The sequence below is a fragment of the Thermostichus sp. MS-CIW-30 genome (genome assembly GCF_054058015.1).
Genome location: NZ_JBSRZW010000006.1, coordinates 1 through 57,037 on the forward strand (window position 1 = coordinate 1; position 57,037 = coordinate 57,037).

At 58.1% G+C, this 57,037-nt stretch carries 49 protein-coding genes, 1 tRNA gene, 2 pseudogenes and 1 CRISPR repeat array (1 of these 53 cut by a window edge); of the genes and pseudogenes, 30 read left to right on the forward strand and 22 right to left on the reverse strand.

The genetic code is table 11. The features are described 5' to 3' along the window. Window positions 1-77, reverse strand: a pseudogene (locus ACVWXW_RS03790) (IS5-like element ISSoc13 family transposase); the annotation flags it as partial. Between the two features lie 61 nt (window positions 78-138). On the opposite strand from ACVWXW_RS03790, the pseudogene ACVWXW_RS03795 reads away from it, so the two are divergent. From ACVWXW_RS03795 to ACVWXW_RS03805, 3 genes and pseudogenes are all read left to right on the forward strand, one after another. Further along, window positions 139-291: pseudogene (locus tag ACVWXW_RS03795) on the forward strand (NAD(P)/FAD-dependent oxidoreductase); the annotation flags it as partial. A gap of 389 nt (window positions 292-680) precedes the next feature. Further along, on the forward strand, window positions 681-1,490 hold the full coding sequence (locus ACVWXW_RS03800; RefSeq protein WP_457402860.1) for a hypothetical protein: 810 nt from the start codon (window positions 681-683) through the stop codon (window positions 1,488-1,490). Next, entirely contained in the window at window positions 1,468-1,809 is a 342-nt protein-coding gene (locus ACVWXW_RS03805) for a hypothetical protein (protein WP_414331053.1), read from the forward strand. The genes ACVWXW_RS03800 and ACVWXW_RS03805 overlap by 23 nt, the downstream gene beginning before the upstream one ends. 35 nt (window positions 1,810-1,844) lie before the next feature. Here ACVWXW_RS03805 and ACVWXW_RS03810 read toward each other — a convergent pair whose 3' ends face one another. Beyond that, on the reverse strand, window positions 1,845-3,449 hold the full coding sequence (locus tag ACVWXW_RS03810) for a serine/threonine-protein kinase (RefSeq protein ID WP_457402862.1): 1,605 nt from the start codon (window positions 3,447-3,449) through the stop codon (window positions 1,845-1,847). Window positions 3,450-3,516: 67 nt separating this feature from the next. Further along, window positions 3,517-4,758: an HhoA/HhoB/HtrA family serine endopeptidase gene (locus tag ACVWXW_RS03815; protein ID WP_457402865.1), complete on the reverse strand. Its 1,242-nt coding sequence runs from the start codon at window positions 4,756-4,758 to the stop codon at window positions 3,517-3,519. 230 nt (window positions 4,759-4,988) lie between these two features. On the opposite strand from ACVWXW_RS03815, the gene ACVWXW_RS03820 reads away from it, so the two are divergent. The 3 genes from ACVWXW_RS03820 (at window position 4,989) to glgP (ending at window position 9,620) form a co-directional block, all read left to right on the forward strand. Next, the gene (locus tag ACVWXW_RS03820; RefSeq protein ID WP_457402867.1) at window positions 4,989-5,504 is read left to right on the forward strand and encodes a nucleoside deaminase; all 516 of its coding nucleotides are present in this window, start codon (window positions 4,989-4,991) and stop codon (window positions 5,502-5,504) included. Window positions 5,505-5,766: 262 nt separating this feature from the next. Continuing rightward, window positions 5,767-6,951 (forward strand): SpoIID/LytB domain-containing protein, encoded by a 1,185-nt coding sequence (locus ACVWXW_RS03825; RefSeq protein ID WP_457402869.1) that lies wholly within the window; start codon window positions 5,767-5,769, stop codon window positions 6,949-6,951. Window positions 6,952-7,418: 467 nt separating this feature from the next. Next, complete coding sequence (gene glgP / locus ACVWXW_RS03830; protein WP_414406474.1) at window positions 7,419-9,620, forward strand: alpha-glucan family phosphorylase; 2,202 nt, start codon at window positions 7,419-7,421, stop codon at window positions 9,618-9,620. A 103-nt stretch (window positions 9,621-9,723) separates the two neighbouring features. Here the strand turns inward: glgP and ftsH are convergent, their stop codons facing one another. After that, complete coding sequence (ftsH, locus tag ACVWXW_RS03835) at window positions 9,724-11,640, reverse strand: ATP-dependent zinc metalloprotease FtsH (RefSeq protein ID WP_414349995.1); 1,917 nt, start codon at window positions 11,638-11,640, stop codon at window positions 9,724-9,726. Window positions 11,641-11,900: 260 nt separating this feature from the next. Here ftsH and ACVWXW_RS03840 point away from each other — a divergent pair, with 260 nt between their 5' ends. Continuing rightward, on the forward strand, window positions 11,901-12,374 hold the full coding sequence (locus tag ACVWXW_RS03840; protein ID WP_011432275.1) for a globin family protein: 474 nt from the start codon (window positions 11,901-11,903) through the stop codon (window positions 12,372-12,374). Here ACVWXW_RS03840 and ACVWXW_RS03845 read toward each other — a convergent pair. From ACVWXW_RS03845 to ACVWXW_RS03865, 5 genes are all read right to left on the reverse strand, one after another. Continuing rightward, window positions 12,371-12,631, reverse strand: a complete 261-nt coding sequence (locus tag ACVWXW_RS03845; RefSeq protein WP_414332109.1) for a ferredoxin-thioredoxin reductase variable chain — start codon at window positions 12,629-12,631, stop codon at window positions 12,371-12,373. The genes ACVWXW_RS03840 and ACVWXW_RS03845 overlap by 4 nt on opposite strands. Before the next feature lie 106 nt (window positions 12,632-12,737). Continuing rightward, window positions 12,738-13,931 (reverse strand): RNA-guided endonuclease InsQ/TnpB family protein, encoded by a 1,194-nt coding sequence (locus ACVWXW_RS03850; RefSeq protein WP_457402871.1) that lies wholly within the window; start codon window positions 13,929-13,931, stop codon window positions 12,738-12,740. 599 nt (window positions 13,932-14,530) lie between these two features. Further along, the gene (locus ACVWXW_RS03855) at window positions 14,531-15,901 is read right to left on the reverse strand and encodes a cytochrome c biogenesis protein (protein WP_457402873.1); all 1,371 of its coding nucleotides are present in this window, start codon (window positions 15,899-15,901) and stop codon (window positions 14,531-14,533) included. A gap of 111 nt (window positions 15,902-16,012) precedes the next feature. Then, entirely contained in the window at window positions 16,013-16,762 is a 750-nt protein-coding gene (locus tag ACVWXW_RS03860) for a cytochrome c biogenesis protein CcdA (protein ID WP_457402875.1), read from the reverse strand. Between the two features lie 80 nt (window positions 16,763-16,842). Next, entirely contained in the window at window positions 16,843-17,736 is an 894-nt protein-coding gene (locus tag ACVWXW_RS03865) for a prephenate/arogenate dehydrogenase (protein WP_457402877.1), read from the reverse strand. Between the two features lie 510 nt (window positions 17,737-18,246). Between ACVWXW_RS03865 and ACVWXW_RS03870 the strand changes: the two genes are divergently transcribed. Continuing rightward, window positions 18,247-18,645, forward strand: coding sequence for a hypothetical protein (locus ACVWXW_RS03870; RefSeq protein ID WP_414330450.1), 399 nt, complete (start codon window positions 18,247-18,249; stop codon window positions 18,643-18,645). Here ACVWXW_RS03870 and ACVWXW_RS03875 read toward each other — a convergent pair. Beyond that, window positions 18,642-20,561 carry an ABC1 kinase family protein gene (locus ACVWXW_RS03875; protein ID WP_457402878.1) on the reverse strand — a complete coding sequence of 640 codons (1,920 nt, stop codon included), beginning with the start codon at window positions 20,559-20,561 and terminating at the stop codon, window positions 18,642-18,644. The genes ACVWXW_RS03870 and ACVWXW_RS03875 overlap by 4 nt on opposite strands. Window positions 20,562-20,812: 251 nt before the next feature. Between ACVWXW_RS03875 and ACVWXW_RS03880 the strand changes: the two genes are divergently transcribed. Further along, window positions 20,813-21,652 carry a CPBP family intramembrane glutamic endopeptidase gene (locus tag ACVWXW_RS03880; RefSeq protein ID WP_414332120.1) on the forward strand — a complete coding sequence of 280 codons (840 nt, stop codon included), beginning with the start codon at window positions 20,813-20,815 and terminating at the stop codon, window positions 21,650-21,652. Window positions 21,653-21,918: 266 nt separating this feature from the next. Further along, on the forward strand, window positions 21,919-24,117 hold the full coding sequence (locus ACVWXW_RS03885) for a caspase family protein (protein ID WP_457402881.1): 2,199 nt from the start codon (window positions 21,919-21,921) through the stop codon (window positions 24,115-24,117). Here the strand turns inward: ACVWXW_RS03885 and ACVWXW_RS03890 are convergent. Next, window positions 24,114-24,809, reverse strand: a complete 696-nt coding sequence (locus ACVWXW_RS03890) for a DUF1614 domain-containing protein (RefSeq protein ID WP_457402882.1) — start codon at window positions 24,807-24,809, stop codon at window positions 24,114-24,116. The genes ACVWXW_RS03885 and ACVWXW_RS03890 overlap by 4 nt on opposite strands. Before the next feature lie 768 nt (window positions 24,810-25,577). Here ACVWXW_RS03890 and ACVWXW_RS03895 point away from each other — a divergent pair. Both ACVWXW_RS03895 and ACVWXW_RS03900 read left to right on the forward strand, forming a co-directional pair. Next, complete coding sequence (locus ACVWXW_RS03895) at window positions 25,578-25,835, forward strand: hypothetical protein (RefSeq protein ID WP_238376877.1); 258 nt, start codon at window positions 25,578-25,580, stop codon at window positions 25,833-25,835. Continuing rightward, a complete protein-coding gene (locus tag ACVWXW_RS03900; protein ID WP_457402884.1) occupies window positions 25,832-26,500 on the forward strand; it encodes a putative CRISPR-associated protein in 669 nt (222 codons plus the stop codon). The genes ACVWXW_RS03895 and ACVWXW_RS03900 overlap by 4 nt, the downstream gene beginning before the upstream one ends. 100 nt (window positions 26,501-26,600) lie before the next feature. On the opposite strand, the gene ACVWXW_RS03905 is transcribed toward ACVWXW_RS03900, so the two are convergent. Next, window positions 26,601-27,995: a malic enzyme-like NAD(P)-binding protein gene (locus tag ACVWXW_RS03905; protein ID WP_011432260.1), complete on the reverse strand. Its 1,395-nt coding sequence runs from the start codon at window positions 27,993-27,995 to the stop codon at window positions 26,601-26,603. An 8-nt stretch (window positions 27,996-28,003) separates the two neighbouring features. Here ACVWXW_RS03905 and ACVWXW_RS03910 point away from each other — a divergent pair, with 8 nt between their 5' ends. Then, on the forward strand, window positions 28,004-28,591 hold the full coding sequence (locus ACVWXW_RS03910; RefSeq protein ID WP_011432259.1) for a chromophore lyase CpcT/CpeT: 588 nt from the start codon (window positions 28,004-28,006) through the stop codon (window positions 28,589-28,591). Window positions 28,592-28,595: 4 nt separating this feature from the next. Here ACVWXW_RS03910 and ACVWXW_RS03915 read toward each other — a convergent pair whose 3' ends face one another. From ACVWXW_RS03915 to ACVWXW_RS03950, 8 genes are all read right to left on the reverse strand, one after another. Beyond that, window positions 28,596-28,898 carry a hypothetical protein gene (locus ACVWXW_RS03915; RefSeq protein WP_457402886.1) on the reverse strand — a complete coding sequence of 101 codons (303 nt, stop codon included), beginning with the start codon at window positions 28,896-28,898 and terminating at the stop codon, window positions 28,596-28,598. Between the two features lie 107 nt (window positions 28,899-29,005). Continuing rightward, window positions 29,006-29,617, reverse strand: a complete 612-nt coding sequence (locus tag ACVWXW_RS03920; protein ID WP_011432257.1) for an ATP-dependent Clp protease proteolytic subunit — start codon at window positions 29,615-29,617, stop codon at window positions 29,006-29,008. Next, entirely contained in the window at window positions 29,565-29,912 is a 348-nt protein-coding gene (locus ACVWXW_RS03925) for a Uma2 family endonuclease (RefSeq protein WP_414418101.1), read from the reverse strand. Before ACVWXW_RS03925 ends, ACVWXW_RS03920 begins: the two co-directional genes overlap by 53 nt. A 37-nt stretch (window positions 29,913-29,949) precedes the next feature. Further along, window positions 29,950-30,219, reverse strand: coding sequence for a hypothetical protein (locus tag ACVWXW_RS03930; protein WP_457402888.1), 270 nt, complete (start codon window positions 30,217-30,219; stop codon window positions 29,950-29,952). Between the two features lie 17 nt (window positions 30,220-30,236). Further along, on the reverse strand, window positions 30,237-30,872 hold the full coding sequence (locus ACVWXW_RS03935; RefSeq protein ID WP_414349574.1) for an ATP-dependent Clp protease proteolytic subunit: 636 nt from the start codon (window positions 30,870-30,872) through the stop codon (window positions 30,237-30,239). A 127-nt stretch (window positions 30,873-30,999) separates the two neighbouring features. Further along, entirely contained in the window at window positions 31,000-33,474 is a 2,475-nt protein-coding gene (locus ACVWXW_RS03940) for an ATP-dependent Clp protease ATP-binding subunit (protein ID WP_011432255.1), read from the reverse strand. A gap of 118 nt (window positions 33,475-33,592) precedes the next feature. Beyond that, window positions 33,593-33,666 (reverse strand) — tRNA-Arg (locus ACVWXW_RS03945). A 175-nt stretch (window positions 33,667-33,841) separates the two neighbouring features. After that, window positions 33,842-34,939: a tocopherol cyclase family protein gene (locus ACVWXW_RS03950; protein WP_457402891.1), complete on the reverse strand. Its 1,098-nt coding sequence runs from the start codon at window positions 34,937-34,939 to the stop codon at window positions 33,842-33,844. Between the two features lie 204 nt (window positions 34,940-35,143). On the opposite strand from ACVWXW_RS03950, the gene ACVWXW_RS03955 reads away from it, so the two are divergent. The 4 genes from ACVWXW_RS03955 to ACVWXW_RS03970 all read left to right on the forward strand — a co-directional run bounded on the left by ACVWXW_RS03955 (window position 35,144) and on the right by ACVWXW_RS03970 (window position 40,805). After that, window positions 35,144-36,454 (forward strand): CmpA/NrtA family ABC transporter substrate-binding protein, encoded by a 1,311-nt coding sequence (locus tag ACVWXW_RS03955; RefSeq protein WP_457402893.1) that lies wholly within the window; start codon window positions 35,144-35,146, stop codon window positions 36,452-36,454. A gap of 522 nt (window positions 36,455-36,976) precedes the next feature. Beyond that, the gene (gene ntrB / locus ACVWXW_RS03960) at window positions 36,977-37,804 is read left to right on the forward strand and encodes a nitrate ABC transporter permease (RefSeq protein WP_457402895.1); all 828 of its coding nucleotides are present in this window, start codon (window positions 36,977-36,979) and stop codon (window positions 37,802-37,804) included. 68 nt (window positions 37,805-37,872) lie between these two features. Then, window positions 37,873-39,870: a nitrate ABC transporter ATP-binding protein gene (locus tag ACVWXW_RS03965; protein ID WP_457402897.1), complete on the forward strand. Its 1,998-nt coding sequence runs from the start codon at window positions 37,873-37,875 to the stop codon at window positions 39,868-39,870. Window positions 39,871-39,941: 71 nt separating this feature from the next. Continuing rightward, complete coding sequence (locus ACVWXW_RS03970; protein WP_457402899.1) at window positions 39,942-40,805, forward strand: nitrate ABC transporter ATP-binding protein; 864 nt, start codon at window positions 39,942-39,944, stop codon at window positions 40,803-40,805. A gap of 215 nt (window positions 40,806-41,020) precedes the next feature. On the opposite strand, the gene crn3 is transcribed toward ACVWXW_RS03970, so the two are convergent. Then, window positions 41,021-42,013 (reverse strand): CRISPR-associated ring nuclease Crn3/Csx3, encoded by a 993-nt coding sequence (crn3, locus tag ACVWXW_RS03975; protein ID WP_457402901.1) that lies wholly within the window; start codon window positions 42,011-42,013, stop codon window positions 41,021-41,023. Window positions 42,014-42,178: 165 nt separating this feature from the next. Between crn3 and ACVWXW_RS03980 the strand changes: the two genes are divergently transcribed. Then, a complete protein-coding gene (locus ACVWXW_RS03980; protein ID WP_457402902.1) occupies window positions 42,179-43,600 on the forward strand; it encodes a TIGR03985 family CRISPR-associated protein in 1,422 nt (473 codons plus the stop codon). Between the two features lie 11 nt (window positions 43,601-43,611). After that, a complete protein-coding gene (gene cas1, locus ACVWXW_RS03985) occupies window positions 43,612-44,238 on the forward strand; it encodes a CRISPR-associated endonuclease Cas1 (protein ID WP_457388323.1) in 627 nt (208 codons plus the stop codon). A gap of 274 nt (window positions 44,239-44,512) precedes the next feature. Next, window positions 44,513-45,073: direct repeats of the CRISPR family, unit length 37 nt; unit sequence GTTGATCCCTACCTTTTCCCCGCAAGGGGACGGAAAC. 379 nt (window positions 45,074-45,452) lie between these two features. Here cas1 and cas6 read toward each other — a convergent pair. Next, window positions 45,453-46,595, reverse strand: coding sequence for a CRISPR-associated endoribonuclease Cas6 (gene cas6 / locus ACVWXW_RS03990; protein ID WP_041437102.1), 1,143 nt, complete (start codon window positions 46,593-46,595; stop codon window positions 45,453-45,455). Window positions 46,596-47,154: 559 nt separating this feature from the next. Here cas6 and cas10 point away from each other — a divergent pair. From cas10 to ACVWXW_RS04045, 11 genes are all read left to right on the forward strand, one after another. Continuing rightward, a complete protein-coding gene (gene cas10, locus ACVWXW_RS03995; protein ID WP_457402976.1) occupies window positions 47,155-49,365 on the forward strand; it encodes a type III-B CRISPR-associated protein Cas10/Cmr2 in 2,211 nt (736 codons plus the stop codon). After that, the gene (locus ACVWXW_RS04000; RefSeq protein WP_011432243.1) at window positions 49,365-50,087 is read left to right on the forward strand and encodes an RAMP superfamily CRISPR-associated protein; all 723 of its coding nucleotides are present in this window, start codon (window positions 49,365-49,367) and stop codon (window positions 50,085-50,087) included. The genes cas10 and ACVWXW_RS04000 overlap by 1 nt, the downstream gene beginning before the upstream one ends. After that, window positions 50,087-51,319 (forward strand): type III-D CRISPR-associated RAMP protein Csx10, encoded by a 1,233-nt coding sequence (csx10, locus tag ACVWXW_RS04005; protein ID WP_414344022.1) that lies wholly within the window; start codon window positions 50,087-50,089, stop codon window positions 51,317-51,319. Before ACVWXW_RS04000 ends, csx10 begins: the two co-directional genes overlap by 1 nt. Next, window positions 51,316-51,756 (forward strand): hypothetical protein, encoded by a 441-nt coding sequence (locus ACVWXW_RS04010; RefSeq protein ID WP_414344023.1) that lies wholly within the window; start codon window positions 51,316-51,318, stop codon window positions 51,754-51,756. Before csx10 ends, ACVWXW_RS04010 begins: the two co-directional genes overlap by 4 nt. Before the next feature lie 3 nt (window positions 51,757-51,759). Continuing rightward, window positions 51,760-52,407: a hypothetical protein gene (locus ACVWXW_RS04015; RefSeq protein ID WP_457402903.1), complete on the forward strand. Its 648-nt coding sequence runs from the start codon at window positions 51,760-51,762 to the stop codon at window positions 52,405-52,407. A gap of 19 nt (window positions 52,408-52,426) precedes the next feature. Beyond that, window positions 52,427-53,278, forward strand: coding sequence for a type III CRISPR-associated RAMP protein Csx7 (gene csx7 / locus ACVWXW_RS04020; protein WP_011432239.1), 852 nt, complete (start codon window positions 52,427-52,429; stop codon window positions 53,276-53,278). A 166-nt stretch (window positions 53,279-53,444) separates the two neighbouring features. Continuing rightward, window positions 53,445-54,419: an RAMP superfamily CRISPR-associated protein gene (locus ACVWXW_RS04025; RefSeq protein ID WP_457402905.1), complete on the forward strand. Its 975-nt coding sequence runs from the start codon at window positions 53,445-53,447 to the stop codon at window positions 54,417-54,419. Beyond that, a complete protein-coding gene (locus ACVWXW_RS04030; protein WP_011432237.1) occupies window positions 54,416-54,868 on the forward strand; it encodes a hypothetical protein in 453 nt (150 codons plus the stop codon). The genes ACVWXW_RS04025 and ACVWXW_RS04030 overlap by 4 nt, the downstream gene beginning before the upstream one ends. A 122-nt stretch (window positions 54,869-54,990) precedes the next feature. Continuing rightward, the gene (locus ACVWXW_RS04035; protein ID WP_457402907.1) at window positions 54,991-55,977 is read left to right on the forward strand and encodes an RAMP superfamily CRISPR-associated protein; all 987 of its coding nucleotides are present in this window, start codon (window positions 54,991-54,993) and stop codon (window positions 55,975-55,977) included. A gap of 10 nt (window positions 55,978-55,987) precedes the next feature. Continuing rightward, the gene (locus ACVWXW_RS04040) at window positions 55,988-56,740 is read left to right on the forward strand and encodes a hypothetical protein (protein WP_457402909.1); all 753 of its coding nucleotides are present in this window, start codon (window positions 55,988-55,990) and stop codon (window positions 56,738-56,740) included. Window positions 56,741-56,749: 9 nt separating this feature from the next. Beyond that, window positions 56,750-57,037, forward strand: the start of a protein-coding gene (locus tag ACVWXW_RS04045) for a putative CRISPR-associated protein (RefSeq protein WP_457402911.1). Its footprint extends 609 nt past the window's final position; 288 of the gene's 897 nt are visible here — the first part of the coding sequence; it begins with the start codon at window positions 56,750-56,752; the stop codon falls past the right edge of the window.

Consider the following 57,037-nt stretch of genomic DNA (forward strand, 5'->3'; position numbering starts at 1 on the left):
ATGTTAACTCTCTCTTCTGTCTGTAAAAAAGCCAATATCTTCTGCCATTTGTTTTCATCTAAAAAAACCAACTTCATCCTCTTTCCTCTATAAATTATTCTCTCTATCCTAACATAAGATCAACACGACCTAGCTCCCTCCTTCCCCCTGGACCCAACGCGGGAGCGCTACTCCATGTACCTAGCCAAGGTGCATCTATTACCCTGGCTCTATTGGAACCGCATGCTCAAGGGCAAAAAGTTTGAGGCAGACATCTTCAAGCCCATCAACAAGTTGGTGCATCGCTACTAAGGCTCTTGGATCCCTCGCCCCTGACCCCTCTCCTCTGGGAGAGGGGAGTTTTTTTAGAGGCAGGCTTTTAGCCTTTTCAGCATCGGCAGCGCCGTGCGCAGGCCGCCTGAGTATTCGCGGAACAGCCCACCGGCAGGTGATTTTTGGCCCTTCCAAGCCGGCTGTAAGCTCCCCAACCCCAGCCACTCACCCTTTTTCGCAAGCAGAACCAAGTCTGACTGCCTCTAGATTGTCCTGGGAATTACTGAGGAAGATCGCGGACAAAGCTACAAAATATTTCTTAGTATCAATGTTTTTTGAGATGTAAGGCTTTGCCGCATAACTTTCCCCTAGTCTCCGTAAAGACCGGATAGGCTAAGTGTGAAAGTCTCATCTAAGGATGTTATCATATGTCCGACGAAGAAGAGCTAGGGTATCTCATCAAGAGGCGAAATGAAATTAATGAAATTATAGAGCAGCAGAGAAATATCCAAGCCATTATTCAGGCTCCAAGGAATTGGCGAAAACGGGATATTTTGCGTCAAGCAAAAGAGTGGGGCTGGGAAATTGTTCAGCGACGTGCCAGACATAGCACGCAGGCTGTTCGGGGTGATTTAAGAATTCCTATTCCCGGACACGGCGGCGGAGATACTTTGAAAGTAGGATTAGCTCACAAAGTCTTATCCGAACTAGCAGAGCCTGTACTCAGAGAGCTGCAGCTTCAAGAGCAAGAGTACAGCGACCTACTTATTAGCTTTCCAGCGAATAGAGGTGTTAGCTTTAGGGTTGAGGCGGATTTACTAACTAAGCAGATTGAGTTTCTGGAAGAGCAGAACCAAAAACTTGAATTTAAAATAGTCGAGACTGAGGAAGCAGCTCTTAGTTTGCTCACCGAGAAAGAACTTGAGAATCAGCGGCTAGCCAACAGAATGAGAGAGCTTGTGGAAGAGCAGCTTCAAGCGCAAGAAGTTCTCGGTCATGCTATCGTAGCTCTGAAGCAGCTCAAGCATCTCTTCGACCAGCTTCAGAATGCGGTAAACCAAATTCCCATCCTATGGGTTAAGAGCTTATTGCAAAGTTACCTGAACAACATCAAGTCTGTTTTTGAAACCAACTTGCTCTCTGCCGGTTCTAGAAAGTTGCTTCAGGAGAAAGAACAGGAGTCTTATCAAGGGAAGTTGCCTCAGGAGAACAACCATGGGTCTCATCGAGAGTCTTGAAACGGCAATCGCGACCTCGCGGCGCAACTATGCTGAGCTTGTTAGCTTGACAGACCAACTCATCACCGAGCAACAGCAGCAAGGTCAACGAAATTGGCTGCGGCTGAATGCCAAGCCCTGGACCGTAGCGACTCTTAAAAAAACCTTTGCTTCCTTTGCAGCAGCTCGAGCTTACTTTGGCAAATGTTATGGCTTAAAGGCAAGAGGGTGGAAAACTTTAGCAGAGCAGGTCAATACCGTTGAGACGGCATTGATTCACTTGGGTCTAGCTATTCGCGAAAACCCACAAGAAAAGAGCATCTCCCCTTTCAAGAATTGATGGCTACCCATTTTAGTCATTTCAAGCCAGGTTTTTTAGAAACAGGCTTTTAGCTTTTTCAGCACCACTCGATCCAGCGTCAGCAGCGCCGAGCGCAAGCCACCCGAGTAGCCCCAAAAAAAGCCGACAGGCAGATGTCCTGGCGGTGCATCCAGGCTGGTTTTGAGCTCGCCGTACCCCAGCCAGCGACCTTGGATCCGCCAACCCACGGCTTCCCCCATACACTCTTCGCGGGGCAAGGCGGAGAAGGATCGCGATCTGCCTATTGAGGTTCCTCCGGGGTCGCATCCTTGCCACAGTTGCTTTTGAACGCTAAAGCCAAAGCGCCCATGGCTGGCCCGCACCCACAGTTGGTCAATCAGCCGCAGCATGGGGCAGGGGAAGGCCTGAACATCCTTGGGATCAAAAAAGCCCACTTGCGAGCGCCCAGCAAGCTTCAGCATCAGGGCTGTCGTCCAGCGATCCGCCTCCCCCCACTGCCCCGCTCGCAGCCGATCCCACAGACCTTGCAAGGCAGGGGCTGCTTCCCCCACCCACTCTGGCCAAGAGAGAGTTCCGGGCAGGGATCCCCCCTTCCCTCTCTCCTCTGGACAGACCTCAGGAAAAATCAGGGATCCGGATCCCTCTTCTCTTCCAGCTTTTTTGGCAGTGGCAGGGGTGGGAGGTGCCACCAGTTGCTCTAGCTCTTCCGCCGAGTGCCGGGACAGGAGCTGTTCCAGCTCGTCTTGGGGTTGTGGAGGCTGGGCCAAGATCTGCTCCAGCTCCCTCAGCTCTTGGGTGCGGATGGCTGGCTCAAAAGCAACCGGCTTCCTCCCTTGTTGAGAGGCTTCTGCCGGTAACAGTGCCAGCCACTCGGCCATGGTTTGCGGGCGCTCTTCTGGGTGGAGAGCCATCCCTTTGAGAATGGCAGCCTCCACAACCTCGGGAATGTTGGGGTTAAGGCTGCGAGGGGTATCCAACTGGCGGCCTGTGGCCCGCACTGGCGCACACATAGGCACCATCCCCGTCAGCGCCGTGTAGAGGGTTGCTGCCAAGGCGTAGACATCGGTGAAGGCGCCGCGGCGGCGCAAGCTGTCGTATTGCTCTAGAGGAGCATAGCCATCGGTGCCGTAGGAGGTGTGGCGTTGGATCAGACCTTGGGTGTAGCCGCGAGCTAGGCCAAAGTCGATCAACACCGCCTGCTGGGATCCCTCCCGCACCATGATGTTGGATGGCTTCACATCCCGATGCAGGATCCCCTGTTCGTGCAAGGCCATCAGGGCAGATCCCACCTCCCGCGTCAGGCGCAGGGCTTCCGGCAGGGGCAACGGCCCTTTTTGCCGCAGAAGCTGGTGCAGAGTCTGGCCGCGGATGTACTCCATCACAATACACCAGCGCTCCTGCTCCCAGATCACTTCTTCCACCTTCACCACATGGGGGTGGCGGCAGCGGGCCAGTTGCAGCGCCTCATTCATGAAGTTCTGCTGGAAGTGGGGATAGTCGGGATCCTCACGAAGGCTGTCGTTCAAAACTTTGATAACCACCTGGTCAGCACGAACGCTATCCCAGGCCCGGTAGGTGATGCCGAAACCCCCCTCCCCCAAAACGGCCTCGATGCGGTAGCGTCCCCCTTGCAATTGTTCACCAACTGCCCAAGCCATATCTGGATCCCTGCCCCTACTGCCATTCTGTCACAGGGATCAGAGAGTTGCTGGCCTATGGAGCCCCCTAGAAGTCCGAGGGCAGCACTCCAGTTTTCACCTGGAAGGTGGGTGCCTGTCCATTTCGGATGACCCGCAGCGTCAGCGTATTGCCCACCCCAGCGGCTTCCACCAACTGCTGCACCTGCTCGGCATCGCGGATGGCCTGCCCATTGATTTCAGTGATCACATCCCCCTCCCGCAAGCCAATCTCCTCAGCCGGGGATCCCGAAATCACCTGCCCGATCAAGACCCCTTCTTCCACTGTCAGCGTGGTGGGACGAGCGGGGTCGCGGTTGAGGCGCGCCACAATGTCAGGGTTGAGGGTGATCATGCGAATGCCCAAGAAAGCGTGCTCTACCCGACCATTCCGGATCAATTGCTCGGCAATTTCCATGGCGCGGTTGATGGGGATGGAAAAGCCGACGCTCTGAGCTCGCTGGAAGATGGCCGTATTCACCCCAATCACGCGGCCTTCCGCATCCAGCAACGGGCCGCCCGAGTTGCCGGGGTTAATGGCCGCATCCGTTTGCAGGAAAGTCACCCGCTTGTTGACAGCCCCAATTTGCCCGGAGGAGCGCCCAACAGCACTGATGATCCCAGCAGTCACGGTATTGTCCAGGCCCAGCGGGTTGCCAATGGCGATGGCCCAATCCCCCGGTCGCACCAAGTCAGAGTTGCCCAAAGTAACCGTGGGCAGATTCTCCCCCTCAATCTTGATCACCGCGATATCGGTAACCGGGTCTGAGCCCTTCACCTCTCCTTCAAAGGTGCGCCCATCCAGCAGATGAACCCTGACTCGCTCGCTGCCTTCCACCACATGGGCGTTGGTGAGGATCAGGCCACTGGCGTCGATGATAAAGCCCGATCCGGTGCCTTCTTGCCGAAACTCCTGCGGCAACTGCGGTAGTTGATCCCCAAAGAAGCGGCGAAACAGGGGCTGGTTGAACAGTTCTGGGTTGACCCCCCTCGACACGGTGCGGGTGGCATCGATGCGCACCACCGCTGGGCCGACCTTTTGGGCAACGGCGGCAATAAAATTAGAAGGCCGGACGGCATCGGCGGGAGGGGCAGAATTCGCAGCCTCAGGGCGGGGCTCAGACCAGGGCAAAAGGGATCCCACTCCCTCACTGGCCCGTCGCGTCCAAGTGACCAGGGGAGTTTGCTGTAACCACTCCTGCCCCGCTCGAGACGATAGCCAGACCCCACCTGCGACGCCTCCACCAAACAGAGCCATCGCCAAAAGTGTATGCCGTAGAATCCGCGCCATGCTCCCTCCCAAAGCTAAGCCGTATCGCCAAGACTCAAAAGGCGTGAACCCGCTCCCCCGACTTACGCCATCAAGACCCAGTTCACTCCTGGTCTATTCTATCTATTCCTACTCTTTACTTTTGATTCCTACTCTTTACTTTTGGATGTTCGGGGTATGTGTGCTTACCCTAGCAAATCTTGCGGACAGAGGCAGTGCTCGAAACGCCCAAAATGATCGGGGATCCGAGTATGCTCCATTCCTCCGAGCCACAAGGGCGGGATCCGTGGCAGCGCCACCGCGCCTGGATGCAGTTGGCCTTGCGAGAAGCTAAGCAAGCGGGAGAAGCCGGAGAGGTGCCGGTGGCCGCTCTGGTGGTGGGGCCAGGGGAAAAGTTGCTGGCTTTGAGCAGCAACCGGCGGGAACGGGATCGGGATCCCACGGCCCATGCGGAGATCCTAGCCCTACGGCAGGCAGGGCAACGGCTGGGAGATTGGCAACTGCGGGGCTGTCGGCTGTACGTCACGCTTGAGCCTTGCCCCATGTGTGCCGGGGCCATCAGCCAATCGCGGCTGGCCCAGGTAATCTACGGCGCCGATGATCCCAAGGCCGGAGCACTGCGCAGCGTACTCAATTTGCCTGCCTCCGCTGCCAGCTTCCATTGCCCGGAGATCATCGGCGGAGTTTGCGAGGTCGAGTGTCGACGCCTATTGCAGCAGTGGTTTTGCCGCCGCCGCGGGATCCCCTCTGAGCCGGCTGAATCCTGACCGAGGGACTGGGGGCGGAAAATTCTGGGTTGAAGTCGTGCATCTGCAGGATGTTTTTGATACTGTCATAACGGGTTCGGCTGGCCCTTGCCCGGGATCCCGCACCAGCCTCAAAAAAGGCTTTCCGAGTGCGGGATCTCTTGAGCCCAACGGTGGCCGCTTGGGTTGTTGGGGGTGCGTCGTCCCTATGCCTGGATTCTCAAAACCCGACTTGTCCGGGATCCCTCGCCGGCTGTGATACTCTTTCCCAGAGGATTGGTGTGTGACTATTACCCTCTCCTTCTCTCCTCCGCCATCAGCCTCGATTAGAGGTATTGCCCTCCTGGTTTGGGCTTGGCTGTGCTTGACCTTTCCGGTGCAAGCACGGGTGCTGCTGCGGGTAGGTATTGCCGTCAACAAGCCCCAGGTCACCGTCGGCAGCTCTACCGGAGCCCGCCTATTGAATGCCCAGGGACAACCCCTGGCAGAGGTTCAGGCCATGCAACCGCTGCAGGCCAGCCGTTCGGGTTCAGCAGTCAGTTTGGCTGGCCAACAGGGAGAACGTCTTTACCTGCAGCCCACTGTCCCCGATGGGTTGGTGTTTATCGACCAGAATTGGTACCGCGGCTGGGTGGAGCTGATCCCTGGCGAGCGTGGGGTGATTGCCATCAACCAAGTTGGCTTGGAAGACTACGTTTCCAGCGTAGTGGGCAGCGAGATGGGACACCGTTTTCCCATGGAGGCTCTCAAAGCCCAAGCCGTGGCCTCCCGCACCTATGCCCTCTACCACCGCAGTCGCCGTTCCCAGCAGCCTTTTGACTTAGGAAACGGGATTGATTGGCAGGTTTACAAGGGAGTGGCTGCCGAATCCAGCCGTACCCAAGCGGCTGCCCGTGAGACCGCCGGGCAGGTTCTCATCCACCAGGGGCAGTTGATCAATGCGGTTTTCCACTCCTCTGCGGGGGGACATACAGATGATGCAGGCAACGTCTGGTTAGAATCGCGGCCCTACTTACAGGGGGTGCCGGATTTCGATCAGCACTCACCGGTGTTTAGCTGGACGGCCACCGTTCCTGCCCAACAGATTCAGCAATTGGCTGCCGGGATCGGTGCCATTCGTTCTGTTGAGGTGCTGCGCAGCTCCCCGTGGGGACGGGCAATCACGGTGCGCTTGACGGGATCCCAAGGGATCAAAGATCTCAATGCCGGCGATTTTCGTCGGGCTCTTGGGTTGCGCAGCACAAAGATTGCCATTAGTCCACGCGGAGAGGCCGCCACTACAGCCAGCTTGGCTCCTGTGGCAGGGACATTCCCAGCTTTCTTTGAGATTCATGGGCGGGGCTACGGGCACGGGGTGGGCATGAGCCAGTGGGGAGCTGCCGCCCTGGCCAGCCAAAACTACTCTTACCAACAGATCCTCAGCCACTACTACCGCAACACCAGTCTGGCAGTGGTGGAAGGACGTTAAGGCTCAACTTCAAGGAGAAGCCAACAAAATAATCGATTGGTAGCAAAAGCGGCTGCAGTTTTTAAGAGCTTATGAGAAGCAGCATTTTAATTGAACCGGAGGGGTTCCCCAAGGGTTCGTTGGGGTTCTGTAGATTTTGTTAACTTTGAGTTAACTCTAACGTTGCACCATCTCTTACGATAGACGGGCAGCTTCTAGACGGGCAGCTTCTGCCGGAATCGAAAGCTGGCCTGCCTGCGACCCCTGCTTTTGAAGGCTCCGCGCTGCTATGACAAGATCAAGATCGAGAGAAGCCTGGGCAAATTTGGGTTACATCCCTGAAGATTTTGTGAAGATTTTGTAGAGATCTTGAATTCCCCTCTCGGGATCCTCAGGATCGGCTCAATAATAATTGAGATACGTTTACCAGCATCGACCTCTACCTCTTCTTTTTCGAGCCCATAACTTTAACCCCAGGTATCTGTCCTATGTCCATTGCCACCTTAGCTCCTGCTTTTCCCGAACGTTGTCCGGTGCTGCCGGAAGCGCTCACGCCCCTGTGCGAGATCGCCCGTAACTATTGGTGGACTTGGAACCCGGATCACCTCACCATTTTCCGGGAAATGGATCCCGCCCTGTGGGAAAAAACCTCCCACAACCCGGTGCGCATGCTGGAGGAGGTTTCCTACTTGCGGTTGGCAGCCTTGGCCACCGATGTGAACTACCTCAACACGTTGAACCGGATGGTGCAGTCCTATCGGAAGTACATGGCGGCTGAGGATACCTGGGCCAAGCGCACCATGAAAACCTACGACTGGCAGCGTCCCATCGCCTATTTCTGTGCCGAATACGGCTTGCACGAGTCTTTGCCCACCTACTCTGGCGGGCTGGGTATGTTGGCCGCCGATCACCTCAAGTCGGCTTCAGATTTGGGAGTGCCCCTGGTGGCCATCGGGTTGCTCTACCGTCAGGGCTACTTCCAACAGCGCCTGGACAACAATGGCTGGCAGGGGGAGCTTTACGAAGACTCTGAGTTTGAGTCTCTGCCGTTGACTCTGGTGCGCCAGCCGGATGGCAGCCCTCTGTTGGTGGAAGTGGCGATGCGGCAGCGGTTGGTGAAGGCGCGTGCCTGGCGAGCAGACGTGGGCCGGGTGCCGCTCTTTCTGCTGGACACCGACCTGCCGGAGAACGACCCCATCGACCGCTGGATTACCGCCCACCTCTACGGGGGCAGCACCGATACTCGCATTGCCCAAGAGTGCATCCTGGGTATCGGTGGGGTGCGCCTGCTGCGCCAGTTGGGTTTGGATCCCATGGTTTATCACATGAATGAAGGGCACGCTGCTTTCCTGACGCTGGAGTTGCTGCGGGAGGAAGTGGCGCGGGGCACCCCCTTCGAGACGGCGGAGGCCAAGGTGCGGGAAAAATGTGTGTTTACTACCCATACACCGGTGCCGGCTGGCCACGATGCCTTTAGCCCCAATGAGATGGATGCGTTCTTTGCCTCCTTCTGGCCTCAACTGGGCCTGACGCGGGAACAATTTTTGGCCTTGGGAGCTCGGCGCACCGGGGATCCCTGGGAGCGCTTTAACATGACGGTGCTGGCTTTGCGGTACGCGCGGGCAGCCAATGGCGTAAGCAAGCTCCACGGACGGGTTTCTCGCGAAATGTGGCATGTGCTCTACCCTGAGCGATCGGTGGATGAGGTGCCCATCAGCTCCATTACCAATGGGGTTCACGCCCGTACCTGGGTTTCCCCTCTTTTTTGGAACCTCTACGACCAGTACTTGGGCCCCGATTGGCCGGAGCGGGTGTCAGACCCGGAACTGTGGGCCAAGGTGGAAGAGATCCCAGATGAAGAACTGTGGCGGCGCAAAGAGGCTCTGCGGGAGCGGCTGGTGTCTTTTACCCGTCACCGGGTGTTGCGGGCCCGGCGCAATCGCGGCGAAAGCAATGAGCGCATCCAAGCGGTCAACCAGTTGCTGGATCCCAAGGTCTTGACGATTGGGTTTGCCCGTCGCTTCAGCACCTACAAGCGAGGAGATTTGATCCTGCGAAATCTGGAGCGAATTACCCGCATCTTCACCAACAAAGAGTACCCTGTGCAAATTATCTTCGCCGGCAAGGCCCATCCCCGGGACGAAGGGGGCAAGCGCCTGATCCAGCGGGTGGTGGAATGGTCCAACCGGCCTGAGGTGGCCAACCGAGTCGCCTTCATCGAAAACTACGATGCCTATGTCGCTCGCAATTTGGTGCAGGGGGTCGATGTGTGGCTGAACAACCCGCGACGCCCTCTGGAGGCCTCCGGCACCTCAGGACAAAAGGTGGGCTTCAGCGGGGGATTGAATTTGTCGGTGCTGGATGGCTGGTGGCCGGAGGGTTACAACGGTCGCAATGGCTGGGCTATTGGCCAAGAAATCGAAGGTCTGGATCCCGCTGCCCAAGACGACTTGGACGCCAACTCCCTCTACGACTTGTTGGAGTATGAGGTGATCCCCATGTTCTACGACCGGGACGAGAAAGGGATCCCGCGCCGCTGGATTGCCCGCATGAAGGAGGCGATCCGCACGCTCAACCCCGTTTTCAACACCGACCGCATGGTAGCGGAGTACGTGCTGAAAATCTACGAGCCTCAGCCCCTGGAAGCAGAGGCGAGCCGGACTTTGTTGGGTTCGGCTGTTGCCGGCTAGGGTGGACTCCCCCTCTCCCAGCGCAAATCATACAAAACATTGGGATCCCTCTCTCCTCAAGAGGAAAAGCAGGGATCCCGGGTTTGCGCTTGGGGAAAAGAGACTAGGCGCTGGCGTTGACGGCCATAGGCAGAGTCAGCGGCTCTGGCTCCTCTTCGGGGGGCAGCATCACCACCTCAGAGTTGTCGATGATGGCCTGCAGCTCTTCCCCATCGATGGTTTCGGCCTCCACCAAACGACGGGCGATCCGATCCAAGAGGGCACGGTTTTCCCGAATCAAGTAGGTGGCCCGTTGGTAGGCCTCGTTCACCAGCCGCCGCACCTCTTCGTCAATGAGGGCCGCTGTTTCCTCCGAGAAATCCCGTTCTGCGGCGATTTCCCGGCCCAGGAAAATGTTGGTGTACTGGCGACCTAGGGCTACATTTCCCAGGCGATCGCTCATACCGAAGCGGGTCACCATGTTGCGGGCGATGCGGGCCACCTGTTGCAGGTCGCTGGCTGCCCCCGTGGTGATCTCCGACTCTCCGTAGACCACTTCTTCGGCCACACGCCCACCCAAGGCAACGGTCATCATGTTCTTCAGATGGGCACGGGTGGTTAGTCCCATGTCGTCATCGCTGGGCATGAACCAGGTGAGGCCACCTGCTTGTCCCCGGGGGATGATCGTCACTTTTTGGATGGGATCGTAGTTGGGCAAGAGGGATCCCACCAGGGCATGGCCCGCCTCATGGTAGGCCACCAACTCCTTGCGCCGTTCGCTCATCAGCCGATCCTTCTTCTCTGGGCCGGCCAACACCCGATCCACCGCGTCGTTGATCTCGTCCATGGAGATCTCGGTGAGGTTGCGGCGGGCTGCCAGAATGGCTGCTTCGTTCAGGAGGTTGGCCAAGTCGGCGCCGGTAAACCCAGGAGTACGGCGGGCCAACTTCTCCAAATCCACATCCGCAGACAGGGTTTTGCCGCGGGCATGCACCTTGAGGATTTCTAGCCGGCCCTGAAAATCGGGGCGATCCACCGTAACTTGGCGATCGAACCGGCCAGGCCGTAGCAGCGCCGCATCCAGCACATCCGGTCGGTTGGTGGCCGCAATGACGATGATGCCGGAGTTGCCCTCAAAACCGTCCATCTCGGTGAGCAACTGGTTCAGGGTCTGCTCCCGTTCGTCGTTGCCACCTCCCAAGCCAGCTCCCCGCTGGCGACCGACTGCATCAATTTCATCGATGAAGACGATGCAGGGAGCATTTTGCTTGGCCTGCTCGAACAGATCCCGCACGCGAGAAGCGCCGACCCCGACAAACATCTCCACAAACTCAGAGCCAGAGATGGAGAAAAAGGGCACACCTGCTTCTCCGGCTACGGCGCGGGCCAACAGGGTCTTACCGGTGCCGGGCGGGCCCACCAGCAGCACCCCGCGGGGAATCTTGGCTCCCAAAGCGGTGAAGCGCTCTGAATTTTTCAGGAAATCCACCACCTCTGCCAGCTCCAGCTTGGCCTGATCGATGCCGGCCACATCGTTGAAGGTAATCTGGGTTTTCGGCTCCATCTGCACCCGTGCCCTGGATTTGCCGAAGTTGAGAGCTTGGCTGCCTGGGCCATTTTGAGCCCGCCGCAGCAGGAAAAAGAGCCCCAGCAAGAGCAAAACCGGCAGGAAGAAGGTGCTGAGAATGCGCCCAAGTAGCCCCTCCTCTTGGACAGGACGCACGGCCAGCTCCACCCCGTTGGCAACCAGGGTGTTCTCAAACTCGGGGGTAAGGGGGGGCAGATTCACCTGCACTTGGGTGGCGCGGTTGTTGATTTCTGCCTCGGCAATGGCAACTTGGCGACCATCCGGGGCCGTCTCCACCAAAACTTTGCTGACCTCGCCCCGTTCGACGCGGCTGATTAGGTCGGAGTAGCTGATCTCCAAACGCTCAGCCGGGCGGGTACCCAAGAAGGTGGTGGCTAAAGAGATCAAGACGATGGCCAGTAGCGCATATAACCCCGCGCTTCTCCATTTCTTGTTTTTACCTTTCTGACTCACGGAAGTGTTTCCTCCCAAAGGGTGTTTTTGAATCGAACTCGCAGATGGCGACTTGTGGGTAACAATCTGGGGTCGAGTGGGTTCTTGCAGCAACAGACTGTTAATTAATATTAACCTGACTGAGAGGGTTGCCGGGGATCCCTGCAATTCCCCTCTTCTGGCCGGGAGTTTGGGGATAGGATTGAGAGACCAAGGCTGGACCGTCAGTCAGAACAGGTGGTGTTTTTTCCATTCTCATTCCAGCTTGCCCAGGGATCCCTATGCTGACTCAACTGCGCGAACTGAGCATCGCTGCCGACGGACGGTATCTCAGGGATGAGGAGCTGCAGTTCATGGAGACCTACCTAGCCTCCTTTGACCTTCGCCTGAGCGCCTATCGCAAGATCCAGGCGGCGGAAGCCCAGATCATCCGGGATGTGGAGATGAAAATGCGCGCGCTGGATCCCTACTTGCTCATGCGAGGGGTGGAAGACTTTAGCAACAAGTGGAAAGCTGACACCGTTCGGGTTCTGCGCCTTTCGGCTTTGGCCATGCTCCTGGACGATGAGCAACGCTACAAAGATCGATTTCTCTACTGGTTCCAGACCTTAATGCGGGCCTTCCGCACCCAACGCAGTTGCGAGGCCACCTATCGCTTCCTACAAGAAGTGATAGCCAATTACCTCACCCCCGAAGAAACCAAGTTGATCAGGCCAATTCTGGAAACCAACCGCACGCTGTTGGGCCTTAACTAGGCCGCCGTCCCGGCGGGCTCTTCAGAGTTGGCCGGCTCAACCACCTCCAGCTCATCAGCTTGGAGATGCGCACGGAACTTGTTGTCAAACTGCACCTGAAAGGGAAAGTTGGCGCTGATCGGGCGGCCATTCCAATCCCGAAGCACGGCCTTCAGCTCCCCTTCCATGCCTTTGAGGTCAAAAGGTTGATTGCGATGTTCCGGGTGGTGATAGACAATCACGCTGGTACGCACCCGCACCCGATCTCCAACTTTCATGTCTTGCCCTCCTAACAAGGCGGCCCACCACAGGAACCCACTGGAAACACTCTAGCTCAATCTCTAAGCAAACCTTCGAGATGTGGAGAAGTATGTGGAAAGTAAACTACCCGACCCTGACTGCTTCGCAGTACGGGGCGGGCTTTCGGTAGCCCTGCAGTTGGCAAGCCAACCACGAACCTCTAGGCTGGTTTACAGCAGCCCCCAAAAGCGCAATCACATTCGCACCATTCAAATCCGCATCCCCTTCCCATCCACAGTGCCCACACTTAAACTTCTTTCCACTGCGATAGGATTGCGCAGGGTCGGGATGAATGTGCAAACACCGGTGGCAGGTCTGCGACGTGTAGGCAGGCGGAACAAGAATCAGAGCAACCCCCGCACGCAGAGCCTTGTATTCCAGAAATTGACGGAGTTGATAAAACGCCCAACTGTTGGCCCTGCGCCGTTCGGCTTTGCTGCGTGGCTGTTGATTGACCCTTTCCCGGATCCCTGTCAAGTCTTCCAGAGCAATAGCGCTGTTTGTCGCCTTTGCCCTAGAGACAATAGCTTTGGAGATGCGATGATTGACCCACGCCTGAAAGCGTCTTTCCTTGCCAGACAGCCGTTGCAACAGTTGACGGCATCTGCGCCGCGAACTGCGGGTGCCCTTACTGGCTTTACGTTGGAGTACCGCCCTCAGCTTGGAGTAGTGGTCGCGGACTCGATTCAACTGCTGTCCATTCCAATTGTCCCCCTCTGACGTATGGGCGATATCCGTCCTGCCCAAGTCCACCCCGATCACCTTGTCGGTATCTTGTTGCTTGGGCGGGTTTTTCTCTACGCAAATCTGGATGTAGTAGGAGCCGTCCTTCCGCTGGACTAGGGTGGCCGATTTGGGGTTGGAACCAGCCAGCATCCCACGCTGGTAGTTGCCAATGGCTAGTTCAAAGCGCTCTCGCCCTTCCACCGTGGTCAGCGACACCGTCCAGTCTTTTTGACGGAACGAAAAGATACGGGCGTCGTAGGTAACAAAGCCGCTCTTAAACTCCTTGACGGGACGCTTTTTCTGCTTAGCCACTTTGCGGGAACCCGCTACCCGTCTGCACACCTGTTGAGCCAAGTTACTGGACAAGCCAAACCGGGCTCGAATCTCGTAGTAGCAAAGGGATTGGAGTTTGATTGCGTTGACTACTTTTTCTGGTGTGTTTTGGTTGACCCAGTTCAATGCCTGTACAAAGGCATCCATCGTCGCGTCCAATTTGGCGGCTTGCGACGGGGACACCTTGAGCTTACAGGATATGGTCAGGACTTGGGTCATGGTTCTATCATAACTTCCGCATTCCTCCCGACACTGACCCTACGGGTACAGTGCGGGGCTCCTGCGATTTCTAGCTGAAACAGTAGTTTGTATTTTCCTCAGGGTCATCTTCATGTTGGGAAGCCCCAGAACATCCCCTCAAAGTCAACCCAGAGAAAGCCCGTCTCAACCAATGGGATCCCTCTGGAGCCAACAGCGCCGCTCACTGGATCCCTGGGTTGTATAGATGGGATCCCTATTGGGCAGGAGGCTGGTTTCGCCGGAAAAAGCTGCGTCTAGCCAATCTCAGCTTCCACCGGGATCTGGGAAAGAGAGAAGGCGACCTTTTGTTGCTGATACATTTACGCTGAACACTGCTGAACATCACTGTTCAACTATGCAGCGATAGCATTCTGTTTGTTTCCAAACAGAATGGCGGTATCCCGCAAAGCTTTGAGTAGAATACCCAAAGCGCAGTTTCCGTGTCGTCTTACTACCAATTTTCTGCTTTGCTTTGGCTACCATGTTGGCAGACTCGAAAGTAAACAGAAAGATCAACTGGTAGTAATCCGTACTGAACATATTATACATTATTATTATTTTCAGTATAGTTGAGCTTATTATTGACTAGAGTCATGCTCCACCAAGCGGTCGAATTCTCGCTCGAAGGTGACCAAGGCCCGGTTGGTTTTGCCCCCCAAGTAGAGCCCCGTCTCCGTTTGCAAAGCCCAGATTTGGCTGTAGCTGAAGTAGCTCATCACCACCCCCACCATCAACAGGCCAAATCCGAGATACACCGCAGGGATCCCTGGATCGGATTTAATTTGCAGTCCGGTAGCGCCGATCACCTCATCCAGATACAGAGTGAGGGGGTTGGGGAAGCGTTGGGGAGCGACCTCGTCGAGGGCCAAGCTCATGCCTTGGCGCAGGGATCCCATCCATTGCCCTTCAGTGTCGTAGAGCAGGGCTGTCCCCTGCAAATCCGGCAGCAGCAGCGTGAGGCCCTGGCTCATGTCCGGCTGGGTGGGCACAAAAGCGCCCCAGAGTTTGTTGCCTGCCTCGGTGCGCACCGGCACCACCGGGATTTGAAAAGAGGGGCTATTGTTGATGCGGATGCGGATGCTGTCGATGCTCCAATCGGCTTGGTAAAGGGTCACACCCCGGTAGGAGAGAGGATGGTTGACGGAAATGGTCTGACGTTTAACCTCCTGACCCTGATCCAAGATCGAGAGGTCGGAATAAAACTGCTTGACACGGCCATCGGCAGCGTAGTCAATCCAGAAGCGATTGGCCCGAATTTGCCAGGTGGGCAAGTGAGCGCGAGCCAGATCCCCTGCTCCGGTCAAGTGTTGAATAGAAGCCACGCCGCCGCTGGGAATGAGTTCTTGGGCCTTGAAGCCGCTAATGCTGCCCCAAATCGCCCCCAGCAAGATCAGCAGCATGCTGACATGCACCAAGATGGGGCCGATCCTGCCGATTAACCCCTTGCGGGCGTAGAGGTAATGGCCCTCCTGAAACACCAGATAGCCCTGTCGACGCAACTGCTGCGGCAGCCCTTGTAAGGATTGTTGGGGCAGATACGTCCAAAAGGGCAGGCGCTGAAAAGACTGCGGACGGGTGAGATAGCTCCAACGGCGAGCCACCTTGAGCATTGGCCACTGGCGCGTAAAGGAACAGGCGATAAGGCTGCTGCCGAACAGGATCAAAATGGCCAGAAACCAAGGGGTGCGGTAGACGTGATCCAATCCCAAGTTCAGGATCACCCGCCACGTGAGAAAGCCAAACAGGGCCGGATGCTCCGGATAGTGGGCTTGATAAAAAGCCGCTGTTTCCTCTTGCTCAATTACCGTGCCGGTGGCGCTCAAAACCGCAATCGCCAACAAAAGGCCAATGGCCAGGCGCAGATCCGCCAGCAGCGGCAGCAGCTCATGACGAAAGTACCGCCGCAGCGAGGAAACCCAGCGGGCAAGCGGGAGAGAGTATATGACCATGAGAAGTTTGTCGGCTCAAGATTCAGACCGCTGCTCTTGCCAGGCAAGGTGCAGTCCCCAACAGGGTGCTGTAGGTGTAGCCCCATCTTAGCCTGCAGAAGCAGGGATCCCTTAGGCCCAAGCCGACAAGATTGTTACGCTGCCGAACCCCACCAACATCACCCCACTGGCGTAGGTGAGCCAGCCCGACCAGCGCCGCAAGGCCAACAGTTGCTTCACCGCTCCGGTAAACACCCCCGCCAGGAGCAGGGGAAAGGCCAACCCCAGCCCGTAAGCCAGCAACAGCCCACCCCCTACCCATGGCTGCCCTGTGGTGGAAACCCAAGCCAGCAAAGCCACCAAAACCGGCGTACTGCAGGGAGAGGCCACCAGGCCAAAGGTTAACCCCAGCAACACTGCCCGGCCTAACCTGGGCCATTTCCCGGGGATCTCGAGGCGGTTAAACCCATCGGGAAAACGCAGGGGGAGCACCTCCAACAAGTTCAGCCCCATCAAGATGGCAATTCCCCCCGCCACAGTGGGCCCAAAGGATCCCGTTTGTCCGTAAACGCGACCCAGCAAAGCTGCCGACAAACCCAGCAGGGTCAGGGTAAAAGCCATGCCAGCCGCAAAACCCAGGGATTGAGCCCAGACCTGCAGCCGCCCTTCCCCAGCCGTTTCCTCAGAAGCGGGGGTGTAGCCGCCGATGTAGGCGATGGTCACCGGCAGCATAGACAGCGTGCAGGGGGAAAGACTGGTGAGCAAGCCCGCCAGACCCACCACCAACAGACTAACGGGAGAAAGGTGCTGCAGTTGAAACTGAACCAGCTCAGTTGCCCATTGTTCCAGTTGGTAAAGCCAAAGCTGAGCCGTGCTCAACATAAGCTCGATCTGTCCACATAAGCTCAAGGTAGCATGAACTCCCCCGCCCCCCTGGGATCCCCAGTCTTGGGGGAGTACGTCTACTGTCCATTCCCACCGCGCAGGTTGTGAGGAATTCCGCGAGGATGGTTGACGGGGAACTGCTGCCATTCCTGTTGAGCTCGTTGCAGCACCAGGAGCAATTCGTCCCACCTTTCGCCATCGATCAACTGCTCTATCTGTCGCAGCTGAGCTTGGTAGCTGCTCAGGGCAGTCAGCAGCGCCTGCCGGTTGTGGCGGGCCATCTCCAAACCCAATTGCGGGATCCCTCCGCCAACACGGCTGGTATCGCGGAATCCGCTGCTGGCCAAAGTGCGGGCCAATTCCAGAATCGCGGGATCCCCTTCTTGGCTAACCGCTGCGATCAAACTGGCGCTGACCATAACTGGCAAATGGCTGATCCAGGCCACCGCTCGGTCATGGCGGGCGGGATCCGTGAGGACAGCTTCTGCGCCAACAGCAGCAATCAGTTCTTTCACCGCATCGAGAGCCTGAGGTTGGGTCTCGGCGATGGGAGTGAGCACGTAGGGCCGCCCCCGAAACAAGTCAGCTTCTGCCGCTTGGATCCCTTGCAGGCTTTTGCCGGCCATGGGGTGCCCCCCCACAAACCAGGGCCACAATTCGGTTGCCGGAGCAACGATGGGCTGCTTAACCGAGCCGACATCGCTCACCACGGTTTCTGCCGACAAATAAGGCACCAGGGCGGCTAGCGTGGCCAACACCTGCTCCAGAGGGGTACAGATCAGCACCCTTTGAGGGTCAAAGCGGGCCAACTGGGCCAACTCGGTTCCACAGCCTTGGACAGCACCCCGTTCCAGAGCCTGTTTGCAGGTGGCCGGGTTGCGACTTATCCCCCAGACGGAATATCCCTTTTCGGTCAGTTTGAGGGCCAGGGATCCGCCAATCAACCCCAACCCGACAATGGCAATGCGCATAGTATCTCAGTAAGCCAGTGAAACTCCTTTTTGGACACCACCAACAACCGCTTCCAGGTGTAGTAGGAGGCTGCTCCCGTAGCTCAGCGATACTCGCCACCGGCGGGCAAGCCTAGTTCCTTCCGAAGCTCCCGCCGCAGCAGCTAAATTCTCGGCCAGGGACTGTCCACTTGTCCATTTTTAAGTCAATATAGGGGTAACATCCGGGCTTGCTTGCCCTGCGGATTCGTGGTAGCCAAACTGGCCTCCGACAGGAAAAACAAGGGCAGGCCTTGGATGTATTGGCAGGAGCTCGGCCCGCTGTGGACTGCTGTTGCGCCGAAGGGATCCCAGCCTTTCGTGCCGGCTCAGAGCAGTTCTTCTTCGCTTACTCAAGAGCAGGTGTCCCTCTTCTCAGCGATTGCTCCAGAACTGTACCCATCGAGCCACTTTCACAGCGGGCTCGGCTTTTGGCCTGCGAGTTCCCGCTTTAACCCCCGTTGGGGAGCACTCTGTCGTTTAGGAGATTCTATGCCTAGTGAACCCAAAACCCGCAAGAGCCGTGAAAGCACTAACCCGCGCCCGCGCGACCGTCGTCGTGAATCGGCCAAAGGGAGCAAAGGGGCAGTCTCAGCCACCCATCTCTCCTTGCCGAAGTTAATTCAAGAGAATGCGGTGCTCCAATCTCGCAGCCAGTTGTTGTTGATGTACAGTGACTTCCAAACCGAAATGCCCAACGATGGCAAAACCGGTGTGGGCACCTGGCTACAGTCTCGACTCAAGGAGCACGGCATGCCCAGCCTGCTGCGTTTTGGCCCCCGCTCCCGCCCCCAGGTTTTCCGCCGCGATGAATTTTCCGAGTGGATTACGCTGGCTCTGGCCTCTGTTAACCCCAACAGCGATACTGCCCCCCAAGAGCACCTGAGCTAGGCCGGAAGGGGAAGTTGAGCGGTAGAAGCAGAGGTTGCTGGCCCAGGGATCCCGCCACGCCCGTTGAGGGAAGAGGGTGAACTGGGCTTTTCTGTATCCGGCAACAGCAGGTCGCGGATGAGGCGGGCTGCCGAGCGTTGCAACCAGCGGGAGGCCAATTGACGGCCCAGTTGTTGAGCTTCCGGTTTGGCAGCCACCTTGGCAACAATCGGCAGAAGCTGCAGCGGCTGAAAGCTCGGGTTGCTGCTGAGGAGTTCCCACAGACGCTGCAAATGAGCCAAGCCATCTGAGCCACCCTGGGATCCCGAGCTGGAAAAGAGCACATCCACTAGGCGCTCCCGCAGGAAAGCGCCCCGCTCAGAAAAGATAAAATCAACGGCCTTTTCCAGGGATCCCTGTAGATCAAAATCCTCGCTGTTGACGGCGTTGCGCAGCAGGTTCTCCAGGCGGTTCCAGCGAAATTGCCCCTGGTTAAACAGCAGCTCCCGCAGAGATACGCGCAGCTCCGGGGCCGGGTCGGTGAGCAGGCGCTGAGCCACGTAGGGATAGGCCACGCTCAACACCTTAAAGTTGGGATCCAGGCCGATGGCGATCCCTTCCAGGGTGAGCAAAGAGCGGATGATCAAGGCGTAGTAGGCGGGAACTCGAAAGGGAAAGTCGTACATCACCCCCGAGAGCCGATCGGTGATGCTCTTGAAATTCAGTTCGGAGACCGATTTGCCCATCGCTTCGGCGAAGACAGCTTCCAGAGCAGGGATGATGGGAGTCAGGTCGGTATCTGGATCCAGGAACTCCAAGTCCACGTAGTCTTGGGCCAGCCCGGCAAAGTCTCGGTTTACCAAATGCACAATCGCCTTGATCAGGCCGTAGCGCTGATGGGGCGCGATGGTGCTCATCATGCCGAAATCGATATAGGCCAGCCGCCCGTCGTACATGGCCAAGAGGTTGCCCGGGTGGGGATCGGCGTGGAAAAAGCCATTTTCCAAAAGCTGCTTGAGGGAGCAATTGACACCGATCTCGATCAAGTGCCGTCCATCCAGCCCCGCAGCAGCGATTTTGTCAACCTGAGTCAGCTTGATGCCATCAATCCACTCCATCGTCAGCACCTTGGTGCGGGTGTACTCCCAGTAAATTTTGGGAGCGTAGATGGAGGGGTGACGGTACAGCGCCAGGAACCGCTCGGCATTGCGGCCCTCCTGCGTGTAGTCCATTTCTTCGTAGAGGCGCCCGGCAAACTCATCGACGATGCCCACCAGGTCGCTGCGGATGCGGCGGAAAGTGCGTTTGGCCCAGGCGGCCAGGCTGCGGACAATATACATGTCGAGAGAGATGCGCCCAATCAAGTCGGGCCGCTGCACCTTGACGGCGACTTTCTCCCCGCTGTGCAAGTAGGCCTGGTACACTTGCCCCAAGCTGGCGGCGGCAATCGGTTCAGGGCTGATCTCTCGAAAGATTTTGTCTACGGGTTTGCCGATCTCCGACTCGATGAGGGCAAAAGCAATGGCATTCTCGAAGGGGGGCAGCTCATCCTGCAGTTTGGCCAGCTCCTCCAGAAACAGGGGCGAAACCAGATCGGGACGGGTGGAGAGGGCTTGGCCGATTTTGATGGCTGTCGGCCCCAATTCCGTGAGGATCTCCCGTAGCCGGGCCGCATGTTTCGGGCGATTCTTCAGTTCTACTCCCCGCCAGCGATCCCAAAACACCCAGGCCAACAAGCCCAAAAAGGGGGTGATCAACTGAAACAGGCGCCGCACCACCAGATCCCAGCGCCCTCGATATTGCTTGGCCAACTGCTCTGGGTCGTAACGCAAGCTTGGCTCAGGAACCACCCCCAGATCTGCCGGAGGGATGGAGACAGCCCCAGAACCCAAGCCATCCTGCCTCGCTGCTATTGTCACTACCGGTGTTGCGCCCATAGATGCCCCAACGGATTCCGTAACACATCTTAACTTGCTGGCTCAGCCTGGCGACCCTCGGAGACAGCCACCGGCCTGCTCGATTGGGTTTGAAAAGGCGGGACGAACCTTCGGAATAAGGATCTTCAGTCTTCTCCCTGAGGAGTTGACAGCAGCCCACCTCTGGGGATCCCCGCCAAACCTAAAATGGGAAAACCGCGATCTCTGCCTTTGTGTCTGGATCCCCCCCTCTACGGCCTGCCGAGCCGAGTGTGACCGGATTTGCAGCCCTTAAGGCGCGCCACGTGCTGTTGGCCTTCTTGGTGATCAACCTGGGGGTAGGCTTGGGAGCCATCGCCTTGGCCCAGCTGTTTCATCTCCCATCTGACGATCCTCTGCTGGCCGACTTTGTCTATTGCGCTACATTTGTCCTCACCTGTATCTGGAGCTGGCGACGGGGGCAGCAAGCCCATCTGCAGATGAGACGGCTGTGGGGCAACTGGCGGGCTGCTATTCCTTGGGGATCCCTGCTGCGGGTGGTGCCGGCTTTGGTAGTGCTCTCCATCGGCACAACTTTACTGATGATCTACCTGATATCTTGGCTTGCACCAGAGCTGGCGGAGTCGATGCTGCACTCACTGGGGGAAGAGGATAGGGAAACGGCCTGGCCGCAGATGTATCAGGGGTTGCGCTGGCTCTCGATTGGGGTGGTGGCCCCCATAACGGAGGAGTGGCTGTTTCGCGGCATCTTGCTACACCGCTGGGGCCTCAAGTGGGGCCTCTCCAGAGGTCTGCTGGCTTCTTCTGGGGTATTTGGCCTGCTGCACCCCAACCCCGTCGGGTTGACGGTGTTCGGCCTGGTGATGGGCCTGTTCTACCTGCAGACCCGCTCCCTGACCTTGCCTGTCTTGGCTCATGCCTTGAACAATCTCTTGGCTTTAGCGCTGGGATCCCTAGGAGGGGGAAGGATGGAACCAGCTGATCCAGTCGGGGCTTTCCACCTCTACTTTGGCCTGTTCTGTCTGGGGATAGCTGGGTTCATTTTGGTTCCCTTCGTCCGCTTCCATTGGCCGGAGCGTGGGGCTTGCTTGCCCTATTTCCTGAACCGCTGAGTATTGACTTCCTCACACTTTCCCTCCTGTCTGACGGACTTGTCTGACAGAAGAGCGCTGCCGTGGGATCCCCATGGGAAGTAGCGGAGGTTTGATTGATAAGGAATGCAAAGAAAACGCCAAAAACTGTCACTCGATCTCGGGAAAAAGCTGTGTGGATGGGGATATCCTGAAATAGGCAGCAACAGATTCCAGTGCAAAGTTTAGCTGTGGCTCGCCGGCCGATGGGGTAGTCGTTGGGCCGGGGGTCAGCCCAGAGGGTCAACATGGAAAGGCGGTCTTTTCTGCAAAAACTCCTCCTGGTTGCTGCCGGTCTTGGCCTATCCCCTGGCTGGTTGAGGGGCCGGGCTGAGCGATATGGGCAAGCTTTGGCGGCTGGCTCCCGCAAGCTGGCTGTTCTCATCGGTATTAACCGCTACCTTGGCGAGGGATCCGCGCTACAAGGGTGTTTGACAGATGTGGAGTTGCAGCGGGAGCTACTCCTCTATCGCTTTGGTTTTGACCCGGCAGACATTCTCACCCTTACCGATGGGGCAGCCACGCCGGCTGGGATCCAATCGGCCTTTGCAGAGCACTTGGGGGGTCAAGGTCACACGGCTGAAACGGTAGTGGTGCAGTTTAGCGGCTATGGCCAGTGGCGGCTGGGATCCACGCCCAACTGTTGGCAGCCGGTGCTGCTGTTGTCTGGCTCTGAGGGAGTGGCAGCAATGGAGCTAGACAGCTTTTTCCGGCTTTTGGAAGGCTTGGGCACTGCCCAGATCACCACCCTTCTGGACTGTGGCTTTACCTATGTCTCGCCGTCGGTGCGAGGCAACTTGCAACTGCGTTCCCGTCCCCCAGCCGCGATCTCGGACTCCAAGGACTCCGTCCCGCTGGCGCGATCGGAGCCGCAGCGGGTTTGGCCGTCTCCGCCCAAGGGCTTGCTGATTTCGGCCACCACCCCGCAAGACTTGGCAGCAGAAGCTGCTTGGCCGGGATTCTATGCCGGGGTACTCACCTATCTGCTGACGCAGTACCTGTGGGAAACCACGCCTGCCACCCGTCTGCTGGTGGCCTTTAACCAGGTGGTCAGCCGGCGGGAGCTGGGCCTCTTCGCCTGCCAACGCCCCACCTTGGAAGGCCAAGACACTGCTCGACACATCCATCCCTATTTTCTCATGCCCACACCGGCAGGGGTCAGCGGGGTAGTCCAAGAAGTGAAGGGAAATCGGGCTCAGGTGTGGTTGGGCGGGATCCCATCGGCGGCCCTGTGTGGTTTGCAGCCGGGTACTCTTTTGGTTCCCATTCCCGCCGATCCTTCCGCCTCTTCGCCGACGCCGCTGCTCATGCGTTCTCGCAGTGGGCTGTTGGCTCAGGTTCAGATGGCCAGTCCGGAAGGGCAGCTTCCCCCTGTGGGCACACCTTTGCGGGAGCAGCTGCGCGGCCTCTCCAGCACGCTCAAGCTTTTGGTTGGCCTAGAGGAGAACCTGGGCCGCATTGAAAAGGTGGATCTGACCAATGCCATTGCCGGCTACAGCTGGATGGAAACGGCCAACCCCCGCGAGCGACAGGTGGACTGTTTGTTGGGCCGCATCACCCCGGAAATGGCCACTGCTTTTAGGACTCCGTCCCGCTGGCGCGAACGGTCGGATACCCTGCTCAAGCCTCTGGAAGTGAACAGCTACAGCCTGTTCTGGCCGGGGCGAGAATTGCTCCTGAATTCTTGTGGCCCGGCAGGAGAAGCCGCAGCAATGGCCGTCCAGCGGTTAGCTCCCCGTCTTGCCCATCTGCTGGCTGCCAAACGTTTGCGCACCACCCTCAATGCGGTTTCCTCTTCCTTGGCAGTGGTGGCGGAGTTGGCTGTCAAAGGTGAAGCTGCCAATCGCGCCAGCGGGACGGAGTCCTTAGCTCCCTCGTTGGCGGCACGCCTTGTCCAGTCCGCAACTTCCGCTCCTGCTGAGGTGGGTATGCAACGGTTTATGCGGGGGGATCCCTTGCATCTCACCCTTTGCAACAACAGCGATCAGCATCTGTTCGGCTACCTGTTGCTGATCGACCCGACCGGACAACTGCACCTGCTGGCCCCCCTGCCTCAGGACAACTTCACCACACCTCTTCGCTTGGAAGCCAAGAGCAGTTTAACTTTGCCACCCTTGCCGGAGGTCGATGGCGAGCTGCGCTCTGCTGTGAGCTCTGACTTGCTCACCTGTCATGCCCAAGGGCTGACGGAGCTGTTGTTTGTGGCCAGCACCCGCCCCCTGTCCGCCAGCTTGGAAGCCCTCAAGGCTATGGCCCGCAAACTGGGGGTAGCCCGTTCGCCGATGTTGCTCAATGGGCCGCTGGAATGGACGCAAACGCTCCTCGAGGAGTTGACTCAGCGTGCCTCCGATCGCGCCAGCGGGACGGAGTCCTTAGGGGATCCCGACTTGCGTTGGCTGGATCCCGCCCAATCCATCACCCTTTCCCTTACCTATTTGCTGGTTTAGCTCAGCAGCAGGGCAAACAAGCCACAGAGGGCAATACCATCGAAAACCCCGGCCCCGCCAATGCTGAGAATGCCTGAGCAATTGCGCCGCAACACCTCCGGCAAGTGCAGGAGATCCGCCCCGATAAGGGTACCCAAAACCCCGCCGGCAAAGGCCACCGCTGGCGCCTGATCCCCAGCCCAGAACAAAGCGGCCAAGGCTGCTGTAGCTGGGGCAATTAGAGGATTCATCTGAATGCCGATCGCGCCAGCGGGACGGAGTCCTTTGCCGGGCACCACGTGGGAAGCATAGTAGCTGACCAAGGTTACCAGCGCCGTTACCGCCAGGATCAGCACGCTATCGGCCCGCCCAAATTGGTATAGGGCCAAGAGCACCGGGATCAGCCCCCCGCCCACGTTTAAGGCAATCACCGTCTCCTGGGAAAGCTTGGTCAAAGGGATCCCCCAGAACTGCCGCATCCACAAGCTAGCTAGGTCTTCTACCAGCGTCACCTCGCATTTCACCCGATAGAGGAGAATATTGACCGAGCTGCCCACCAGGATGGCCAGCAGCAGTAACAGCGCTCCCTCCCGCGAGAACCCCAGCTTTCCCACCGCCAGCGCCACCACATCCACTGCCAGCCCCAGCCAGAGGAAAGGCAGCAGCAACACCAGCATGAAAAACAACAGCAGCGAGACCGGCAGGTAGAACATGGCAGGGATCCCAACTTTTCTTCAGCCTATCAGGACTCGGTTCAACTTTTCTCAGCTGCGTGCCCCCTGAGAAAGTTAGGTTTGCAACTAAACTTTATTCGTTTCAGGATCTCAAAGGCCAAAAATGAGGTTGCGAATATCCCGATCGCGTTAGCGGGACGGAGTCCTTGAAATATTGCGGCCAGCCCTCCAGTCGCCAGGAGTTTTAGCCATAACGATTTGATAGCGCGGATCTCCATAAAACCGAATTTTGATGTGATTAGATTCTTCAACAGTCTCGAAGCAAAGGTCGCGCAGATACTGTTCAGTATGAATGTTCCACTTGCGGTAGTCTCTGAAGATGTAGCCCTACAGGACAGGCCGGCAGAGGTGCTGCAGATCCTGGGCTAGGCATGGCCCGCTACTACGGGAATGGGGGGATGCCTGCTGGCGAGACTCCGCCACACCAGGGATCCCAGCCCAACAGCCACTCTGGTCGCAGGGACGCCGTTCCCCAAGGCGCGGCAAACGAGCCCCAGCAGGACAGACCACAGCAAAACAACCAATACCCACAAGACTAGACCCAACAGCGGGCCCGCCAAGCCTGCTTCCAGATTGGTCAAAAACTGAAGGCCACCATCACCAACATCAAGGGCAACGAAGTTACTTTCCAGATTTGAAGATATCAGAGAAGATAGCAGAATCGGCAAAGTCCAGCTGCTCTGGGCGCAAAGCAAGACAGAGCTCTCGAAAAATTTGAGTTAACCGCCTATCATGCAGACCATCATCATGACTGTGGGCACCTCCTTGCTCACCAACCTTGACAAAGACCTGCAGCCGCAGCGCCCCTGGGTGGGACAAAAAACCATCGGGGATCCGGAGCAAGCGCTGGCCTGGATGAAAAGAACCGATCTGGAGCTGATCAGCGCCGATCGCGCCAGCGGGACGGAGTCCTTAACCAACACCTACTACCGCCTGGATCCCACCCCCGGCGATGCTTTGGTTCTGCTGCACTCCGCAATGGGCTGGAGTGTGCCCGGATTTTGAAGCTCTTCTTTGAAAGAGAACTGGGCCAACAACAGGTTTCTCTGGTGCCCCTTCCCGGCATCGACTACGAGCTAGAGGGATCCTCTCTGGAGCGGATGGCCGAGCTGTTGAAACAGTTGGCAGAGAGCGCCAAGGGGATCGTCACCTTTGCCGCCACCGGTGGGTTCAAAGCCCAAGCCATGATCATGGCTGTGGTGGGCAGCCAATTGGGGATCCCAGTTTGCTACATCCATGAGCAATACAAGTCTTTGGTCTACCTGCCCTACCTACAGCCGGAAGTTCAGCCCCGGATCCCTCGGGCAGGTCTTCCCGATCGCGCCAGCGGGACGGAGTCCTTTTCAGGCCGACCTCGCTCCGAAGTCATCCAGCTGCAGGTCGACAGCAGCCACCACCGTCCTCGCAGCTGGGTCAAGGTGGAAAAACTCCTGCGAGACATTCCCTGGGTGGATCTGGTCCGCTACGACCCGCACGCTTACTCTGCCCCCAAAAACAGCCTCAAAGCTGCAAACCGCAAAACAGAGGACGGCCGCCACATTCTGTGGATCCACCTCCACGAGAGCCAGGACACCCACCTTGCTGTCAGGGTAGAGACCACCGGTTACACCCCTGAGCACCTGGAGCAGGCCGCCGCTGAGTTGCGGGAGCGCTTGGGTCGTCTGGTGTGAGTTCCCCCCAGGGAAGGAACAGGCCAAGATCCACCCCCGGCCTTTCGCGAGGTGAGCGCGGGGCATTTTGTGGCTTGTCACCTGGTGCCCTAGGTAGCCCTCAAGGGATCCCGGCCACGCCGGTTTGGCGGGCAGCCTGGATTACCGCAGCGGCCACCTGAGGAACCACCCGCCCGTCGAAGACCGAGGGGATGATCCACTGGGGATCCAACTCTTCGGCAGGGATCAAGGCAGCAATGGCCTGAGCGGCAGCCACACACATCTCGGTGTTGATCTGCTTGGCGCGGCAGTCGAGGGCGCCGCGAAACACGCCCGGAAAGGCCAGCACGTTGTTGATTTGGTTGGGGTAGTCGCTGCGGCCCGTGGCCATCACTGCCACCCGATTGCCCACCAGCTCCGGCTGGATCTCGGGCACCGGGTTGGCCAGGGCAAAGACGATGGGATCCGGTGCCATTTTTTCTACCATCTCCACTGTCAGGGCATTGGCCACGCTCACCCCAATAAACACATCCGCTCCCACCAAGGCTTCCGCCAGGGATCCCTTCTCCTCGACGGCAATGGCCGCCTTCTCGGGGGTGAGATCGGAACGGGAGCGGCTAAGGATCCCTTGGCGGTCGCAGACCAGGATGTGGGCTGCCCCGGCCCGCCGCAGCAGTTGCGTCACGGCAATGCCGGCTGCCCCGGCCCCGTTGAGGACAATGCGCACCTCGTCTAGGCTCTTTTTCACCACTTTCAGGGCATTCAGCAGCGCCGCCAGCACCACAATGGCGGTGCCGTGCTGATCGTCGTGAAACACCGGCAGGTTGAGGCGGGCCTTGAGCTGAGACTCAATGGCAAAGCAGCGAGGGGCGCTGATGTCTTCCAGGTTAAAGCCGCCAAATCCCGGCGCCAGGCGCACCACCGTCTCTACAATTTCCCCCACCTCCTGAGTGGCCAGGCACAGAGGAAAGGCATCGATATCGGCAAAGCGCTTGAACAGCGCCGCCTTCCCCTCCATCACCGGCAAAGCTGCCTCCGGGCCGACATTCCCCAAGCCCAGCACCGCACTGCCATCGGTTACAATGCCTACACTGTTGCCCTTGATGGTGTACTCATAGACCGCGGCGGGGTTGGCAGCAATTTCTAGGGAAACCCGCCCCACCCCCGGCGTGTAGGCCATGGCCAGATCGGCGGCGCTCTCCAGGGGGCTTTTGGCCACCACCTGCAGCTTTCCCCCGCGGTGCAGCTCAAAGGTGCGGTCCACCACCCGCTCCACCTTCACATTGGCCAAGGAGGCAACGGCGGTGTAAATTTGCTGAGCATGCTCGCTGCTGACGGCATCTACACAGATTTCTCGCACCGTTTCTGCTGCCGATTGGTGGATGAGATCGATCTGGCTGAGGCTGCCTCCCACTTCCGCAATGGCCTGGGTGACGCGGGCTAGGGCTCCCGGCTGGTTGAGCAGGCGAATGCGCAGGGCAATGCTATAGCTAGAGCTGGGGGTAAGTTTTGTCATAGCTCCCTATGGTAGACGAAAAATCCGCTTCCGACTTGCACACCCTGGCCAACTGGCTGGAGGGCTACTACAGCAACCGCACCCAGGCGATGGCAGAGCCGGTGTGGTTTGTGCCGGTCAGCCTTTGGTACGTGCGCCTTCCCCACCTGTTCTCGGAGGGGATCGGCTTTTTTACCGAGCAATTTAACCAGCACACGCCGGGCCAGTTTTATCGCAGCCGGGTGCTCCAGGTATTGGGGGATCCCTTGCGGATCGAGAACTACAAATTGCGGGATCAAGCAGCTTGGGCAGGTGCCTCTCAGGATCCGCAGCGCTTGGCGCAGCTCTCCTTGGCCGACCTGGAGCATTTGCCCGGTTGTCGCATTTTGGTGGAAAAGCGCCCAGACTGCTACCACGGCGAAATGCTGCCAGGTGGAGAATGTCGTCTGAACCCCGGGGATAGCACCTATATCCACATCGAGTTCGACCTCACCCCCAGCGAATTCATCACCTGGGATCGGGGCTTTGACGCCGCCACTGGCCAACAAACCTGGGGATCCCGCGCCGGACCCTACCGCTACCAAAAAGGGATCCCACCGGCTCCTCTTCAGGTCTGAACCTTCAAAACAGGAAGGGAAACAGATCTCGAAACCCTTTGCGCAGCCTGAGCAAAAAGATCAGCCGCTCCACCTCTGGAGAGACAGATCCGGTTTCGGGCCGAGCTGCCAAGGCTTCCTGGAGTTCTAGAGCTTCGGCGGCGGTGAGGGGCTGATTATCGACCGGAGAGCGAGCCCGCAAATCTGGCTGGGCCCGCAACACCTCTTCCGGGATCTCATCGGCAGGGGGCAGTGCCCAAGCTTCCGGCCAAAGCAGCAGCAGACCCGCGCAGCAGCCCAGTCCTGCACTCCAGAGCCGTTGGCCCATCCGACCGGTTCTCCTAGCGTTGTCCACTGAACTCCACCCCTTGAAGGGATCCCTCCCAACCTTTCCCAACCCCTCGACCTGTTGCTGGGGGAAAGGGGGGGATCCCTTTAGCTGGCCATGGCTTCCGAGCGCTCTTGGATCACCCGATCCACGATGCCGTAAGCCTGAGCTTCCGTGGCCGAGAGGTAAAAGTCTCGCTCCACATCCCGCTCGATTTTCTCCAGCGGTTGGCCGGTGGTTTGCGCCAAGATCTCGTTCATGCGTCGTTTGACTCGCAGAGTTTCGCGGGCGCGAATTTCAATGTCGCTGGCTTGGCCTTGGATCGTGCCCAGCGAAGGCTGGTGCAGCATGATGCGGGAGTGGGGCAGGGCAAACCGCTTGCCCTTGGTGCCAGCAGCCAACAAAAAGGCTCCCATTGAAGCTGCTTGGCCCACGCAAACCGTAACGATATCTGGCTTGATGTGGTTCATGGTGTCGTAGATGGCCATGCCCGCCGTCACAGAGCCACCGGGAGAATTGATGTACATCACAATGTCCTTTTGCGGATCCTGCGAGTTGAGGTAGAGCATCACCCCCACGATGGTATTGGCCAAGCTATCGTCAATGGGCTCGCCGATAAACAAAATCCGCTCTTGGTACAGGCGATCGTCAAGGCTAATCCACTGGCTATAGGGCTCGCCGGGCAAACGGTAGGGAACCCGAGGCACTCCAATCGGCATAAGTTTCTCCTGGCAAAGTATGAAACACAGAACGACGCGCTTGTAAGATATCTTCCGCGCTCAAATCCAGCTGGGGCAAAACCGAGGAAACAATGCGTCCAGATCCAGTTTTGACCTCGCCTTCGTATTCTCCGCCAACCCAGCGCACCGCGGAAACGGACTGCTTGGCTGGATCCACAATCCAGTATTCCGGGATCCCACGGGCAGCGTAATCTTTGCGCTTGTCTTGATAATCGTGTTTTTCATTGTCTACTCCGGGGGAAACGACTTCCACCACCAACAGCGGCAGGGGCATGTGCAGGCAAGGATTCCGCAACCGTTTCCCAGCAAGCTCACATAGCGGGATGCAAAGCCATCACCTCTGGATTGCGAAACCGAGCCTTGGCTGCGGGCACTTCGACCTCAACTTGGCCCAAGCTCAGGCGTTGGATGGGCAAAAACTTGGGCAATTCCGCAACCAGAAACAGCTCAATGAGGGTGTTCATACGCTCCTCGGCTTCCCGAATGGACCCGTCTTCAGGTTCAACCCGTCCTTCATAAAGCCCGTCCGTGAGGCGTAGGTACTCCCCCACCGTCAAAGGCTGTACGGGAACTTGAACCATCGACGGATCCCTCTGCTTCAGTTTTTGGCTGTTGCCAACTTCGGCACGCCTTTGGAACTGGTCAGCACCTGATCGATGAGGCCGTAGGCTTTGGCCTCTTCTGGGGTCATGAAAAACAGCCGCTCCGTGTCCTTCTTGATGCGCTCCATAGGCTGGCCCGTGCTGCGGGACAGTTGCTCCAGCATCATGTTGCGCAAAGTCAGAATCTCGCGGGTGCGAATTTCGATGTCGCTGGCCTGTCCACGGGTGCCCCCATAGGGCTGGTGGAGCACGATCGTGGCATTGGGCAGACTGGCCCGAAATCCTTTGGCTCCTGCTGCCAATAACATGGCCGCCATCCCAATGGCATTGCCGATGCAGATAGTATGCACAGGCGGCTTGATGTAGTTCATGGTGTCCAGAATGGCAAAGGCCGCTGTGTCGTAGTTATAGGTGCCCGTCGAGTTGATGTACATCTTGATCGGCTTTTCCCGATCCTCGTACTGCAGATACAGCAGTTGCTCGATGATCAGCTTGGTGACGTTGGCATTCGACTCCTCTGCAAGGGGCAAGCCCAGGTAGACAATGCGCTCCTGCAGCAGCAGCGAAGCCAAATCTGGGGGTGGGGTACGAACCGGAGCGCCGCCATAGTAGTAGTAGGTCGATTGCACCATGCCAGAGATCTCCTACGCCTGGGTCTGTTCAACTGAAAAACACCAGAAAAACAACACTTGAGGACCACAAGGGATCCGCAGCATCCCAACGGATCCCTTGCAGTCTGAGGACCTCTCAAAGCCAGCTTTACTCCGCCCCTTGAGGCAAGAGAACCCGCTCCGGCTCCGTGACCAGCACCTTGGGCTTGCGCTCCTCATCCACATCGATGAGCACCTCCGATCCCTCCCGGACATGCCCAGTCAGGATCTCTTCCGCCAGGATGTCTTCCAGCAGGCGTTGGATGGCGCGGCGCAGCGGGCGTGCCCCGTAGCTGGGGTTATACCCCTCCTCCACCACCAAGTCTTTGAAGCGGTCGCTGACCGTAAGGCGGATTTTCTTCTCCGTCATGCGGTCAAACACTTCCTTGAGCAGGATGTCGGCAATCTGCTTCACCTCATCCTTGGTCAGTTGCCGGAAGACGATGATCTCGTCCACGCGGTTGAGGAACTCCGGACGGAAGTACTGCTTCAGCTCCTCATTCACCAGGTTGCGGATGCGGTTGTAGTTGGCATCCTCGTCGTTGGTGTTGAACTCGAAGCCGAGGCTGCCGCCGCCCTTCTCGATGACCTTCGAGCCGATGTTAGAGGTCATCACGATCAGGGTGTTCTTGAAGTCCACCGTGCGGCCTTTGGCATCGGTCAGGCGGCCATCCTCCAGGATTTGCAGCAATAGGTTAAACACATCCGGGTGCGCCTTCTCGATCTCATCGAAAAGCACCACCGTGTAGGGGCGACGCCGCACCGCCTCGGTGAGCTGACCCCCCTCGTTGTAGCCCACATAGCCCGGCGGGGATCCGATCAGCTTGCTGACCGTGTGCCGCTCCATGTATTCCGACATGTCGAGGCGGATCATGGCCGACTCGGAGCCGAAGAAGTAGGCTGCCAAAGCCTTGGTCAGCTCGGTTTTGCCCACCCCTGTTGGGCCGGAGAAGATGAAGCTGGCGATGGGGCGGTTGGGATTTTTCAGCCCCACCCGAGCGCGGCGGATGGCCCGGGAGATGGCCCGCACCGCTTCGTCTTGGCCGATGATGCGCTGGTGCAGGGTTTCTTCCATGTTCAGCAGCTTCACTGACTCGCTCTCGGTCAGCTTGGCCACCGGCACCCCCGTCCAGGCGCTGACCACTTGGGCCACGTCCTCTTCGGTTACCTCGGGCATTTCGCTGCGGCTGCTCTCCTCGGCTTTTTTGGCAGCGGCAATGGCGCGGATCTGCTGCTTGATCTCCATCTCCCGATCCCGCAGCTCACCAGCCTTGTCGAAGTTCTGGGCCCGCACCGCAGCGTCTTTCTCCTTGAGCACTCGCCGCAACTCTTGATCCAGCTCCCGGGCCGCCGGGGGCAGTTGAGAGTTGATCAGGCGCACCCGCGAAGCAGCCTCGTCGATCAAATCGATGGCCTTATCCGGCAGGAAGCGGTCGGAGATGTACTGGTCGGCCAGCTTGGCGGCTGCATCCAAGGCCGCATCGGAGATCTTCAGCTTGTGGTGCTGCTCGTAGCGCTCCCGCAAGCCAAACAGGATCTCGATGGTCTCGGAGACCGTCGGCTCGCCCACCATGATGGGCTGGAAGCGGCGCTCCAGAGCAGCATCCCGCTCGATGTGCTTGCGGTACTCATCCAGGGTGGTGGCGCCGATGCACTGCAGCTCGCCGCGGGCCAAAGCAGGCTTGAGGATGTTGGCGGCATCAATCGCCCCTTCGGCAGCCCCGGCCCCGATCAGGGTATGCACCTCGTCGATGACCAGGATGATGTTGCCGGCATTGCGGATCTCATCCATGATTTTCTTGAGGCGCTCTTCAAACTCGCCGCGGTACTTGGTGCCGGCCACCAGCAAGCCAATATCCAGGCTGATCACCCGCTTGTCGGCCAAAATATCCGGCACATCCCCCTGCACGATGCGCTGGGCCAAACCCTCGGCGATGGCGGTTTTGCCTACCCCCGGCTCGCCAATGAGGACGGGGTTGTTCTTGGTGCGGCGGCCCAGGATCTGGATCACCCGCTCGATCTCCCGCGTCCGACCGACCACCGGATCCAGCTTGCCCTCCTGGGCCAGTTGGGTGAGGTTGGAGCCGAATTCGTCCAGGGTGGGCGTTTTGGTGCGGCTGGAGGATCCCCCCCCCGCCGTCACTTCGGCGGTCTCGCCCAACATGCGGATCACCTGGGTGCGCACCTTGGAGAGATCCACCCCCAGGTTTTCCAAAACGCGGGCTGCCACCCCTTCCCCTTCTCGGATTAGGCCCAGGAGCAGGTGCTCAGTGCCGATGTAGTTGTGGCCGAGCTGGCGGGCCTCTTCTAGAGAGAGTTCCAGCACTCGCTTGGCGCGGGGAGTGAAAGGGATCTCGACGGCCACAAAACCGGATCCCCGACCGATGATTTTCTCGACCTCAATACGGGCGTCCTTCAAGTTCACTCCCATGGACTTGAGAACTTTGGCGGCGACCCCAGTGCCCTCGCCGATTAACCCCAACAAAATTTGCTCGGTGCCAACGAAATTGTGACCTAACCGTCTGGCTTCTTCTTGGGCCAGCATGATCACCTTGATGGCTTTTTCTGTAAAGCGTTCAAACATGATCCTCGGGCTCCCTACGCCTGCATCAAGGCGGACTTGATAGGGGTAATCCTAGCACAAGTTCAGGCGAAACCAAGGGACGGTAAATACCCCAGACGGAAGCTGTCTGGGGCCAAAACGCGCCTGGAGAGATTTGAACTCCCGACACCGTGGTCCGTAGCCACGTGCTCTAGTCCACTGAGCTACAGGCGCAAGAGGGGCGGGCCAACCACGGTTGACTGTCTGTCCATACTATCTGTCCATAGTTACTCAGATACTATCCAGTACTATCCAGAGACAGAGATGGACATCTATCAATGTGGCTTAGGCATTCTAGCACAAGAGCGTTCTTTGGAAAGTCCAGCGGGGGTGTAGATATCCGCCAGCGTTAACATTGCCCTTGCCAAGGTTGCCGGACTTCTCCCCCCACTTCGAGGCCGGCTTGGGGGCTGGTGGTCTTGATCACCGGCGTCCAGACTTGGCCGTTGCGCTGCCAAAGCTGCAGGTGCAGATGTCCTGCCAGGGTATCCCGACAGTTGCGCTGCATCCCTTCTGGGCCAGGGGCGAATACAGTTTGGCCAGGCCGTCCCGTGTGCCCTTCCAGCCGAATACACCAGAGGGCGCTCTCTCCCCGGATTCGCCAAGATCCCCAGGGATCCACTTGCCAGGCCAGCCGAGCGGATCCGGGTCGCCATTCCAAAAAGGGCTGGGATCCCCATCCATGCAGGCTGATCAGGGCCACTTCTTCGGGGCGGGTGAGCACCTGCCGCTCAGCTCCGGCACAGGTGAGGCTAAGGCCGGGATGTTGGGGAAAGGCGTTGCACTGGATCCAAAACCAGCGGCGAGGAAAGCTTTGGCCCCAATTTTTTTCGGCGTAGGCGGGAGCCTGCTGAAATGCATAGCGCCTGCCTCTCCACTCCACCCAGCCGGTGGCCAAGCCGTGGCTCATGAGAATCTGCCAGCCCGGCTCAAAGATGGGCAGATAAGACCAGGCTCCCATGGTGGCTCGGGGTGGGATCCCATAGGCAAAACGAGGTTGAATGCGGTAGAGCCAGCGAATAGGCTCAGAGACCAAGGGATCCGGCAAAATCCCCTGATTGAGGTGGGCGGTGTATTGGTAGCCACTGGCGGTGCGCTGGAAGAAGGTGAAGGGATCCTGAAGGCCGCGACAGCCAGGGTCTGGGATCCCTGAGTGCCCCAAGGCCAGATGGGTTGAGCTGGCCCAAAAGCGGCGGGGATTGGGGAAGGTGCGCCAATGCAGCTCCTCCTCTGGCCCCAACACCTGAGCCATGCCCCCACGCTTGGGATCGATGGCGTACATGAAGGCAAAGCTGATGGGCGGATCCCCGGGCAAGGTGACGCGGCTGTACCAGCCCTCAAAAAACCGCTCTGTGCAGCCATCCCAGTGATAGCCGGCATGGGGCAGGGATCCCCAATCTGTTGAGTTGTTTTGCCCAGAGCAAGCCGCCGTTGGAGGAAACGCCATTGAGACCTAAGCCATCGCAACAATGATAAACGGAAGTCTATGCTTACCAAAATAATAATTGTATTGTTTCTATATTTATTTGCCCTTAGGATATCAACCAAGCTGAGATTTAAGGATTTCTTGAGATTTCACGAAGGAAATCCATGGGTCAGGCGACTTGAACCGGAAAGCTTCCATCTTGCCTTCACATATCCTTTCGATGAGGTGAGCATGACGTCACGTCGTAACTTTTTGCTGTCTGCGGGTGCGGCCACCGTGGGTGGACTCGTGAGTGGCAGCTTAGCACGGGCCAGCACAGGCTACTGGGTTGCCCAGGCCAGCGGCCCAGAAACCCCCAATCTCAGGTTAGGCTTTATACCGATTGTGGAGTCTGCCCCCCTGATCATCGCCAAGGAAAAGGGCTTTTTCGACAAGCATGGCATGACCGGTGTAGAGGTGTTGAAGCAGGCCAGTTGGCCGGCAGCCCGTGACAACGTGGTCATCGGCTCAGCAGGTGGGGGCATTGACGGCGGCATGTGGCAGATGCCGATGCCTCACATGATCCACATTGGCGCCATCACCAACAATCAGCCGGTGCGCATGGCAGTTCTGTGTCAGCTGATCACCCAAGGCAACGGGATTGCCATTGCCGGAATGCATGCTGGCAAGGGTTTGGGGCTGGATATCTCGGGAGCCGCGGATTACATCAAAAATTTCAGCGCCAGCAACGGGCGCAAGTTCAAAGCTGCCTATACCTTCCCCAACGCCAATCAAGATTTTTGGATCCGCTACTGGCTTGCCGCCGGGGGGGTGGATCCGGATCAAGACATTGACCTGTTGGCGGTTCCCTCTGCCGAAACGGTGCAGGGAATGCGCAATGGCACCATGGATGCTTTTAGCACGGGGGATCCCTGGCCCTACCGGATTGTGGCCGATGGGATCGGGTTTATGGCGGCTCTTACTCAACAGATTTGGCCCTTTCACCCCGAAGAATACTTGGCCATTCGCGCCGACTGGGTGGAGCAAAACCCCAGAGCCACGCAAGCGGTTTTGATGGCGGTGATGGAAGCGCAGCAATGGTGTGATGATCCGGCCAACCGAGAAGAACTGACACGCATTCTCTCAGGGCGTGCCTACCTGAATGTGCCGGTTGAAGTTCTCACCCCTCCCTTTCAAGGCAACTACGAATTGGGAGACGGCAAGCCAGCTGTTCAAGATTTCAATGCCGGGCCCTTGTACTGGGAAGATGGCCGAGGCAGCGTCTCTTACCCCTATAAGAGCCATGACCTTTGGTTCCTGACGGAATCCTTGCGTTGGGGCTTCCACGCTCGCTTCCTTCCCGATCTGGATACTGCCCGTCGTCTGGTGGATGAAGTGAACCGTGAAGATCTCTGGCGTGAGGCCGCCCAGGCACTGGGGGTGAAGAACATCCCCAACAACACCTCGCGGGGAACAGAGCGTTTCTTTGACGGTGTGGTGTTTGACCCACAGGATCCGCAGGCTTACCTGAACAGCCTGAAAATCAAAAGGGTCTAGCTGAATAGCTTGATTGGGCCAAGTTCCTCACCTTCTTTCGCAGGAAGTCCATGGCTTACCGTTTCCTTGTTCGAATCTCTCGCGCGACAGGGATCCTGCCTACCTGCGGGATCCCACGAGGTCGAAAAAAGCTGTGCCGAGCTTTCTGCCCAAACGATGGAAAGTTGATGGATGCTATGAGCCTCGCACTTTTTGAATAACTTTGAATGCTATGTTGAGGATCGGCTATGTTGGCTCTACTTCACGTTCCGCGCGAACTCTTCAGGGATCCTCCTTTTGAGAGGCCGGCCCGGCCTCGCTGGGACAAGCTCATCCTTTCAATAGCCGTAGGAATCCTGAGTTTTCTGATTGTCGTGAGAGTTTTGTTGAGTTTGCAATCCCTGTGTTTGCCCATCCAAAGAAAAGGCAAGGCCAATCCCAGTTCATGCTCTGTTTCCAACACGTTGTAGAACCCTGCGGCTGGAATGTTCTGAGAGCGCGACAACAGAGAACCTTGTAAAACCCTATCCTCCTCTAGGAGCTATGACGACAACACTTTCTTCTCCGGCAAAATCTGCAACGGCGAAGTTCGATTTGGCGAAGTACCGAGATCAGATTCTCCCCCCTGTGGTGGGTATTGTTGGATTCCTGCTCATCTGGCAGCTCTTGGCCAGTGCCAACCTAATTCGGCTGCCGGGGCCTTGGGATGTGTGGATGGACGAGCGCAGCCGATATCTGATCCTGCATCCTTTGTATCGCAACAGCGACCTCGACCAAGGGCTGCTGCGCCAAACCTTGGCCAGCCTACAAAGGGTGGCCATCGGCTATTGCAGTGCCGCTTTGGTGGGCATCACGTTGGGCATTTTGGTGGGAAGCAGTGTGTGGATCAACCGAGCTTTGGATCCCATTTTCCAATTTTTGCGCATGGTAGCTCCCTTAGCTTGGGTGCCCATTTCCTTGGCTGCTTTGCAACGCAATGAGCCGGCTGCCCTGTTCGTTATTTTTGTTACCTCAATTTGGCCCATTCTCATCAACACGGCTGTGGGGGTGAGACAGATCCCGGAAGACTACATCAACGTCTCCAAAGTGCTCAAGCTCTCCAAAGTGGACTTCTTTTTTAAGGTGTTGCTGCCCTCAGCCCTGCCCTACATGTTCACAGGTCTGCGCATCGGTATTGGCCTGTCTTGGCTGGCGATTATTGCCGCAGAGATTGTGATGTCGGGTGTGCCGGGGATCGGCTTTTTCATCTGGGATGCCTACCAGCAGAACTACGTTACGGAGATCATCGTTGCCGTCATCTACATCGGAGCGGTGGGATTGCTTTTGGATCGCCTGATGTCTGTTTTGCAAAACAAGATAGCCAACCAATGATGTGTTGGATGTGTTGTCAGTATGTGGTTGGTTTGAGGCTAGACGGGTGATAGGTTGGGAGGTTTTCTGTGTCTGTATTGGTCAGTGTGGAGCAGGTGGAAAAATCTTTTGCTCTGCCCGGAGGGCAGGAATACCTTGCCCTGAAAGGGATCGATCTGCAAATCCATCGAGGGGAGTTTGTCTCCTTAATCGGCCACTCCGGCTGTGGCAAATCCACCCTATTGAACATGGTGGCGGGTCTGTCTTTGCCTACGGGGGGGATCGTGGCTTTGGATGGGCATACCATCACCGCTCCCGGCCCCGATCGCATGGTGGTGTTTCAGCATTACTCGCTTTTGCCTTGGCTAACGGTTCGGCAAAACATTGCGCTGGCGGTGAATGCCGTTCTTAAAAACCATTCTCCGGCGGAGCGTCAGCAGATCGTGGAAGAGCACATTGATCTGGTGGGTTTGCGCCATGCCGCAGATAAGCCCCCAGCCCAATTGTCCGGGGGGATGAAGCAGCGGGTGGCCATTGCCCGTGCCCTGGCTTTGCGGCCCAAAGTGTTGTTGTTGGATGAGCCGTTTGGCGCTTTGGACGCGCTCACGCGCGGGAACTTACAAGAGCAGTTGATGCGCATCTGTGAAGAACATCAGATGACCACCCTCATGGTCACCCACGATGTGGACGAAGCGGTTCTTCTGTCAGATCGTGTGGTCATGCTCACCAACGGGCCGGGATCCCGAATTGGGAACATTTTGACCATTGACATTCCTCGGCCCCGCCGTCGGCTGGAGGTGGTCAACCATCCCAGCTACTACAGCTACCGCAGCGAGATCATCTACTTTTTGAACCAACAAAAACGCATCAAGCAATGGCGTGCTCGCCGCAGCACTGTGGTGGCCAAGCATGGCTTGGAAAAGATCAACCTGGAGATTGGCTTTGTGCCCCTCACTGCCTGTGCTCCCTTGGCTGTAGCTAAAGAAAAAGGGTTTTTTGCCAAACACGGCTTGGAAGAAGTGAATTTGGTGCGGGAAACCAGTTGGCGAGGGATCCAAGACGGCATTCGGGAAGGTTATCTGGATGCGGCCCAAATGCCCGCCGGTATGCCGGTGTGGATGTCCTTGGGTGGAGGGGATAACCCGCCTCAGCCGGTGGTTACGGCCCTCACCTTGACCCGCAACGGCAATGCCATCACCTTGCATAAGCGGTTCTACGAGCAAGGGATCCACACCCTCAGCCAGTTGAAGGCTTACATCCTGGATAGTCCCAGCCGTCGGCTTACCTTTGGGGTGGTGCATCCCAGCTCTATGCACAATTTGCTGTTGCGCTATTGGCTGGCAGCCGGCGGGATCCACCCGGATCACGATGTGGTACTGAAAACGCTGCCTCCGGCCCAGATGGTGGCCAACCTGACAGCCGGCAACATCGATGGCTACTGTGTGGGAGAGCCCTGGAATTTGCGGGCAGCCTTAGAGGGCAGTGGCTTTACGGTGGCTACAGATCTGGAGATTTGGCCGGGCCATCCCGGCAAAGTGTTGGGGGTGCGAGAAGATTGGGCCAGAGCCTACCCCAACACCCACATTGCCTTGGTCAAAGCGCTGTTGGAAGCCTGCCGCTACTGTGAAGACCCGGCCCATCACGACGAGATTCGCGAGCTGCTCAGCCGCCGCGCCTACCTGAGCACCGACCCATCCTACATTCATCTGGGGGATCCCCAGCGTCTGATCTGTGACTTGGACAGGCCGATGCGGGAATATGCCCACCACCGCTTCTTTCTGGGAGCCGGCAACCGTCCCAGCCGCACCGAGCATCTGTGGATGATGATCCAAATGGCCCGCTGGGGGGAGCTGCCCTTCCCCCGCAACTGGGTGGAGATCGTGGAGCGGGTATGTCAGGTGGGGGTGTTCAGCACGGCAGCCCGCGAGCTGGGACTGGATGTCTCCTACCAAAGGCAGCCCATTCAGTTGTTCGATGGGATCCCCTTTAATGGTGAGGATCCCCTGGCCTACCTCAACAGCTTGGCGATTAAGCACGATATTTATGTAGCCGAGGTTGCTTTGGATCGTCGTCCTGTGTTGCTCTAGATACCCACTTGGGCACCCTTGCAAAAGCACATTCCCCGTTGTGAGAAAATCATGAGTTGGAGCACCCTACGATGACTGCCCTCTTGACAACCTCTACCCCAGCGAACGTAGCCGCAGAACCCTACCTAAGCCTTGAGAACGTCAGCAAGACCTACTCAACTCCCAAGGGGGATTATCCCGTCTTGCGAGATATCAACCTCAGTGTGAACGAGGGAGAGTTTGTCTGCTTGGTTGGGCATTCCGGCTGTGGCAAAACCACCCTGCTGAATATGGTTTCCGGATTTGCCCAGCCCACCAGTGGCTCGGTGAAGCTGAAAGGGCAGCCGATTACAGCTCCTGGCCCGGAGCGCATGGTAGTGTTTCAAGGGTATGCCCTGTTGCCTTGGCTCACGGTTTATGAAAATGTTTATTTGGCCGTTCGGTCGGTATTTCCCCAAAAGAGCCAGTCGGAAAAGCATCGAATTGTGGAAGAACATTTGGATTTGGTGGGGCTGGGGGAAGCCGCTCAGAAATATCCCTCGCAAATTTCGGGAGGGATGAAACAGCGGGTAGCCATTGCTCGTGCGTTGGCCATCCGTCCAGAAGTGCTGATTTTGGATGAACCCTTCGGGGCCTTGGATGCCATTACCAAAGAGGAGCTTCAAGAGGAGCTGTTGCGCATTTGGGATGAACATCGCTGCACGGTTTTGATGATTACCCACGACATTGATGAGGCGCTGTTTTTGGCCGACCGCCTGGTGCTGATCGCGCCAGCGGGACGGAGTCCTTTGACCAATGGCCCTGCAGCCACCATCGGGCAGATCGTGACCATCCCCTTCCCGCGCCCTCGGGATCGCGAGCGGATTCTTGAAGATCCGCAGTACTACCGCCTGCGCAACTCGGTTCTCAGCTATCTCTACGGCCATGAAGCCAACCCAGAGGCGGCTTACCGGTAAATCCAACCTGGAGCAGTTGACGGAGCGAGAGGGCGACAAGGCAACCCAAAACCCAAAAACCACACACCTTGGCCATCAGGTGCAGCCCCTGGTCAGGCGATCCGCAAACCTCTCTTGGAACTCGCACACAACGCCGTGCAACCGCTCGTCCAAAACGGCCAGCGTCCGGGATGCGATATATGCTGACCCGCCCCTCCAATTCTGAACCTGCAGCTCTAGTGAATGAGGCGGCGCACCGCCCGCAGCAGTAAGGACTCCGTCCCGCTGGCGCGATCGGTGGGGGGAGGAGAGTTGGGATCCCAGCGAATTTCCAACTCAGGTGAGTCTTTGAGCACTTGAGGAGGGCCGGGCGAGGTGTGCAGGATGGCCACACAGCGCAAATTGCCCCGGTCTCGACAAAACTCGTGCCAGAGAGGGATAGCCTCGGGATCCCGGCTGACCACCAGGTAGTGGGAGCAGGCTTCCAGGATCGGCTGCTTTTGCGGATCCACCTTGCCGCCCACATCCACAATCACCAAACTCTTTTGCCGGCGCAAAGCCAGAATGGCCTGGGCATGGAAGCTGAAAAATTCGGGGGTAAAAGAGCCCCGGTACTGGTGCTTGAGGATCTTCGCCTCTTCTGGTGGCAAGTCTAAAGTCCAATTGCCTTCCCCATCCCAATGGGCCCGTTGCAGATAAATATCGGGATGCTCCGGCAGCAGAGCTTCGAAGAGGGAGCGGGCAAGACGGCTTTTGCCACTGTCGGGGGGGCCCACCACCATCACCGCCGCTGCCAATTCTGTTCGCGTCAGCGGGCCGTAGGCCTTGCCCGGCCTTCCCTGCACCCAGGGGATGACCTGGCCCACCCGCACTTCGGGGGTATGGCTGGAGACCACCACCGCGCCCAAGCGTGGGTCATAACAGGCCACCCAACGGGTGAAGTGGCACTCATGCACCAGCCAGCCATACAGCCAAATGGGGGCCCGCCCCGTCAGAACCACCCCCAGCTGGGCATTGATCCCGGCAGGCAGCTGAAGCTGAGCCAAATCCTCTGGAAAAACCAGGCGATCCGGTCGGGTCAGCTCAATTTCGATGACCTGAAAAGACAGTTCCGAAGAATGGGATCTTCGAGGGTCCAAGGACTCCGTCCCGCTGGCGCGAAAGGACTCCGTCCCGCTGGCGCGAGCGGCCAGACAGCCGGAAAGCAAATGCAGTGCCACAGCAGCCATGGGCAGATTTGACGAGACAGGTTGACTTCAGTATGGAAGAGATTGGAAGTGGAAGGTTCCAACTCATGTCAGAGTGGTCAGGCTCTCACTTGCGCCTTGCTCCAAGAAAACCCCTGGCCTGGAGTGCCATCAACTGGTTGACCTAAGAACCGAGGGAACTGTCGGATGAGCGGATTTGAGCTGCCTTTGACGGTGGAAGTGTTGCGTTGGTTAGCGGGCGGTCAGTTGGCGGAGCGCCTGGAGCGGGCCGTGCGCCTGTGGGTACTGCTCCACTGCCTCCATGGCGAAAACCGCTGGCCAGACCTGCCGGAAACCTTTGGCTACACCCACATCCGGGATCGCTTGCTCTCACCACGGCACCCCAAGCAGGATCTGGCACAAGGGATCCCTTCACCCTGTCCTGATGTTGACTGCATTTGCTGGAAACCCTTGAGGTTTTGGCTGAAGGATCCCAACCTATTGGCCGCCTTAAAAGCAGAAGTTCCCGATCTGGAAGCGCTGCTATCTGCTCAACCCTTTCACAAGACCCATCGCACACTGCGCAAAGAGCTGGATTACCTGGCTGCCCGGGGTTGGCTGCAACAAATTCAGGCCAACTCTAGGCGGAGAGATAATTTTCGCTGCCGTGCGCCGGGGGATCGTCCCCAACTGCCCGTATCTTCATCGGCTTTGACCTTATCGGGCCATCAACTGGAACAGATCTATCACATCCTCAGCGATGTGGCCTTTGTACATCCAGATGTGCAGGTTTTGCTGGATGAAATCTGGGAAAATCAAAGGACTCCGTCCCGCTGGCGCGATCAGCACTCGCAGCGGCGGCTGTTTGTGTGGTTTGAGTACATCCTCTCAGACGAACAGCAAGAACGGGTGGATGAATATCAAAGCCAGCTAGAAGCCCTTTGGGCCAACCCAGAAGCGGGGGTGATCGGTTTTGACTACGCCACCCGCCAACATGGGATCCGACACGTTCTCACTTACCCAGTCTGTTTGTTCTATGCCCGCCGCGCCAAGTATTTGGCAGCCTTTGGCCAGCTCCCCACCCCCGAGGGATCCCTGGGCTGGCACAATTTTCGGCTGGATCGGATCCAGTCTGAGCGCTTGGCGGTGATCCCCTGGGGCGATCCTTCTATCCCGGCAGAGCTGGCAATCCGCAAACGGCAAAAGAAGCTGCCCAGCCCAGAGGAAGTCCAAGCAGCATGGGAAGAAGCCTGGGGATCCGATTTTTACCTGCCCAAGGCATTGTTGATCCTTCGATTTTCCCCGGAGTTTGCCCGTCGCTATGTGGAAAGCACAGTGCGACATCCCACCTTCCAGCCCATTGCCTACGAGCGGATCCCGGCTTTGGTGCAGCAGGCAGTGGCGGATGCGCGGGAGCGCGAACAGATTTTGAACATTGTCCGGCAAAGGCCGGCCAGCGACCGGTACTTCTGCGCCTGGGCACGGGTGGGAGATACCAATTTCACCATGCGCCTGCGGGATTGGCGGCCCAACGGCGAGGTGATCGCTCCCCTGGCCTACCGGGAACAGATGGCTCGAGAAGCTCAGGCAGAGCTGCAGTTTTATCGCCCCGACCTGAAGCTTTCTTGACCTTCCTGCCCATGACCACCCTCTACCTAACCGAGCCGGGGACTGTGGTTCACTGCCAAAACCAAACCCTGCTCATTCGCCGCCGTGGTCAAGAGCAGCTTTGCCGCCTTGCGGAGGTGGAGCTGGTGGTGGTGTTGCCCGGGATCCAATTGACCAGCGCAGCTTTGGCCCAACTGCTGGATCGAGGCATCGAAACCATTTTTTTGCGTGCGGATGGCGGTTTTCGCGGTCGCCTGCAGGGATCCTTCTCCACCAACTCTGAGATCCGTCTGGCCCAGTATCAGCGGGCCTACTCCCCCTGGGGGCTGAGGTGGGCCAAGGTGATTGTGCGCGGCAAGATTCGCAACCAACGGGCAATTCTACAACTGCACAACCGGGCTACCCGCGGCCAAATTGCCCCCTTACAGGAGGGTATTGATGTTATCGCCGCCTACCTGCAACAGTTGGATCGCTCCGTGTTCGAATGCCCACTGGACACTGCAGAGTTGGAAAACAAGCTGGAACAGTCGTGGTTGCCCCTGCTGAATCTCAAGGAAGACAGTCTGCGGGCCTACCCTTTGGATGCCGCGGCCAAGAAGCAGGCCAAAGTCTTCGGGGGGCCTCCCCCCTATGAGCCGCCGGACTACCTGATCTTCTGAGGCTCTCCACCGGGCCGAAATTGTAAAGTTTTGTGCGCGATCTGTCGGGGCGAGCCATCACCAGCCTGACTCTGCCGGCACGAGATTTTAAGGGAAACTTTAGATCTTTTGCCCCGATTGGCCCAAAAACGTGACATGATGGCCGTAGCAAGCTCAATTTCCCCGCTTGCGCTTGGCCGCGAGGACAATGTTAATATCTGTGTCGAGGAATCTCCGTACTCCCTCGCGAACGCACCTTGAAAACCTCATGAATTCAGGCTTTTCCGAGGGTAGGGTTTATCCCTACCTTTTCCCCGCAAGGGGACGGAAACGTTCCACCCCGTCTCCAGTACAAGCCAGTAACCACGGGTTTATCCCTACCTTTTCCCCGCAAGGGGACGGAAACGACTTGGCATCACAGTCGTGAAGGCCTGCTTAAACACAGTTGATCCCTACCTTTTCCCCGCAAGGGGACGGAAACACCCCATCTAACTGGGGAAGCCATGTGGGTTTGAGGTTGATCCCTACCTTTTCCCCGCAAGGGGACGGAAACGTTTTATAGAAGAGGCGAACTCCCCGGGCTGTGACCTGCGTTGATCCCTACCTTTTCCCCGCAAGGGGACGGAAACGTCTTTGCACGAGATACAAAGAACTCTTTGTTTCCCGTTGATCCCTACCTTTTCCCCGCAAGGGGACGGAAACGAAGACTACTCCAATAAGGAGGGTAGGCTATGTACAGTTGATCCCTACCTTTTCCCCGCAAGGGGACGGAAACTAGTACTTGGTCACCTCGGGTGGGGAGTAAAGCCCCTCCCATCCGTTGATCCCTACCTTTTCCCCGCAAGGGGACGGAAACTAGAGAGAAGCGAGTAATGAGCAAAGAGAAGTGAGGTTGATCTCTACCTTCTCCCTGCAAGAGCATGCCTCTAACCCCCAAAACCCTGAACTTTGCTGAATTTACTGAGCTTTAGGCGGTTTGGCAAAAGTCATTGAGAGGGATATAGTAGACCAAGTTTCCCCCTGATCCTTGAGTCCACCGCAACGGTTGCCGGGAAGTGAAGGGGGAAAGCGCTCGGGGGGTATTCCTCAGGGCTTTGTGGGATACCGCCTTCCTGCTTGGACTCCGTCCCGCTGACGCGAACAGAGATAGGCAGGATGCAATCGCTTCTTTCCTGAACCATGTTCAGGAGAGTTCAGCGTGAATGTATCAGGCTCAACAAAGTACCTCAAGTCATCTAGGGAAGACTGCTCGACGAGTAGTCCTGGGATCCAGACTGGAGAGAGCGGCGGGCCAGCTTGGCATAGGTCTTCACCGTCTCGTAGGGCATCTCCAAATCAGCGGCGATCTGTTGTAAGCTCTCTCCACCTTCGCGGCGGGCCAGGATCGTCGCCCACAGTTGGGCAGTTTTTTCGGCGCGGGATCCCCCTTGTCGTTGCCGCTGGCTGAGAAAGAGGGCGCTCAGCTCCTCGATCCGCTGGGCCACCTGCTCTTCCCGGGAAGGGACAGGGGAGGCGGGTAGCTCTTCGGCCAACCAACCCAGGCGGGTTTGCCCTAGCCCAAAGGGGGTTTTGTGGCCGGTGCCGCAGTAGGGGGCAAGGTGGATCAGGGCTTGGAGCTGCTGCTGCAACAGCTCAGGCGCACGGGAGGAGACAGCCAACTGCACACAGCCGATGAATCCCGTCACGGATCCCTGGCGACCTGCGGTGGTTTTGACCGATTCCAGACGGTGCCGCTGGATGATCACTTCCCCATCCACCCAATCCAGAAAAGGCTCCGCCTCGATGGGCAGACCGGAAAAATCGTTCCAACGGCGCAGATAGCTGTGGAACAGGTTGCGAGGGATCGGCAGCGGCAGATGGTGGCCCCGGTGGCGAAAGCTGGTGGGCGAGACGAAGGAAAGGCTCCAGGAGCGGGGGGAAAGAGGCTGCTCCAACAGTTGACGATAGGTGCGCGGGGGGATCGAGATCTGCCATCCCAGGATCTGCAGCGGGGATCCCCGCAATTCCAGCCAGGTGGGCAGCCGTTGGCACCACCCTCGCAGCCACTCCACCACCGGCGGGTTGAGGCCGGTGATCCACCAGCGGAAGGGGAGATGAGGCGGGATCAGCGGTCGCCCCCCCTGCTCGCGGAACGGCCCCATCAGCCGGGAGAGGGTAAAAGGTTTCTCCGATTCTCCATCGTGCAAATAGGCCGATAGCTGCGGGTCTGTCTCTTGCACCTGGCTCAAGAACCAGGCGTGCAGCCCTTTGGCATAGTGGGGATCCAGCAGGTAAGACCGAGGAGCCTGAACTTCCAAGGTGATCCCCACCAACTCGGATCCCGTCGGCCACTTGCCGTTCGCTTCTCTATCAGCAGATGGCTCTGAGAAACTCAGCATAGGCACAGCCCATTCCCAGTCCACAGCAACAATCAACACAAAACCCAACTTTCCATTGAGAAAATTTTAGAAGGGATCCCTTCTTATTGGGTTTACTCTCGAATTGCCCGTTGTACAGGCAGAAAAAATCTCACAATCTGAAGAAAGCCTTGAAATCGTCTGCAACCCATCGCACTCGATCTATACTGCTAGCAAGCTAGAGGACTGAAAACCATGAGGCGAGAGCGTTTATCGGATATGGCTGAAACAATCGGTAACCTCAATGGCATCTCTCGGCTTGATTCGATTGGTTACCCACCCAACCGGCAAACCCTTTTTTGAAGGGCTTTGGTCTTCCGCGAAGGATTAAAAATCGAGGCCAATTGCCCCCAGCCTTTAGGGATCTGTCCGTCGCAGCCGATGGAAGCCCTGTCCAAGACTTGTCTTCCTTTTTCGCATTTCGCAGGTGCTGCTCATGACCCCTACTTCTGCTCCCTCTCCCGTTCCTGTTGCCTTGGCCTGGTGCCTGGTGTGGGGAGAACAGCGGGATCCCCAGTTTGCCCTGGAGACCTTGCAGCAGATGCGGGCCGCCGTTCGCGCCGACAACGAGGCCGGGATCCCAGAAGAGCTACGGCCCATTTTGGCTCAGGTGCGCCAATTTCAGGAGAGCATGGCGGCGAAGACCTTTCCCAGAACCCCGGCGGAGCTGCAATCCCGCTACCCGGAGCTGTGGCAGCAGACAACCCGCATCGGCTTGGTTTACGGGGGGGCCACCAAGATCAAGAGCTATGTCTTCGAGTCGGCCAAGCTGTCGGAAATCCGCGGGGCCTCCGCTTTGTTGGATCGCATTAACCTGGTGGATCTGCCCGCCTTTTTCGGGGATCCCGAGCAAACCTACCTGGGATGGGAAGGTTTGGGGAAAGAGTCTCAAGCAGAGCTGAGGGCCTATGTGGCCGAGCAGATCCGGCCTTGGCTGCAGCAGCACTACCCGGCCTTGGCGCAAGCCCTGATCCCGGAGCTCATCATCTACTCCACCGGGGGCAATCTCCTGGCCTTTTGCCCGGCGGCCCATGTGGACGATCTCTGTGAGGCCATCGAGCGGCGCTACACCGAAGAAACCCTCACCGCTAACGCCTGCGCCGTGGGATCCGCCTTTCGGCTGCTGGAACTGCGCTACGGCCTGTTGCGGGATCCCATCGAACGCACCCCCTGGCTGGATTGGCTGGCGCAACACAAAACCCATCCCCTGGTGAGAGCCTATTTTGGGGATGGCAGCGAAGCCAGATTTCAAGACCGCAAAAGTTTCAACGAGTTGGTGGGTTACCTGGCCGCCCGCTTCAACCACCGCCGCAACGGCAATCCGGATCCCGGTCGCCCCAGCCGCGCCCATCCCGCCTTTTTTGAAACCCATCCCTACCTGCGCCGCGACAGCACCGACCGTCGCCCTGCCATCGCCAAAGCCGACCTGGTCGATCAGCCCTGGCTCTCGGAAGCCACCGCTCGCAAAGCCCTGGTGGGTCGCCAGGCCAAGCGCATTGAAACAGGCAAGCAAGGGTGGTTCCGCAAGTTCCCCACCTGGGATCCCGGCTTTGTGGAAAGCTGGGTAACGCGATTTGCCCGCTTTCTCAACTCTCCCGCCGGCGAGCCCTACCGGGAGCGCTATTTGCAGCCCCATCAGGGATCTGTCCAGGGGATCGGCGAGGCCCAATCTCTACGGGAAGTGGCCAACGCCAGCCTGGGCAGCCAGGGCTTTGTGGCTTACCTTTACGCCGATGGCAACGACATGGGGGGCTATGTGCAGCAGATCCAAACCCCAGAAGCCTACCGACAATTTAGCCGGGATGTTTCCGAGGCAACGGAAAAAGCCGTTTACCACGCCCTCGCCCAGCACCTGCAGGCCCATCGGCTGCACGGCCTATCCCCAGATCCGGAAACCGGCAGAGACCGCAACGGCGAGTGGATCCACCCCTTCGAGATCCTGACCATCGGCGGAGACGATGTGTTGGTGGTGGTGCCTGCCCACAAAGCCCTGGAAATTGCCGCCACCTTCTGTGAGCAGTTTGAGCAGCTCCTGCTGGACACCTCGGCAACCTATGCAGCTCAATCTTCCGGCAAGGTGCCTCACCGCTACCCGGCGGCAGATCGGAAGCTCTGTCGGCTCTCCGCCTCGGTGGGGGTGCTGATCGCCTCGGAAGACACCCCCATTTACTACGCCGAAAAGCTCACCGAACAACTGTTGAAATCCGCCAAGAGCTACGCGAAAAAGCTGAAGCCCAAAGACAAGGACTGCTCTGTGGCCACCATCGACTTTCTCTCGTTGAAGTCGGTCGCCCTGGTTGCCTCCAGCATCCAGGATTTTCGTCGGGAAGCTCTGGAGATCCGCCAGAACAGCCACACCCTCAAGCTCTACGCCGGCCCCTATACCGTCCCGGAAATCCACGGGTTGCTGAGAACGGTACAAGCCCTGCAGGAGGCCAATTTTCCTCGCTCCCAGCTTTATCAGATTCGCAGCTTCTTGGAAAAAGGCAAACGCACCGCCACCCTCAACTATCTCTATTTCCGCAGCCGCCTGGGCAAAAAGGGGCAGCCGCTGATGGAGGCTTTTGAGCGCACCTGGTGCAAGGCCAAAACCAACGACGGCCACCTTCCCCCCTGGATGTATGTTGAGCCACAGGTATCCTCGTCAACGCCAACCTATGAAACCATCTGGCGGGATCTGGTGGATTTGTACGCCTTTGTGCAAAAACAGCCCCAGGCCGAGGGTCGGCCCGTTCTGGCGGAGGTGGAGTGATGGTGAGACTGGCAGAGCTGCCCCAAGCGGGGCGAACGATCACCTCTATCCCTTTGAGGGCCACCCTCGCCTCTGCCCTGGCGGTGGGAGCCGGCGGCTCCAGCGGCTCCCTGGCGGATAAGCCCCTGCTCAAAGATGCCTTTGGCAGGCTGATCATTCCCGGCTCCCAACTGAAGGGGCGGCTGCGCCACGAGTGCGAGAAACTGGCCCGTGGCCTGGGCTGGGCCATTTGCCGCTCTCCCGACCCAGAGCGCATGTGTCCGCAGCGGGAGGGCAGCGCAGGAAATTTCCACCGCCCCGAATACCAGGTGGAGGGCTATGCCGGATCCCATTGTCTGGTCTGCCAGATATTCGGCAATCCGGCCCTGCCTGCCCGCCTGTGGGTGGAGGATCTCGTCTGCGAGGTGCCGCCAGCAGCTCTGGAACCAACCCTTCGCCCTGGGGTCACCCTCAACCGCCGCCGCCGCACCGCCGAGGATCAGCGGCTCTACCTCATTGAGACCTCTCCCGCGGCTGAGCTGACTTTTTCCGGATCCCTGCAGCTTTTGCCCGATTGCCCTTCCTGGGGCAAAACTCTCCTGTTGGCGGCCCTGCACCACCTGATCGCGCTGGGGGGCAGCAAATCCGCAGGTTTGGGCTGGCTGCACTGGGATCCTGGATCCCTGCAGGCTCTCCAGCCCACCGCAGCCGATTGGGCTTTCTTGGCCCAGGGAGGGAGCTGATGGAAGCCATTCAACTCACCCTAACGGCTCAGTCTCCCTTGGCCATCGGTCGGCAAAAGCCGGGCGGCTCCATCAGCGAGGCCCAGGATTACATTCCCGGCAGCGTGATTCGCGGTGCTCTGGCCGACCTCATGCTCAGCCAAACCCAACATCGCCCTGCCGAGGCGCTGGAAGGAGATTTGGCCGCCCTGTTTACGGCAGCTCGGCCTGCTGTGTTTACCCACGCCTATCCGGGATCCGGCAGCAAGGTCTTGCCGGCCACGGCCTTCAGCTCGAAAAACAATCCCGGCTTCCGCTCAGAGGCGGGCAAAACGGGGGTGTTCGACACGCTCCTGGATCGCTTCTGCTCACAGCGGCTGGGGATCCCGTTCGATCCCACAGAGCCGGACGGTTCCGGGGGAAGAGTGGAGCCCTTCGGGGGGTTCTACAGCCAGCAGGAGTCTGACCTGGGGCCCCGCTACGAACGAGCTGCTGTGTCCAAACGCCTGCTCACGCGGGTGGGGATCAACCGTCGCCGCGCCACTGCTGCCGACCAAATCCTCTACAGCCTAGAGGTGATGAACGAGGGCAAAGCCCGCCCCAATGGGCATCTGGAGCGCTCCCTTTTCAGCGGCTACATCTACCTGCGGGATCCCGAGCTGGCCGAGACCCTCACCCGCTACCTCAACGCCCACGCCCACCTGCTGCGCTTGGGAGGAGGGGTGTCGCGGGGATTGGGCCGGGTCAACGTCACGGCTCGGCGTCTGGCTGCTCCCCGGCCTTCCCTGGCCCAGCGGGTGGAAGCCTTCAACCAAAAGCTGCGGCAGCGCTGGCAACAATGGCAGGTGTTCGGGGATCCCTGGCAGCCCCTTCCGCCGGAGCGGCAGTATTTCTCCATTGGGCTGCAGTCGGGGGCCATTCTCAAAGAGCGCTGGCAACGCACCACCGTGCTCACCCCCCAGATGCTCCAGGAAGAGGCCAACTGCGAAGATGGATCCCTGGCTTTGGAGCTGGCCTTCAGCAGCTACGCCTATGTCTCCGGCTGGAACGCTGCCTGGGGTCTGTTCAAAGATGTAGAATTGGTAACCACGCAGGGCAGCGTCTTTCTGCTGAGCACCACGCAACTGGAGCGTTGGATCCCGATTTTGGCGGAGATGGAATACTGGGGGATTGGCGAACGCACTGCTGAAGGATTCGGCCAAATCGAAGTTTGCAGTCCGTTCCATCATCATTTCTGGGAGAACCCGCTATGACCTTCGCCACCAGCGAGATCACATCGGAACAAGAGCTCAAGATCCAACGGCAAATCCGGCTGGCCGAAGATGATCTGGTCGCCAGAATTCAAGCCGCCTTGGATAACTTCAGAGGTCTCAACAGATTGGAAGAGGCCCAATATCGCAACCTATTGCACGTGGCAGCTTCCACCGAAAGCTCAGAGGTGATCAAGAACTTTTTGCGCTACCAGGTGGGGCGCGATGACAAGTGGGGGCGGGGCAAAGACTCTTTGGCAGAAGCCATCATCAAAGACATCGACAACTGGATTCATCAAAGGGCTATAGCCATCGCCAGGGAAGCCGGAATTGAAAGAGCATCCCCCAAAGTCAACGAGATCAAAATTGACTTGATTCGGCGCTACCTGGGCTATGGGGCCCGCTACCTCAAGTACAAGCGAGAGGGAGGAGGATCCTAGACCGTGACCTACAGCAGTTTTACCCTTGAGAGAGCCATTTCGACCTTTCAGCTCAGGTCAAGAATCATCCATGGCCTGTTTGCAGAGGTTCCACCGACTGAGTGCTCCGATTACTTGAAAATAACCCTAGATCGCTATCTCGGCTTGGCCACCTCGGTCAACAGCGAAAAAGCCCGCTCCGAGTTTATCATCGCCCCTGTGCTGGGAGAGGTGAAGTACCTATGTCGGGATCAAATCTCGCTGTTTTCCGGCAAGGAATTCAACGTGGATCCCGAGAGGGGGTTGGTGGGCCTATGCGACTACATCATTTGCCTATCCCCTCTCCAACTCTACATTCAAGATCCGGTGGTGATTATCGTTGAGGCCAAAAAAGAAGACTTGATCGGGGGTCTGGGCCAGTGCGTTGCCGGTATGGTGGGGGCACAGGTCTTTAACAAGAACTCCAATTCTCAAGTAGACAGTGTCTATGGAGCAGTAACCTCAGGAACCAACTGGCGATTTGCAAAACTCGAGGGTGACCAACTCTTTATCGATGACAGGGAGTACTTTATCTCAGAAATTGCTCAGATCCTAGGGATCCTCTTGAGTTTTATTAGGGGCTCCGTCTCGCTTCGGGAATGGCAAACCTCTGCAGTACAAGCCTTAACTTGAGCAGCCATTTGAGGGAACAATGTTCGACGTTTTCAAAAACCGCTTGGAAATCACCGGCACCCTCACCACCGTGACCGCTCTGCACATCGGGGTGGGCCGCTCCACCGAACCCATCGGCTCGGATTTGCCGGTTCTCAAGGATGCGCTGGGCCGTCCGCTCATTCCCGGCTCCAGTTTGAAGGGGGCGATGCGCTCTCGCCTGGAAAGTTTCTTGCGGGGCATCAACCCAGAGCTGGCCAGGGATCCCGGCGAATTGACCAGCAGCGAGCAATTTCAGATCATCAACCAAATTAAAAATGACTACAAAGGGGACGATGCGGCTCTGACTCAAAAGCTCATTGAGGCCACCGACTGGGTCTCGCAGGTGTTTGGATCCCCTTGGTTGGCCGGCAAGGTGCAGATCCGAGATTTGCCCGTGGTGCCGGAAGCCTGGTTTGGCCAGTACCAAGAGCGGGATGGCGTGGCCATCGATCGGGATACGGAAACGGCGGCAGATGGCAAGCTGTACGACTTGCAAGTGGTGCCTGCCAGCACCCCCTTCCGGTTTCATGCCGTCGTCGAAAATGCCGAGGAATGGGAACTGGGCCTCTTGGCCATTGGCCTGCACCAATTGGAAACGGAACAGATCCCCCTGGGAGGGGGGCGCTCCCGTGGCTTGGGGGTTGTCCGCCTGCAGATCTCGGCAATCTATTGGTTCGACTCGGAAGGGGATCCAAGACGGCTGCTGGCCTACCTTCAAGAGCTGGTGGCCGGATCCCGACAGCCGCTCAGCCCGGAGCAGGCTGCCGCTTTGCGCCAAGACTGGGTGGAAGCCCTGGTTGCCAAATTAACAACGGCCTCTCAACGGCAATCGGTCGGCCCCCGCCGCTAGCCCTATTTCATGTCAGGAGGGATCCCGATGGTCTTCATGGACTCTACAACGGTTGGCGATACGGTCAGCGTTTTCCACCCCTATCGGTTGACAAACTGGACAGACTGCTTGCCGCCCCAAGCCCCTCAACCAAAAGCTCCTGTTCTGGTGTGAAGGATCCCAGGCTATGCACAAACGCTACGTTAACCATTGCACCCTCTGCCTCACCCTCAAGCCCGATGGCCCTGTTCTCATCAAGGCGGGCAAAGAAGGGGCTGACCCGACGAAGCCGGATATGGAGTTCGTCGAAACCTATCACGGCGGCGGGCGAACGGTCTATTTTCCCGGCAGCTCCCTCAAAGGGGCAATTCGCGCCCATGCGGAGCGCATCGTCCGAACGGTGGGCAGCGACAGACGTCCTGAGGGGGGAGGCTTCAAACTCTGGGCCAGCGATCCCCTCGACCAAAAGGCCAATCAATGGCTGGAAAAAATTGAAGAGCCCCACCAGGTTTACGCCCTTTCTTCCTTTACGGATCAGATGTTCGGCAACACAGCCATCGCCAGCCGGGTCCGCATCGAAGATGCCTATCCCAAGCCGGGAACCCCTCTGCGCCTGGAGGAACGTAATGGGGTGGCCATCGACCGCGTCTTCGGCTCAGTGGCGGTGGGGCCGTTCATCTATCAAGTGTGCGTAGAGGGATCCTTTCAAACCAAGATCCACCTGAAAAACTTTACCCTGGCCCAACTGGGTCTGCTGGGACTGGCGTTGCGGGATCTGGATGAAGGCTGGTTTGGCATCGGCTTTGCCAAGTCCCGCGGCATGGGCACCGTTCGGGTTGAGTACGAGTGGGCGGTGGTGGACTATCCGGGCTGCCTGGTGGATGAGGCAAACAAGCAGATTCGACTGCTGGGATCCCCCCTGACCTGGCCACAGGGATCCCTGTTGGGGGCGGGCGAATTTTTAACCCCCGAAGAGGCAGGCAAATACGGCTTCCCCAAACCCGATTGCCAAGCGGTGCCGGTGGGAGCGGAGCCAATGCCTTTGGGATTTGGGGCGCGGCTGACCTGGGATCAGACGTCTGAGGCCAAGGTGGAACATCTGCTCGCCACCGCCGTAAACAGTTGGGCCAAACTCCTGCAAGCGGAGGCCAAAGCCGTATGAAACCAGCCTACGTCGCCTCCCTCAAGATTCAAGATGGGGCAGAGTCCTCGCTTTCCCAAGTGCTCTCGGCTTGTTTTTCCACTTCTGAAAAAACCTACTCCTTTCTGCGCTGGCCCCATCGAGTCAGCGGCATTCAGGTGGGGATCCCGGCGGATCCCGTCTGTCCAGAGGGGCAAGTTTTCTCCCAACAAGGGGAACTGCGCTGGAAAAGCACCCCCCACGGCTGGGATCTGCTGTATCTGGGGATCCAAGCTCCCCCGGACTCCTTTATCCCTCTGCCGGGAGAGTGGCGGTGGGAGGATCACGCAGCCGACCTGTACGGATCCCAAAATCGAGAAACCCGCTTTCCCAAGCCCCTCAGCCATCCCCAAGATCTCAAGGTGGGCCAGCGCTACTTCCGAGATGAGCGAACTGCCCGCGTTCACTTTATTGCCCTGATTCCGAGGTGACCATGACCCCCCAAGGCCCTCGCCCATTGCCCAACCAGGCCGCATCTGCAAGATCGTCTGCCGGCAACAGCAGTCGAGGTGGAGGCAAACCAACCGTGTTTCCCAGTGGAGGCAAACCAACCGTGTTTCCCAAACCCTACGAGCTGATCCCGTTTCCCACCCAGCGCCCCACGCTGGAGCGGCCCGCCGGCCACGCCCAGTTCCATCCCGATAGGTTGCACGGCACCCTCTTCCTCACCCTAACGGTGCAGACTGCCGTCCACATCTCCACCGGCCACTTGGCCTTGGGCAGCGATGTCGGGGTGAAAGGGATCCCGGTGCTCAAAACCATGACCACCACTCCCAACGGAAGGCTTAAAATCCAGGGCAGCTCCCTCAAGGGGGCCATCCGGGCCATGTACGAGGCGATCACCAACAGCACCCTTGCGGTGATGACGAGCCGGTACAAAAATCAGATCCCCCCGGAGCGGCACCCCTGCCGCAACAAGGAGCAGCTTTGTCCGGCCAGCCGCGTTTTCGGTGCCCTGAACTGGCAGGGATTGGTGGAGTTCAGGGATGCCATTGCCACCAGTGCCGGATCCGGCGGCGGATCCCTGCCCCCCCTGTACCGTCCACGCCCGGATCAGTGCAAAGCTTATTTTCAGAGGGAAAACGGCAGAGTCATCGGGCGCAAGTTCTACTACACCCACAGAAACGCGTTGCAGAACAGTTCAAGGGGAACGCCCACCCAGCAAGCGATACAAAACACAGTTTTCAAAACCCAAATCCACTTCAAAAACCTCACCCCTGCCGAGCTGGGCACCTTGCTCACGATTTTGGGGCAGGATCCCAACCATCCCATGCTGCTGAAGGTGGGGGGCGGTAAGCCCGTGGGCCTGGGATCCCTGCAGGTCACCCTCGACAAGATCGAGCGGCCCGGCAACCTAAAAGATCGCTACAGCCGCTACGATCCCCCAGAAGCCGATACCCTGGAAGGAAAACGCCTCCAAGCCTTTGTGCAAGAGCAAATTCAAGCTGCCCAGGGCTACATCTTGCCCGAACAACTCAAGCGATTGGCCGCCATCCTGAGTCCCACTGCTCTGCGCGAGCCGCCCACCGGAGTGTACTGAGGGTTCCCCCATGCTGTCAGACACTGTCGATCTCAGCCCCCAATCTTGGGATCTCGCCCACGGCATCGCCCTGACCTTGGCCAAGGAAAGGGTGGATGTCAACGAGTTGAGCAAATGCGTCGCCTATCTGCGCTCGGTTGCCCATCACCCTGACGCGGGATCCCGCTTTTTCCGATTCACCGGCGAGCTGGTGCGGGAAAATGGCCTATGCCGTACCCAACAAACCAGAAGGTACCATCAGCTCATTGACGAAACCTGCAAAAGGTACTTGCAACCTCTGCAAGACAGGCCGGCGGAGATGCTGCAGATCCTGGGCTGGGCAGCCCGGCTGGCTCGCTACTACAAGGATGGAGGGATCCCCATTGGCGAGATTTCACCACCTCAGGGATCCCAACCCAACGACAACTCCGGTCACAAGGACTCCGTTCCCCAAGGGGCGGGAAACAAATCCCAGGACGACAGACAACAACAAAACCATCAACACCAACAAGACCAGGCCCAGCATCAGGCCCGCAAAGCCTGCTTCCAGATCGGGCAAAAGCTGAAGGCCACCATCACCAACATCAAGGGCAACGAAGTCACCTTCCAGATTCTGGACACAGACACCAAGCTCACCCAGAAGGAGCCCAAACGGGCGGGATCCCTCTCGGTGGGGCAAGAGGTGCAGGTGGAAGTTCTGGGTCTAAAGGAAGATGGCAGAATCCGCAAGGCCAAGCTGCTCTGGGCGCAAAGCGGAACAGAGCCCTCGAAAAATTCGAGTTAACCGCCTATCATGCAGACCATCATCATGACTGTGGGCACCTCCTTGCTCACCAACCTTGACAAAGACCTGCAGCCGCAGCGCCCCTGGGTGGGACAAAAAACCATTGGGGATCCCCAGCGTGCTCTGGCCTGGATGAAAGAAGCAGACCTGGAATTGATCAGCGCCGAAACCAACACCTACTTGCGGCTGGATCCCACCTCGAATGATGCCTTGATTTTGCTGCACTCAGAAACCCCCGACGGATTGGAGTGTGCCCAGATTTTGAAGCTCTTTTTTGAGCAAGAGCTGGGTCAGCAG

Excerpts from the sequence above, each read along its gene's own strand:
- ACVWXW_RS03800 (WP_457402860.1), top strand. The coding sequence starts at position 681 with ATGTCCGACGAAGAAGAGCTAGGGTATCTCATCAAGAGGCGAAATGAA.
- ACVWXW_RS03805 (WP_414331053.1), top strand. The coding sequence starts at position 1,468 with ATGGGTCTCATCGAGAGTCTTGAAACGGCAATCGCGACCTCGCGGCGC.
- ACVWXW_RS03810 (WP_457402862.1), bottom strand. The coding sequence starts at position 3,449 with ATGGCTTGGGCAGTTGGTGAACAATTGCAAGGGGGACGCTACCGCATC.
- ACVWXW_RS03815 (WP_457402865.1), bottom strand. The coding sequence starts at position 4,758 with ATGGCGCGGATTCTACGGCATACACTTTTGGCGATGGCTCTGTTTGGT.
- ACVWXW_RS03820 (WP_457402867.1), top strand. The coding sequence starts at position 4,989 with ATGCTCCATTCCTCCGAGCCACAAGGGCGGGATCCGTGGCAGCGCCAC.
- glgP (WP_414406474.1), top strand. The coding sequence starts at position 7,419 with ATGTCCATTGCCACCTTAGCTCCTGCTTTTCCCGAACGTTGTCCGGTG.
- ACVWXW_RS03840 (WP_011432275.1), top strand. The coding sequence starts at position 11,901 with ATGCTGACTCAACTGCGCGAACTGAGCATCGCTGCCGACGGACGGTAT.
- ACVWXW_RS03845 (WP_414332109.1), bottom strand. The coding sequence starts at position 12,631 with ATGAAAGTTGGAGATCGGGTGCGGGTGCGTACCAGCGTGATTGTCTAT.
- ACVWXW_RS03850 (WP_457402871.1), bottom strand. The coding sequence starts at position 13,931 with ATGACCCAAGTCCTGACCATATCCTGTAAGCTCAAGGTGTCCCCGTCG.
- ACVWXW_RS03855 (WP_457402873.1), bottom strand. The coding sequence starts at position 15,901 with ATGGTCATATACTCTCTCCCGCTTGCCCGCTGGGTTTCCTCGCTGCGG.
- ACVWXW_RS03860 (WP_457402875.1), bottom strand. The coding sequence starts at position 16,762 with ATGTTGAGCACGGCTCAGCTTTGGCTTTACCAACTGGAACAATGGGCA.
- ACVWXW_RS03865 (WP_457402877.1), bottom strand. The coding sequence starts at position 17,736 with ATGCGCATTGCCATTGTCGGGTTGGGGTTGATTGGCGGATCCCTGGCC.
- ACVWXW_RS03870 (WP_414330450.1), top strand. The coding sequence starts at position 18,247 with ATGCCTAGTGAACCCAAAACCCGCAAGAGCCGTGAAAGCACTAACCCG.
- ACVWXW_RS03875 (WP_457402878.1), bottom strand. The coding sequence starts at position 20,561 with ATGGGCGCAACACCGGTAGTGACAATAGCAGCGAGGCAGGATGGCTTG.
- ACVWXW_RS03885 (WP_457402881.1), top strand. The coding sequence starts at position 21,919 with ATGGAAAGGCGGTCTTTTCTGCAAAAACTCCTCCTGGTTGCTGCCGGT.
- ACVWXW_RS03890 (WP_457402882.1), bottom strand. The coding sequence starts at position 24,809 with ATGTTCTACCTGCCGGTCTCGCTGCTGTTGTTTTTCATGCTGGTGTTG.
- ACVWXW_RS03895 (WP_238376877.1), top strand. The coding sequence starts at position 25,578 with ATGACTGTGGGCACCTCCTTGCTCACCAACCTTGACAAAGACCTGCAG.
- ACVWXW_RS03905 (WP_011432260.1), bottom strand. The coding sequence starts at position 27,995 with ATGACAAAACTTACCCCCAGCTCTAGCTATAGCATTGCCCTGCGCATT.
- ACVWXW_RS03910 (WP_011432259.1), top strand. The coding sequence starts at position 28,004 with ATGGTAGACGAAAAATCCGCTTCCGACTTGCACACCCTGGCCAACTGG.
- ACVWXW_RS03915 (WP_457402886.1), bottom strand. The coding sequence starts at position 28,898 with ATGGGCCAACGGCTCTGGAGTGCAGGACTGGGCTGCTGCGCGGGTCTG.
- ACVWXW_RS03920 (WP_011432257.1), bottom strand. The coding sequence starts at position 29,617 with ATGCCGATTGGAGTGCCTCGGGTTCCCTACCGTTTGCCCGGCGAGCCC.
- ACVWXW_RS03925 (WP_414418101.1), bottom strand. The coding sequence starts at position 29,912 with ATGCCCCTGCCGCTGTTGGTGGTGGAAGTCGTTTCCCCCGGAGTAGAC.
- ACVWXW_RS03930 (WP_457402888.1), bottom strand. The coding sequence starts at position 30,219 with ATGGTTCAAGTTCCCGTACAGCCTTTGACGGTGGGGGAGTACCTACGC.
- ACVWXW_RS03935 (WP_414349574.1), bottom strand. The coding sequence starts at position 30,872 with ATGGTGCAATCGACCTACTACTACTATGGCGGCGCTCCGGTTCGTACC.
- ACVWXW_RS03940 (WP_011432255.1), bottom strand. The coding sequence starts at position 33,474 with ATGTTTGAACGCTTTACAGAAAAAGCCATCAAGGTGATCATGCTGGCC.
- ACVWXW_RS03950 (WP_457402891.1), bottom strand. The coding sequence starts at position 34,939 with ATGGCGTTTCCTCCAACGGCGGCTTGCTCTGGGCAAAACAACTCAACA.
- ntrB (WP_457402895.1), top strand. The coding sequence starts at position 36,977 with ATGACGACAACACTTTCTTCTCCGGCAAAATCTGCAACGGCGAAGTTC.
- ACVWXW_RS03970 (WP_457402899.1), top strand. The coding sequence starts at position 39,942 with ATGACTGCCCTCTTGACAACCTCTACCCCAGCGAACGTAGCCGCAGAA.
- crn3 (WP_457402901.1), bottom strand. The coding sequence starts at position 42,013 with ATGGCTGCTGTGGCACTGCATTTGCTTTCCGGCTGTCTGGCCGCTCGC.
- ACVWXW_RS03980 (WP_457402902.1), top strand. The coding sequence starts at position 42,179 with ATGAGCGGATTTGAGCTGCCTTTGACGGTGGAAGTGTTGCGTTGGTTA.
- cas1 (WP_457388323.1), top strand. The coding sequence starts at position 43,612 with ATGACCACCCTCTACCTAACCGAGCCGGGGACTGTGGTTCACTGCCAA.
- cas6 (WP_041437102.1), bottom strand. The coding sequence starts at position 46,595 with ATGCTGAGTTTCTCAGAGCCATCTGCTGATAGAGAAGCGAACGGCAAG.
- cas10 (WP_457402976.1), top strand. The coding sequence starts at position 47,155 with ATGCGGGCCGCCGTTCGCGCCGACAACGAGGCCGGGATCCCAGAAGAG.
- ACVWXW_RS04000 (WP_011432243.1), top strand. The coding sequence starts at position 49,365 with ATGGTGAGACTGGCAGAGCTGCCCCAAGCGGGGCGAACGATCACCTCT.
- csx10 (WP_414344022.1), top strand. The coding sequence starts at position 50,087 with ATGGAAGCCATTCAACTCACCCTAACGGCTCAGTCTCCCTTGGCCATC.
- ACVWXW_RS04010 (WP_414344023.1), top strand. The coding sequence starts at position 51,316 with ATGACCTTCGCCACCAGCGAGATCACATCGGAACAAGAGCTCAAGATC.
- csx7 (WP_011432239.1), top strand. The coding sequence starts at position 52,427 with ATGTTCGACGTTTTCAAAAACCGCTTGGAAATCACCGGCACCCTCACC.
- ACVWXW_RS04025 (WP_457402905.1), top strand. The coding sequence starts at position 53,445 with ATGCACAAACGCTACGTTAACCATTGCACCCTCTGCCTCACCCTCAAG.
- ACVWXW_RS04030 (WP_011432237.1), top strand. The coding sequence starts at position 54,416 with ATGAAACCAGCCTACGTCGCCTCCCTCAAGATTCAAGATGGGGCAGAG.
- ACVWXW_RS04040 (WP_457402909.1), top strand. The coding sequence starts at position 55,988 with ATGCTGTCAGACACTGTCGATCTCAGCCCCCAATCTTGGGATCTCGCC.